The 55,063-nt window shown below is 67.5% G+C and carries 56 protein-coding genes and 4 pseudogenes (1 of these 60 cut by a window edge); 19 read left to right on the top strand and 41 right to left on the bottom strand.

What is annotated here, in order from left to right:
- The 6 genes from embR to QXH22_RS21595 all read right to left on the bottom strand — a co-directional run.
- A protein-coding gene (embR, locus tag QXH22_RS21620) for an ATPase/transcriptional regulator EmbR (protein ID WP_306245307.1) crosses the window boundary here: on the bottom strand, positions 1 to 477 show its 5' end (the start). It extends 684 nt beyond the left edge of the window; 477 of the gene's 1,161 nt are visible here — the first part of the coding sequence; the start codon lies at positions 475 to 477; the stop codon falls past the left edge of the window.
- Positions 478 to 817: 340 nt separating this feature from the next.
- Positions 818 to 1,528 (bottom strand): C39 family peptidase, encoded by a 711-nt coding sequence (locus tag QXH22_RS21615; RefSeq protein ID WP_306245305.1) that lies wholly within the window; start codon positions 1,526 to 1,528, stop codon positions 818 to 820.
- A gap of 117 nt (positions 1,529 to 1,645) precedes the next feature.
- Positions 1,646 to 2,014 carry a DUF4189 domain-containing protein gene (locus tag QXH22_RS21610; protein WP_306276974.1) on the bottom strand — a complete coding sequence of 123 codons (369 nt, stop codon included), beginning with the start codon at positions 2,012 to 2,014 and terminating at the stop codon, positions 1,646 to 1,648.
- A 29-nt stretch (positions 2,015 to 2,043) separates the two neighbouring features.
- Positions 2,044 to 2,790, bottom strand: a complete 747-nt coding sequence (locus tag QXH22_RS21605) for an LppX_LprAFG lipoprotein (protein ID WP_371934289.1) — start codon at positions 2,788 to 2,790, stop codon at positions 2,044 to 2,046.
- A gap of 80 nt (positions 2,791 to 2,870) precedes the next feature.
- The gene (locus QXH22_RS21600) at positions 2,871 to 4,772 is read right to left on the bottom strand and encodes an ABC transporter ATP-binding protein (RefSeq protein ID WP_306276972.1); all 1,902 of its coding nucleotides are present in this window, start codon (positions 4,770 to 4,772) and stop codon (positions 2,871 to 2,873) included.
- A complete protein-coding gene (locus QXH22_RS21595; RefSeq protein WP_306276971.1) occupies positions 4,769 to 6,517 on the bottom strand; it encodes an ABC transporter ATP-binding protein in 1,749 nt (582 codons plus the stop codon). The genes QXH22_RS21600 and QXH22_RS21595 overlap by 4 nt, the downstream gene beginning before the upstream one ends.
- 209 nt (positions 6,518 to 6,726) lie before the next feature.
- Between QXH22_RS21595 and QXH22_RS21590 the strand changes: the two genes are divergently transcribed.
- Positions 6,727 to 7,260 (top strand): DUF3558 domain-containing protein, encoded by a 534-nt coding sequence (locus QXH22_RS21590; protein ID WP_306277351.1) that lies wholly within the window; start codon positions 6,727 to 6,729, stop codon positions 7,258 to 7,260.
- On the top strand, positions 7,257 to 7,799 hold the full coding sequence (locus QXH22_RS21585; RefSeq protein ID WP_306245296.1) for a DUF3558 domain-containing protein: 543 nt from the start codon (positions 7,257 to 7,259) through the stop codon (positions 7,797 to 7,799). Before QXH22_RS21590 ends, QXH22_RS21585 begins: the two co-directional genes overlap by 4 nt.
- A 7-nt stretch (positions 7,800 to 7,806) precedes the next feature.
- Here QXH22_RS21585 and QXH22_RS21580 read toward each other — a convergent pair whose 3' ends face one another.
- On the bottom strand, positions 7,807 to 8,283 hold the full coding sequence (locus tag QXH22_RS21580) for a histidine phosphatase family protein (RefSeq protein WP_306277350.1): 477 nt from the start codon (positions 8,281 to 8,283) through the stop codon (positions 7,807 to 7,809).
- A gap of 277 nt (positions 8,284 to 8,560) precedes the next feature.
- On the opposite strand from QXH22_RS21580, the gene QXH22_RS21575 reads away from it, so the two are divergent.
- The 4 genes from QXH22_RS21575 (at position 8,561) to QXH22_RS21560 (ending at position 15,304) form a co-directional block, all read left to right on the top strand.
- Complete coding sequence (locus QXH22_RS21575) at positions 8,561 to 9,709, top strand: exonuclease SbcCD subunit D (RefSeq protein ID WP_306276970.1); 1,149 nt, start codon at positions 8,561 to 8,563, stop codon at positions 9,707 to 9,709.
- Complete coding sequence (locus tag QXH22_RS21570; protein WP_306276969.1) at positions 9,706 to 12,336, top strand: AAA family ATPase; 2,631 nt, start codon at positions 9,706 to 9,708, stop codon at positions 12,334 to 12,336. The genes QXH22_RS21575 and QXH22_RS21570 overlap by 4 nt, the downstream gene beginning before the upstream one ends.
- 64 nt (positions 12,337 to 12,400) lie before the next feature.
- Positions 12,401 to 13,981: a GMC family oxidoreductase gene (locus QXH22_RS21565; protein ID WP_306276968.1), complete on the top strand. Its 1,581-nt coding sequence runs from the start codon at positions 12,401 to 12,403 to the stop codon at positions 13,979 to 13,981.
- Between the two features lie 81 nt (positions 13,982 to 14,062).
- On the top strand, positions 14,063 to 15,304 hold the full coding sequence (locus QXH22_RS21560; protein ID WP_306276967.1) for an alpha/beta hydrolase: 1,242 nt from the start codon (positions 14,063 to 14,065) through the stop codon (positions 15,302 to 15,304).
- Here QXH22_RS21560 and QXH22_RS21555 read toward each other — a convergent pair.
- From QXH22_RS21555 to QXH22_RS21540, 4 genes are read right to left on the bottom strand one after another with little or no spacing between them, the layout of a single operon-like run.
- The gene (locus QXH22_RS21555; protein ID WP_306277349.1) at positions 15,294 to 16,928 is read right to left on the bottom strand and encodes an ABC transporter family substrate-binding protein; all 1,635 of its coding nucleotides are present in this window, start codon (positions 16,926 to 16,928) and stop codon (positions 15,294 to 15,296) included. The two genes, QXH22_RS21560 and QXH22_RS21555, sit on opposite strands and share 11 nt — an antisense overlap.
- Before the next feature lie 25 nt (positions 16,929 to 16,953).
- Positions 16,954 to 18,789: an ABC transporter ATP-binding protein gene (locus tag QXH22_RS21550; protein WP_306276966.1), complete on the bottom strand. Its 1,836-nt coding sequence runs from the start codon at positions 18,787 to 18,789 to the stop codon at positions 16,954 to 16,956.
- Positions 18,786 to 19,676, bottom strand: a complete 891-nt coding sequence (locus QXH22_RS21545; protein ID WP_306245287.1) for an ABC transporter permease — start codon at positions 19,674 to 19,676, stop codon at positions 18,786 to 18,788. The genes QXH22_RS21550 and QXH22_RS21545 overlap by 4 nt, the downstream gene beginning before the upstream one ends.
- Positions 19,673 to 20,650, bottom strand: a complete 978-nt coding sequence (locus QXH22_RS21540) for an ABC transporter permease (protein ID WP_306245286.1) — start codon at positions 20,648 to 20,650, stop codon at positions 19,673 to 19,675. Before QXH22_RS21540 ends, QXH22_RS21545 begins: the two co-directional genes overlap by 4 nt.
- Positions 20,651 to 20,819: 169 nt before the next feature.
- Between QXH22_RS21540 and QXH22_RS21535 the strand changes: the two genes are divergently transcribed.
- Positions 20,820 to 21,311, top strand: coding sequence for a carbonic anhydrase (locus QXH22_RS21535; protein WP_306245284.1), 492 nt, complete (start codon positions 20,820 to 20,822; stop codon positions 21,309 to 21,311).
- An 88-nt stretch (positions 21,312 to 21,399) separates the two neighbouring features.
- Here QXH22_RS21535 and QXH22_RS21530 read toward each other — a convergent pair whose 3' ends face one another.
- The 4 genes and pseudogenes from QXH22_RS21530 to QXH22_RS21515 all read right to left on the bottom strand — a co-directional run.
- The gene (locus QXH22_RS21530) at positions 21,400 to 22,410 is read right to left on the bottom strand and encodes a succinylglutamate desuccinylase/aspartoacylase family protein (protein ID WP_306276965.1); all 1,011 of its coding nucleotides are present in this window, start codon (positions 22,408 to 22,410) and stop codon (positions 21,400 to 21,402) included.
- Positions 22,407 to 23,312, bottom strand: coding sequence for a 30S ribosomal protein S6--L-glutamate ligase (gene rimK / locus QXH22_RS21525; protein ID WP_306245281.1), 906 nt, complete (start codon positions 23,310 to 23,312; stop codon positions 22,407 to 22,409). Before rimK ends, QXH22_RS21530 begins: the two co-directional genes overlap by 4 nt.
- Positions 23,309 to 23,794 carry a RimK/LysX family protein gene (locus tag QXH22_RS21520; RefSeq protein ID WP_306276964.1) on the bottom strand — a complete coding sequence of 162 codons (486 nt, stop codon included), beginning with the start codon at positions 23,792 to 23,794 and terminating at the stop codon, positions 23,309 to 23,311. The genes rimK and QXH22_RS21520 overlap by 4 nt, the downstream gene beginning before the upstream one ends.
- 158 nt (positions 23,795 to 23,952) lie before the next feature.
- Positions 23,953 to 24,030: pseudogene (locus tag QXH22_RS21515) on the bottom strand (PaaI family thioesterase); the annotation flags it as partial.
- Positions 24,031 to 24,165: 135 nt separating this feature from the next.
- Between QXH22_RS21515 and cysD the strand changes: the two are divergent.
- From cysD to QXH22_RS21500, 3 genes and pseudogenes are all read left to right on the top strand, one after another.
- Positions 24,166 to 25,163 (top strand): annotated as a pseudogene (gene cysD, locus QXH22_RS21510) (sulfate adenylyltransferase subunit CysD).
- Positions 25,163 to 27,007, top strand: coding sequence for an adenylyl-sulfate kinase (gene cysC, locus QXH22_RS21505; protein ID WP_306276963.1), 1,845 nt, complete (start codon positions 25,163 to 25,165; stop codon positions 27,005 to 27,007). The pseudogene cysD and the gene cysC overlap by 1 nt, the downstream one beginning before the upstream one ends.
- Before the next feature lie 35 nt (positions 27,008 to 27,042).
- The gene (locus QXH22_RS21500; RefSeq protein WP_306245272.1) at positions 27,043 to 27,522 is read left to right on the top strand and encodes an RrF2 family transcriptional regulator; all 480 of its coding nucleotides are present in this window, start codon (positions 27,043 to 27,045) and stop codon (positions 27,520 to 27,522) included.
- Here the strand turns inward: QXH22_RS21500 and QXH22_RS21495 are convergent.
- Together QXH22_RS21495 and QXH22_RS21490 are read right to left on the bottom strand one after the other, a co-directional pair.
- A complete protein-coding gene (locus QXH22_RS21495; protein ID WP_306245270.1) occupies positions 27,519 to 27,905 on the bottom strand; it encodes a VOC family protein in 387 nt (128 codons plus the stop codon). The two genes, QXH22_RS21500 and QXH22_RS21495, sit on opposite strands and share 4 nt — an antisense overlap.
- 110 nt (positions 27,906 to 28,015) lie before the next feature.
- A complete protein-coding gene (locus QXH22_RS21490) occupies positions 28,016 to 28,429 on the bottom strand; it encodes a VOC family protein (protein WP_306245268.1) in 414 nt (137 codons plus the stop codon).
- Positions 28,430 to 28,468: 39 nt separating this feature from the next.
- On the opposite strand from QXH22_RS21490, the gene QXH22_RS21485 reads away from it, so the two are divergent.
- Positions 28,469 to 29,347, top strand: coding sequence for an LLM class flavin-dependent oxidoreductase (locus QXH22_RS21485; protein ID WP_306245266.1), 879 nt, complete (start codon positions 28,469 to 28,471; stop codon positions 29,345 to 29,347).
- On the opposite strand, the gene QXH22_RS21480 is transcribed toward QXH22_RS21485, so the two are convergent.
- Positions 29,348 to 31,087 carry an NAD-binding protein gene (locus QXH22_RS21480; RefSeq protein ID WP_306276962.1) on the bottom strand — a complete coding sequence of 580 codons (1,740 nt, stop codon included), beginning with the start codon at positions 31,085 to 31,087 and terminating at the stop codon, positions 29,348 to 29,350.
- A 142-nt stretch (positions 31,088 to 31,229) separates the two neighbouring features.
- Positions 31,230 to 31,586 carry a VOC family protein gene (locus QXH22_RS21475; protein ID WP_306276961.1) on the bottom strand — a complete coding sequence of 119 codons (357 nt, stop codon included), beginning with the start codon at positions 31,584 to 31,586 and terminating at the stop codon, positions 31,230 to 31,232.
- A 118-nt stretch (positions 31,587 to 31,704) separates the two neighbouring features.
- Between QXH22_RS21475 and QXH22_RS21470 the strand changes: the two genes are divergently transcribed.
- On the top strand, positions 31,705 to 32,190 hold the full coding sequence (locus tag QXH22_RS21470) for an NUDIX hydrolase (RefSeq protein WP_306277348.1): 486 nt from the start codon (positions 31,705 to 31,707) through the stop codon (positions 32,188 to 32,190).
- 115 nt (positions 32,191 to 32,305) lie between these two features.
- A complete protein-coding gene (locus QXH22_RS21465) occupies positions 32,306 to 32,770 on the top strand; it encodes a hypothetical protein (RefSeq protein WP_306246401.1) in 465 nt (154 codons plus the stop codon).
- Between the two features lie 62 nt (positions 32,771 to 32,832).
- Here the strand turns inward: QXH22_RS21465 and QXH22_RS21460 are convergent, their stop codons facing one another.
- The 5 genes from QXH22_RS21460 to QXH22_RS21440 form a co-directional block, all read right to left on the bottom strand.
- Positions 32,833 to 33,168 (bottom strand): DUF732 domain-containing protein, encoded by a 336-nt coding sequence (locus QXH22_RS21460; protein WP_306245261.1) that lies wholly within the window; start codon positions 33,166 to 33,168, stop codon positions 32,833 to 32,835.
- A gap of 103 nt (positions 33,169 to 33,271) precedes the next feature.
- Complete coding sequence (locus QXH22_RS21455; protein ID WP_306276960.1) at positions 33,272 to 34,054, bottom strand: alpha/beta hydrolase; 783 nt, start codon at positions 34,052 to 34,054, stop codon at positions 33,272 to 33,274.
- A 7-nt stretch (positions 34,055 to 34,061) separates the two neighbouring features.
- Positions 34,062 to 34,589, bottom strand: a complete 528-nt coding sequence (locus tag QXH22_RS21450; RefSeq protein ID WP_306276959.1) for a M15 family metallopeptidase — start codon at positions 34,587 to 34,589, stop codon at positions 34,062 to 34,064.
- A gap of 54 nt (positions 34,590 to 34,643) precedes the next feature.
- Complete coding sequence (locus QXH22_RS21445) at positions 34,644 to 35,360, bottom strand: thioesterase II family protein (protein ID WP_306276958.1); 717 nt, start codon at positions 35,358 to 35,360, stop codon at positions 34,644 to 34,646.
- 192 nt (positions 35,361 to 35,552) lie between these two features.
- Positions 35,553 to 35,906 carry a VOC family protein gene (locus QXH22_RS21440; protein WP_306276957.1) on the bottom strand — a complete coding sequence of 118 codons (354 nt, stop codon included), beginning with the start codon at positions 35,904 to 35,906 and terminating at the stop codon, positions 35,553 to 35,555.
- Between the two features lie 71 nt (positions 35,907 to 35,977).
- Here QXH22_RS21440 and QXH22_RS21435 point away from each other — a divergent pair, with 71 nt between their 5' ends.
- Positions 35,978 to 36,940: a 2-hydroxyacid dehydrogenase gene (locus QXH22_RS21435; protein WP_306276956.1), complete on the top strand. Its 963-nt coding sequence runs from the start codon at positions 35,978 to 35,980 to the stop codon at positions 36,938 to 36,940.
- Here QXH22_RS21435 and QXH22_RS21430 read toward each other — a convergent pair.
- Together QXH22_RS21430 and QXH22_RS21425 are read right to left on the bottom strand one after the other, a co-directional pair.
- The gene (locus QXH22_RS21430; RefSeq protein WP_306245249.1) at positions 36,930 to 37,436 is read right to left on the bottom strand and encodes a hypothetical protein; all 507 of its coding nucleotides are present in this window, start codon (positions 37,434 to 37,436) and stop codon (positions 36,930 to 36,932) included. The genes QXH22_RS21435 and QXH22_RS21430 overlap by 11 nt on opposite strands.
- A 3-nt stretch (positions 37,437 to 37,439) precedes the next feature.
- Positions 37,440 to 38,432: a hypothetical protein gene (locus QXH22_RS21425; protein WP_306276955.1), complete on the bottom strand. Its 993-nt coding sequence runs from the start codon at positions 38,430 to 38,432 to the stop codon at positions 37,440 to 37,442.
- Positions 38,433 to 38,526: 94 nt separating this feature from the next.
- Here QXH22_RS21425 and QXH22_RS21420 point away from each other — a divergent pair, with 94 nt between their 5' ends.
- Positions 38,527 to 38,874, top strand: a complete 348-nt coding sequence (locus QXH22_RS21420) for a hypothetical protein (RefSeq protein ID WP_306276954.1) — start codon at positions 38,527 to 38,529, stop codon at positions 38,872 to 38,874.
- Position 38,875: 1 nt separating this feature from the next.
- Here the strand turns inward: QXH22_RS21420 and QXH22_RS21415 are convergent, their stop codons facing one another.
- From QXH22_RS21415 to QXH22_RS21375, 9 genes and pseudogenes are all read right to left on the bottom strand, one after another.
- Positions 38,876 to 40,045, bottom strand: a complete 1,170-nt coding sequence (locus tag QXH22_RS21415; protein WP_306276953.1) for an SPFH domain-containing protein — start codon at positions 40,043 to 40,045, stop codon at positions 38,876 to 38,878.
- A 154-nt stretch (positions 40,046 to 40,199) separates the two neighbouring features.
- Positions 40,200 to 41,042 (bottom strand): alpha/beta fold hydrolase, encoded by an 843-nt coding sequence (locus QXH22_RS21410; protein WP_306276952.1) that lies wholly within the window; start codon positions 41,040 to 41,042, stop codon positions 40,200 to 40,202.
- Positions 41,039 to 41,770, bottom strand: coding sequence for a DUF998 domain-containing protein (locus QXH22_RS21405; RefSeq protein WP_306276951.1), 732 nt, complete (start codon positions 41,768 to 41,770; stop codon positions 41,039 to 41,041). The genes QXH22_RS21410 and QXH22_RS21405 overlap by 4 nt, the downstream gene beginning before the upstream one ends.
- A 65-nt stretch (positions 41,771 to 41,835) precedes the next feature.
- Complete coding sequence (locus QXH22_RS21400) at positions 41,836 to 42,822, bottom strand: alpha/beta fold hydrolase (protein WP_306245239.1); 987 nt, start codon at positions 42,820 to 42,822, stop codon at positions 41,836 to 41,838.
- 399 nt (positions 42,823 to 43,221) lie between these two features.
- Positions 43,222 to 43,707: a hypothetical protein gene (locus tag QXH22_RS21395; RefSeq protein WP_306276950.1), complete on the bottom strand. Its 486-nt coding sequence runs from the start codon at positions 43,705 to 43,707 to the stop codon at positions 43,222 to 43,224.
- A gap of 166 nt (positions 43,708 to 43,873) precedes the next feature.
- Positions 43,874 to 44,200 (bottom strand): annotated as a pseudogene (locus QXH22_RS21390) (hypothetical protein); the annotation flags it as partial.
- Entirely contained in the window at positions 44,197 to 44,541 is a 345-nt protein-coding gene (locus QXH22_RS21385) for a helix-turn-helix transcriptional regulator (protein WP_306245235.1), read from the bottom strand. The pseudogene QXH22_RS21390 and the gene QXH22_RS21385, both read right to left, overlap by 4 nt.
- 161 nt (positions 44,542 to 44,702) lie before the next feature.
- The gene (locus tag QXH22_RS21380) at positions 44,703 to 44,978 is read right to left on the bottom strand and encodes a DUF732 domain-containing protein (RefSeq protein ID WP_371934307.1); all 276 of its coding nucleotides are present in this window, start codon (positions 44,976 to 44,978) and stop codon (positions 44,703 to 44,705) included.
- Positions 44,979 to 45,210: 232 nt separating this feature from the next.
- Positions 45,211 to 45,735 (bottom strand): hypothetical protein, encoded by a 525-nt coding sequence (locus QXH22_RS21375; protein ID WP_306245231.1) that lies wholly within the window; start codon positions 45,733 to 45,735, stop codon positions 45,211 to 45,213.
- A gap of 96 nt (positions 45,736 to 45,831) precedes the next feature.
- Here QXH22_RS21375 and QXH22_RS21370 point away from each other — a divergent pair, with 96 nt between their 5' ends.
- Positions 45,832 to 46,401 carry a hypothetical protein gene (locus QXH22_RS21370; RefSeq protein ID WP_306276949.1) on the top strand — a complete coding sequence of 190 codons (570 nt, stop codon included), beginning with the start codon at positions 45,832 to 45,834 and terminating at the stop codon, positions 46,399 to 46,401.
- A gap of 138 nt (positions 46,402 to 46,539) precedes the next feature.
- Here the strand turns inward: QXH22_RS21370 and QXH22_RS21365 are convergent, their stop codons facing one another.
- The 4 genes from QXH22_RS21365 to QXH22_RS21350 form a co-directional block, all read right to left on the bottom strand.
- On the bottom strand, positions 46,540 to 46,953 hold the full coding sequence (locus QXH22_RS21365; protein ID WP_016895229.1) for a DUF6262 family protein: 414 nt from the start codon (positions 46,951 to 46,953) through the stop codon (positions 46,540 to 46,542).
- Positions 46,950 to 48,863: a tyrosine-type recombinase/integrase gene (locus tag QXH22_RS21360; RefSeq protein WP_016895228.1), complete on the bottom strand. Its 1,914-nt coding sequence runs from the start codon at positions 48,861 to 48,863 to the stop codon at positions 46,950 to 46,952. The genes QXH22_RS21365 and QXH22_RS21360 overlap by 4 nt, the downstream gene beginning before the upstream one ends.
- Positions 48,864 to 48,945: 82 nt before the next feature.
- Positions 48,946 to 50,043: a tyrosine-type recombinase/integrase gene (locus QXH22_RS21355; protein WP_231752584.1), complete on the bottom strand. Its 1,098-nt coding sequence runs from the start codon at positions 50,041 to 50,043 to the stop codon at positions 48,946 to 48,948.
- An 11-nt stretch (positions 50,044 to 50,054) separates the two neighbouring features.
- The gene (locus QXH22_RS21350) at positions 50,055 to 50,756 is read right to left on the bottom strand and encodes a hypothetical protein (protein ID WP_231752585.1); all 702 of its coding nucleotides are present in this window, start codon (positions 50,754 to 50,756) and stop codon (positions 50,055 to 50,057) included.
- Between the two features lie 270 nt (positions 50,757 to 51,026).
- Here QXH22_RS21350 and QXH22_RS21345 point away from each other — a divergent pair, with 270 nt between their 5' ends.
- Together QXH22_RS21345 and QXH22_RS21340 are read left to right on the top strand one after the other, a co-directional pair.
- On the top strand, positions 51,027 to 52,124 hold the full coding sequence (locus QXH22_RS21345) for an XRE family transcriptional regulator (protein ID WP_016895225.1): 1,098 nt from the start codon (positions 51,027 to 51,029) through the stop codon (positions 52,122 to 52,124).
- 15 nt (positions 52,125 to 52,139) lie between these two features.
- Positions 52,140 to 52,469: a hypothetical protein gene (locus tag QXH22_RS21340; protein ID WP_016895224.1), complete on the top strand. Its 330-nt coding sequence runs from the start codon at positions 52,140 to 52,142 to the stop codon at positions 52,467 to 52,469.
- A 72-nt stretch (positions 52,470 to 52,541) separates the two neighbouring features.
- On the opposite strand, the gene QXH22_RS21335 is transcribed toward QXH22_RS21340, so the two are convergent.
- Both QXH22_RS21335 and QXH22_RS21330 read right to left on the bottom strand, forming a co-directional pair.
- A complete protein-coding gene (locus QXH22_RS21335) occupies positions 52,542 to 54,500 on the bottom strand; it encodes a cation-translocating P-type ATPase (RefSeq protein WP_016895223.1) in 1,959 nt (652 codons plus the stop codon).
- On the bottom strand, positions 54,497 to 54,877 hold the full coding sequence (locus QXH22_RS21330) for a metalloregulator ArsR/SmtB family transcription factor (protein WP_082658790.1): 381 nt from the start codon (positions 54,875 to 54,877) through the stop codon (positions 54,497 to 54,499). Before QXH22_RS21330 ends, QXH22_RS21335 begins: the two co-directional genes overlap by 4 nt.
- 82 nt (positions 54,878 to 54,959) lie before the next feature.
- On the opposite strand from QXH22_RS21330, the pseudogene QXH22_RS21325 reads away from it, so the two are divergent.
- Positions 54,960 to 55,063 (top strand): annotated as a pseudogene (locus QXH22_RS21325) (methyltransferase type 11); the annotation flags it as partial.

The following is a 55,063-nucleotide window of genomic DNA, read 5'->3' as shown; positions in this document are numbered from 1 at the left end:
CACGAACGGGAAGTCCCGCAAGTCGTCCAGCACCGGTCCGCGCCATTCCTTGAGCGCCGCCGACAGATGCCGGCTGGCCTGTTCGAAGCTGCCCGCGGCGGCGGCATGGACACCCGCGGTCTTCTCGGCGATGAACCGCCCGAGATCGCAGGTGTTTTCGGGGATGGTGAGCCGGTATCCGGGTGGTGCCGCGGCCAGCACCAGCCGGGGATCGACGCCGGCGGCGCCGACCAGCTTGCGCAGGTTCGACACGTAGGAGTGGATGCTGGCCCGCGCACCCGAGGGGGGCCACTCGTCCCACAGGGCGGTGATCAGCGTGTCGACTCCGACGGGCCGGTTCCGGTTGATCACCAGCATGGCCAGCACGGCACGCTGCTTGGGTGTGCCGAGGGAGACCAAGCCCCCGTCGATCTTCATCTCCAGCGGTCCGAGCACACCGAACTCGAGATGTGTGTCCATCATCGCGCTACCAGCCATTCCGGGTCCTCCGCGGTCGCCTGTGCCCTCCGATTAGAAGTGCCGGCACGGGACCTTGTTCCTTCATTATTGTGTCTTCATCGTTGTCGGTCTTGTAAACCCTGGGTGCCGTACAGCTTGTTATTGTGCGTCATGCACGGGTGAAGTTCGCGGATCCGGCCCTCCCGGCTGGTGCACGTCGCTAACCGCCGAGCTCTCGTCGATCGATTGAAAAGCCGTTCGCGCCAATGCGATCTTCCGGAACGCACGGCAATCATGCTGAAGCACAATATGATCGGCGGATCAGCACGCCAAAGCGGGCAGTCAACCGGATTGGTCGGCTGCCCGCGGAGGCATCAGATCACTTGCGCGTCTCCTGGGTGACGCTCATGAAGTTGTGGCTGGTGGCCCATGCCTTGACGAACACGGCCATCGGGATCTGCTCGTCTTTGCCGTTCTTGCTGCCGCTGTCGTTGAGGTGCACGATGCCCTTGCCGGTGTCGACACCGGTCACCACCACGGCGTGGTCGGCGCGCGGCTGCCCGTCCTTACCGGTGTTCTCGATCGGCTGGTTCCAGATCATCTCGGCGTTGAGTCCGACGATGACGGCGTGACCGCTGCCGAGGTACTGCTCGAGGGCTTCCATGCCGGTGGCGACACCGGTCTTGCCGGCCGTGTCCGCGTCGGTGTTGGTCGCGTGGATTCCGTAGTGCGCCAAAAGGGTCGGCAGGTCGTCCGGGTCGGTGCCCATGCCGGAGTTGGGGTCGTTCTTGTCCGCGGGCTTGACGTAGATCGAGCCCGGGTGCGTTGCGCTCGGGGTGGACTGGGCGACCTTGATGATGGACCGCTCCGAGGGCAGCTTGCCGGTGATCTGGCCGACCACATCGGCGCTGGACATGATGGCGCAGTCGTCGTAGTTCTGGTGAACCCAGTACTTGGCGACGGCGGTCGGGTCGCCGTACATGGTGCCCGTGCCAGCCTCGGCCGGGCCGGCCAACCCCAGCGCCATGACGCCGGCGGCGGCGGCCAGCAGGGCGGTCTTCGCGATCGAGGAGACCTTGAGGCTCTTCATGCTCGTGTCCTTTGCTCTCGTGCTCCGCCTTCTGCGGAAGCCGTGCTGAACAAAGAATCGAATGGTGGCCTTTTTGTTATCTCCACGGATTCTTGGAGTGACCAACGGCCAGAGGCTTCAGTTGCAGGCCCAGGTGTCGATGTAACCGCCCGGCAGCTTGCTCAAGGCGTCTTTCATCGCAGCGCTCAGGTCCGCCCCGGTGCCGCCCTTGTATTCGTGGTCCTTGGCCGCCACGGCCCCGCACGCGGTGAAGGTGGTCAGGACCTTGCAGTCGGGGTAGGCGCAGGACTTCACTGCCGTCGCTTCGGCGGCGGCTTTGGTGGGGTAGGCGTGCGATCGTCCCCAGGAACCGTTGGCGGAGTAGGCGATCGCACCGTAAGAGTCGGCCGCCGCGGCGGTGGGCGCCAGCGTGATGGCAAGGGCGGCGGCGGCAGCCATGTGGGCGGCGGCGACCGCCAATCGCCGTCGACGGGTGGTCGTCGTCATGGGAAGTCCTACCTTTCCGAGAGCCTGGGCTAGACGGGTTTGGTCGCGGTGACCTGTTTGCCCCAGTCGGACATGGTCAGCGTCACCGAAGTGTTTGCGGTCGGGGAGATTTGGATCTGCACCAGGTGAGAGGAACCGTCCGACGCGGTCCACACGGTGGTCGGCACCGTCGAGACGGTCTCGTCGGTCACCCGGGTGCCGGCCAGTGTGGCGATGTCGGCCGCTGACGAGTTGCCGGTGATCTTGGTGGTTGCGACGCCGTTCACCTGCTGGCTGCCGGCCACGGCACCGTTCTTGAGGTTGGCCAGCAGGTTGGCCAGGCCTTTGTCGGGATCCAGCAGCACCGAGACGTTGTAGATCGAGGCGCCGTTGCCGAAGTCGGTGTACGTCCCCGGCTGTCCGAGGTCGGAGTAGAGGTGCCCGTCGACGAAGACGAATTGGGCTTCTTCGGCGTTGCTGCCCACCAGTACCGTGGCCACGCCCCTGGCGACCGTCTGTGGCGTATTGGAGACGTCGCCGTCGAGCTTGGTCACTCGCATGTTGGGCACATCACCGTCGACTGCGACGGCGACGTGCATGCCGGTGGTCTTGCGCATCACCTCGGCGGCCTGCTTGAGCAGGGTCGCCGCCTCTCCACTGGTGGCGTTGGCCGTGCTGCCGGGACTCTTGGCGCCGTTCGACGGTTTGCTTCCGCATCCACCGACGGTGATAACGACGGCGAACGCGACAGCGACTGCGGCGATCAGTTGCCGGTAGAGACGAGGCTTCATCGACATCTCCTATTGTCTGGCCCGACGGCCGACCACCGAGCTTAGTGAGGCGGGGTCGATGTGGAGAGCCGTCTGAGCAGTCTGGCTCAGGCCCGGGTCATTTCGTAGTAGGCGCCGCGGCGTGCCAGTAGTTCGGTGTGACTGCCTTGTTCGGCGATCCTGCCGCCCTGCACGACGACGATGCGATCGGCGTCGCGAATAGTCGAAAGGCGATGGGCGATAATGAAACTGGTGCGATCGCGACGAAGTTCGCGGGTGGCCCGGGCGATCAGCAGTTCGGTGCGGGTGTCGACGGAGCTGGTGGCTTCGTCCAGGATCAGCAGCTGCGGGCGGGCCAGGAAGGCCCGGGCGATGGTGATCAGTTGTTTCTCGCCGACGCTGATGTTGCCGCCGCCCCCGCTGATCGGAGTCTGGTAGCCGGCCGGCAGCGTGTGCACGAACCGGTCGACATACGCCGCCTGTGCCGCCGCCACGATCTCGGCCGGGCTGGCGTCGGGGCGACCGTAGGCGATGTTCTCCTCGATCGTCCCGTCGAACAGCCAGGTGTCCTGCAGCACCATGCCGATGCGGGAACGCAGCGCCTGGCGGTTCAGGGTCGCGATGTCGACGTCGTCGATCAGTATCCGGCCAGAATCGACGTCGTAGAACCGCATCAGCAGATTCACCAACGTCGTCTTGCCGGCGCCGGTCGGACCCACGATGGCGACCGTGCTGCCCGGCTCGGCCACCAGCGACAGGTCGTGGATCACCGGATGGTCAGGCCGGTAAGCGAAACTCACGTGCTCGAACTCGACCCGTCCAGGTCCCGGCGAAACCGGCGTGGGTTGCCGGTCGGCCGGCTCCTCCGGCTCGTCGAGCAACTCGAACACCCGCTCCGCGCTGGCCACCCCGGACTGCAGGGTGTTGTACATCCCGGCGACCTGGCCCACCGGGGTGTTGAACTGCCGCACGTACTGGATGAACGCCTGAATGCTGCCCAGCGTGATCTGCCCCGCGGCGATCTGCAGGCCACCGACGACGGCGACCGCGACGTAACCGAGGTTGCCGATGAAACCCGTTGCCGGCGCCACCAATCCGGAGAAGAACTGGGCGCCGAAGCTGGCCCGGTAGACATCGTCGTTGAGCTGGTGGAACTGTGCACGCGCGGCGGCCTGGTGGCCGAACGTCTTGACCACCGTGAAGCCGCTGTAGGTCTCTTCGATGTGGGCGTTGAGACGTCCGGTGCTGGTCCAGTGCGCCATGAACAGCTGCTTGGAACGGCGGGTGATCGCGCGGGTTGCCAACAGGGAGAGCGGAACCGTGAACACGGTGATCAGTGCCAGCAGCGGCGAAATCCACACCATCATGACGAGCACGCCGAGCACGGTGAGAATCGACGTCACCAGCTGGCTGATGGTCATCGACAGCGAGGTCTGCATGTTGTCGATGTCGTTGGTGACCCGGCTGAGCAGCTCGCCGCGCTGTTGCCGGTCGAAGTAGGACAGCGGCAGGCGGTGCAATTTGTCCTCCACGTCGGCACGCAACCTGGTGACGGTCCGCTGCACGGTGATGTTCAGCAGCCGCGCCTGGCCCCAAAGCATCGCGGCGACAATCAGATACAGCACCAGTGCCAGCAGCAAGGTGCGTCCCACCGCGCCGAAGTCCACTCCATGGCCGGGCACCACGTTCATCCCGGACAACAGGTCCGCGAAGGCGTTGTCACCGCGTGCCCGGGCCGCCGCCACCGCCTGGGCCTTGCTGATGCCCGGCGGCAGCCGGCGGCCGATCACGCCGTTGAACAGCAGATCGGTTGCGTGTCCGAGGATTCGGGGCACGACCACGCCGATAGCGGTTCCGACGATCCCGAGCGAGATGACGGCGACGCTCAACCCGCGATGCGGAGTCAGTCGTCCCAGCAGCCGGCGCGCCGATCCCCAGAAGTCCCGCGAGCGCATGTTGGGCGGCGCCGGGGCCGCGCCGCGGGGGCGTGCGCTCATCGGGGCGCTCACTGCACGCCTCCCACTGCGGCGCTCACCGATTGGGAGGCGGCGAACTCGGCGTAGGTGGCGCACCCGGTCAGCAACGCTTCGTGGCTGCCTGCGCCGACGATGCCGCCCTTGTCGACCACGATCACCTCGTCAGCCTGGGCGGCAGTCGAAATCCTTTGTGTGACAATGATGATGGTCGCCTCGCCGGCCTCCTCGCGCAGACTCTTGCGCACCTGGGCGTCAGTGTGCACATCGAGCGCCGAGAACGCGTCGTCGAACAGGTAGACCGCGGGGCGGCGAATCACGGCCCGCGCGATCGCCAACCGCTGACGCTGGCCGCCGGAGAAGTTGATCCCGCCCTGGGCGACGCGCATCTGCAGCCCGTGCGGACGCACGAATTCCGCTGCGGCAGCGATGCGCAACGCCTCCCACATCTGCTCGTCGGTGACGGGTTGTCCGGGCACCGCCCCATAGCGCAGGTTGTCGGCGACGGTGCCGGTGAACAGGTACCCGCGCTGGGGTACCAGACCGATCGCTGCCCACAGCCGCTCGGTGTCATAGTCGCGCACGTCGATGCCGTCGATCGTGACGGTGCCGGCGGTGGCGTCGTAGAGGCGGCAGATCAGCGACACCAGCGTCGATTTGCCCGAACCGGTGCTGCCGACGATCGCGGTCGTGGTACCGGGCCGGGCGGTCAATGAGATGTTTTGCAGCACTGGATAATCAGCGCCCGGATAGGTGAAGGTCAGGCCGTCCAGACGAACCAGGCCACGGATCGGATGCGCCGGGAACCGGGGCTGCGGCGGGCTGGTGATCGCGGGTTCGGTGTCCAGCACTTCGGTGATGCGTTCGGCGCACACCGACGCCCGCGGCAGGACCACCAGCGTCATCGTCGCCATCAGGACCGCCATCAGAATCTGGGCGAAATACGCCAGGAACGCAATCAGCGATCCGACCTGCATCTGGCCCGCGTCGATGCGCAGACCGCCGAACCAGATCAGCGCGACGCTGGACAGGTTGATGGTCAGGGTGGTCACCGGCAGCATCAGTGCCTGCCAGTTGCCGGCGCCCAGTGCGGCATTCGACAGCGCCATGTTGGCCCGGGCGAACCGGTCGCGCTCGAAACCTTCGCGAGTGAACGCCCGGACCACCCGCACACCGGAGAGTTGATCGCGCATAACCCGGTTGATCCCGTCGATCAGGCGTTGCATGCTGCGGAACATCGGCAGCATGTGCGAAATGATCCAGTAGTTGGCGGATGCCATGACGGGAACGCTGACCAGCAGCAGCCAGGTCAACGCCGCCTCCTGGTGGATGGCCATGATGACGCCGCCGACGCACATGATCGGCGCGGTCACCAGCACGGTGGCGCTCGTCTGCACCAGGAACACGATCTGCCGGACGTCGTTGGTGCTGCGGGTCAACAGTGACGGCGCCCCGAAGCGGGCCGTCTCATGCTCGGAGAAACGCAGCACCTGGTCGAACATCGCCGCGCGCAGGTCCCGGCCGAACCCGGTTCCGGTGCGCGAGCCGAAGTAGGTGGCACCGACCGCACACGCCGCCTGCAGGCCGGTGACCACCAGCATCACCACCCCCAACCGCATGATGGTGGTCGTGTCGCCCTTGGAGACGCCGTCGTCGATGATCGCGGCGTTGACGGTGGGAAGGTACAGCGAAGCCAGGGTGCTGATCGACTGCAGCACCATCAACACCGCCACGAATGCGCGATACGGCAGGATGTACTGGCGCAGCAGTGCCAGGAGCATGGGGTAACTGTGTCACACCCGGTGGAGGTAATGCTGCGCACCAACAGACCCGGCCGGACCTGCGCGTTGTGCCGAAATGCCTGATCAGGTGGCGTGTCGGTGGTTGACCAGCAGGGCTGCGGCTACAGTGCATCGTGTGGAGCGGCAGCGGCCCAAGAGATGGGTGGGTAATGGGGTGGGTCCCAGTGCGGCGTAAGTGGGCGGCGCGAATCGTGGCCGTTGGCGCCTCGGTGACTCTGCTGGGTGGAGTCACGGGTTGCTCCAATTCCGGCGACAACAAGCCCGGCGGGCCAGTTCCGTCGTCGTCGAACGGCGCCGAGGGCAAGCACGGCCCCTTCTTCCCGCAGTGCGGCGGCGTCACCGACGAGACGGTGACGCAGCTGACCAAGATCGCGGGGCTGGTCAACACCGCCAAGAACTCCGTGGGCTGCCAGTGGCTGGCTGGCGGCGGAATCTCGGGACCGCACTTCTCCTTCTCCTGGTACCGCGGCAGCCCGATCGGTCGGGAACGCAAAACCGAGGAACTCTCGCGCGCCAGCGTCGAGGACATCAACATCAACGGTCACGGCGGGTTCATCGCCGTCGGCAACGAACCGAGTCTGGGCGACTCATTGTGTGAGGTCGGAATCCAGTTCTCCGACGACTTCATCGAGTGGTCGGTCAGCTTCAGCCAGAAGCCCTTTCCGCCGGCCTGCGATATCGCCAAAGAGCTGGCCCGCCAATCGATAGCGAATTCGAAATGAGCCGGCCGATGCGTGCCGTGACGGTGCTGATCGCGGTACTGATGGTCCTGACCGGATGTTCCAAATCGGTCGACGGCAAGGCCATGAAGGCCGGCGGCGCGGGTGTGCCGCGCAACGACAATTCCGAGCGGCAGTATCCGAACCTGCTCAAGGAATGTGAGGTCCTGACCACCGACATCCTGGCCAAGACCGTGGGCGCCGATCCGCTCGATATTCAGAGCACGTTCGTCGGAGCCATCTGCCGCTGGCAGGCGGCCAACCCGGCCGGGCTGATCGACATCACCCGGTTCTGGTTCGAACAGGGCAGTTTGAGCAACGAGCGCAAGGTCGCCGAGGGGTTGAAGTATCAGATCGAGACCCGCTCGATCCAGGGAATCGACTCGATTGTGATGCGGCCCAACGATCCCAACGGCGCGTGTGGCGTGGCCAGCGACGCCGCGGGGGTGGTCGGCTGGTGGATCAATCCGCAGGCGCCCGGTATCGACGCGTGTGGGCAGGCCCTCAAGTTGATGGAGCTGACGCTGGCGACCAACGCCTAGCACCGCCCTATCGCGGCACGTGGAAGTCGATCAGAGCGGCGCTGCCGGGTTCCACTGACGACCAGCTTCCCGACACCTGCAGCACCGCGAGTGCCGACGTCGGGTATTTCTCCGAGATGTTTTCCGCCGCAGCGATGTTGCTGGTCTGGGTGTCGGCGAGAATGAGCGCCACCGACGATGTCGTCGGTTCGTGCCCGACGATCAGCAGGGCGGTGACGTCGTCATCGACCCGGTTGATCTCGTCGATCACCGTGCCGGGCGCTGCGCCGTACAGTCGCCCGACGAACCGGACGGGGGCGTCGATGCCGGTGCAGGCCAGGGTTTCTCGGGTGCGGGTGGCCGTCGAGCACAGCACGGCGTCGATGGCCGGCGCCTGGGCGCGCAGCCAGTCGCCGGCCAGTCCGGCCTCACGCTCACCTCGCGGCGCCAACGGTCGCTCGTGGTCGGGGACCCCGTCGGGGTAGGCCGACTTCCCGTGTCGCATCAGGATCAAGGTGCGCCGTTCGTCCACCGGCCCACGGTATCTAGTCACGAGGCGCTGCGGTGGCGAAGGTCCACAAAATGCCAACCTCGGCGGCGTGTCTGCGTACATTTGCGCACGGTCGTGCGGGCCTGCGGTTGCAGCTGGGATAAGAGTGACGCAAGAGGTTGCGTCCGCTCACTAGGCCCAGACCCTCCGCGCGAGTTCCCAGGGCTTGTCGGCACCCAGCCATACACTCCCGGTGCAACGCCAACCACGCACTGAGAAGGGGGGTCACGGCATGCGGTTCCTACACACCGCCGACTGGCAACTGGGCATGACCCGCCACTTCCTTGCCGGTGACGCCCAGCCCCGCTATTCGGCAGCCCGCCGCGACGCGGTGGCGGCCCTCGGCGCGCTGGCCACGGAGGTGGGCGCGGAATTCGTCGTCGTGTCCGGCGATGTGTTCGAGCACAACCAGCTCGCGCCGCAGGTGATCGGGCAGTCCCTGGAAGCCATGCGCGCCATCAGTATTCCCGTCTACCTGCTGCCGGGCAATCACGACCCGCTCGACGCGTCGTCGGTCTACACCGGCGCGCTGTTCACCTCGGAATGCCCGGACAACGTGGTTGTGCTGGACCGGGCCGGCGTCCACGACATCCGGCCCGGTGTGCAGATCGTCGCGGCGCCGTGGCGGTCCAAGGCGCCCACCACCGATCTGGTCGCCGAAGTCCTCGACGGCCTTGCAGCCGACGGCACCACCCGGGTCCTGGTCGCCCACGGCGGCGTGGACATGCTCGACCCCGACCGTGACAAGCCGTCGCTGATCCGGCTCGCTAACGTCGAGAAAGCGTTGTCGGACAACGTCATCCACTACGTCGCGCTGGGCGATAAGCATTCGCTCACTCAGGTTGGCGGCAGTGGCCGGGTCTGGTATTCCGGGTCACCGGAGGTGACCAACTACGACGACGTGGAGGCCAACCCCGGCCACGTGCTGATCGTCGACATCGACGAGGCCGATCCGCGGCGCCCGGTCAGCGTCCAGGCCCGGCACATCGGCCGGTGGCGTTTCCTGACGTTGCGCAACCAGGTCGACACCAGCCGGTGCATCGCCGATCTGGACGTGAATCTGGACCTGATGCCCGACAAGGACCGCACCGTGGTGCGCCTGGCATTGACCGGGTCGCTGACAGTCACCGACCGCGCGGCGCTCGATGCCTGCCTGGACAGGTACTCCCGGTTGTTCGCCTGGCTGGGGCTGTGGGAGCGGCACACCGATCTGGCCGTCATCCCCGCCGACGGCGAGTTCGACGACCTCGGCATCGGCGGATTCGCGGCCTCGGCGGTCGAGGAGTTGGTGGCAACGGCGCGTGCGGGAACCGACGATGCCGCCGACGCCCAAGCGGCGCTGGCCTTGCTGCTGCGTCTGGCTGACCGGGGTGCGGCATGAAGTTGCACCGGCTGGTCCTGGCGAACTACCGCGGTATCGCCCACCGCGAGATCGAATTTCCCGATCACGGCGTCGTGGTGGTCTACGGCGCCAACGAGATCGGCAAATCCTCGATGATCGAGGCGCTGGATCTGCTGCTGGAATCCAAGGACCGCTCGACGAAGAAAGATGTCAAGCAGGTCAAGCCGGCAAATGCCGACGTCGGCTCGGAGATCACAGCCGAAATCAGCAGTGGTCGTTACCGTTTCGTCTATCGCAAGCGGTTCCACAAGAAGTGCGAGACCGAATTGACGGTGCTGGCGCCGCGCCGCGAACAACTCACCGGCGACGAAGCGCACGAGCGGGTCCGCGCCATATTGGCCGAGACGGTCGACACCGGGCTGTGGCGCGCGCAGCGGGTGCTGCAATCGTCGTCGACTGCCGCGGTGGACTTGTCGGGTTGCGACGCGTTGTCGCGTGCTCTCGACGTCGCCGCCTCGCAATCGGTTGGCGACGCCGCGCTGTCGGGCACCGAGCCGCTGCTGATCGAGCGGATCGACGCCGAATATGCGCGCTATTTCACCGCTACCGGCCGCCCGACCGGGGAGTGGGCTGCCGCGCGGACTCGGCTGGCAGACGCCCAAGCCGCGGCGGCGGAGTGTGCGAAGGCAATGGCCGAGGTCGACGATCGGGTGCATCGCCACGCCGAGTTGACGCGGCAATCGGCCGAGCTGGCCCGCCAGTGTGCGGACACCGGGCCGCGGCTCACCGCGGCGCTGGCCGCCGCCGATCGCGTCAAGGCGCTCACCGACGAGGTGCGCGAGGCCACGCTGATCGCTGCCGCTGCCGCCGCAAACAGCACCGCCTCAGCCGCCGCGCATGCCGGCCGTGTCGCGCTGATCACCGAAATCGACTCCCGTGCGGCAACAATCGCCGCGCTGGTCGCCGAAGCCGAAGAGGCCGTCAGTCAACAGGCGGCGGCGGCCCGTGAAGCCGCGGGTTGCGACGCCGCGGCGCACGAGGCTGTCGCGATTCTGGCCGCGGCGCAGGAGCGCACCGAAGCTGCGCGCCGGGCCCTCGACAGAATCGCCGAGCGCGAGGAAGCCGACCGGGTGAGCGCCCGCCTGGCAAAGATCGACGGACTCGAACGTGACCTCGATCCGATCCGCCAGGAGCTCTCCGGAATCGTGCTGACCGACGAGATGCTGCACCGCATCGAACAGGCTGCCGCGTCCGTCGACCGGGCCGGCGATCAGCTCGAGATGGTCTCCGCGGTGGTGGAATTCACCGCTACCGCCGATATCGAACTTGCTGTCGGTGATCAGCGAGTCCCGCTGCCGGCCGGTCACAGCTGGTCGGTCACCGCCACCGGTCCCACCGACGTGGAGGTCGCCGGTGTGCTGACCGCCCGGGTCACCCCGGGCACGAGCGCCCTCGACGTCCGAGCCAGATATGTTGCCGCGCAACAGGAACTCGCCGCAGCCCTGGAAGCGGGCGGGGCGGCGGACGTTGCGGCGGCACGGTTGGTTCATCAGCGGCGACGCGAGCTGTGCAGTACCCGCGACCGCCTCACCGCGACGCTGGCCGGGCTGTGCGGCGATGAGAACGCCGCCGAACTGCGCGTCAGGCTGGCGCAGTTGCAGGCCGGGCAACCGGCCGAGCCCGACCTGTTCGCCACCGACACCGGTAGCGCCCGGGCCGAACGCGAGGCCGCTGAGGCGGCTCGCTCGATAGCCCAGAAAGAGTGCGAACACCGGCGCGAGATCGCGACAGCCGCCACGCGCCGTCTCGCCGAAATCAGCACGCGGGCTGCGATATTGGGTAACGACGCCGCTACTCAACGCGCCGAACTCGATGCCGCTGTGACCAGACTGGCCGGTGAGCGGGCGACGTTGAGTGACGATGCGCTGGCGGCCAAGGCCGAGGCCGAGCGTCATGTGGCTCATACCGCCGAGCTGCGTCTGGCCGAGCTGAACCAGGTCCTGGCCGCCGCGAATCCGGACCGGATCGCCGCCGAACTCGCCGAGGCGCAGCAGCAGGCCGAGGCGCTGCGCGAGCGCCGCGATGCCGTGCAGGCCGCGTTGCAGGAGATCACCATCGAGCTCGCGGTATTGCGCAGCGAGGGGAGAAAGGGAAGGCTCGACGCCGCCGAGACGGAGCTCGAACAGGCCACCAGCCAGCACGTCCGGGTGGGGGACCGGGCCAGGGCCGCACAGCTGCTGCGGTCGGTGATGTGCCGTCATCGCGACAACACCCGCAAGCGGTATGTCGAGCCCTATCGCGCCGAACTGCAGCGGCTCGGGCGCCCGGTGTTCGGTCCGACGTTCGAGATCGACGTCGACAGTGACCTGCGAATCCTCAACCGAACCTTGGGCGGCGTCACCGTGCCGTATGAGTCATTGTCGGGTGGCGCCAAAGAGCAACTCGGCATTCTGGCGCGATTGGCGGGCGCGGCACTGGTCGCCAAGGAGGACACCGTCCCCGTCATCGTCGACGACGCCCTGGGATTCGCCGACCCCGATCGGTTGGCCAAGATGGGCGAGGTGTTCGACAGCGTGGGTGCGCACGGACAGGTGATCGTGTTGACGTGCAGCCCCACCAGATACGACGGTGTCACGGGTGCGCATCGCATCGATCTGAACGCATAGTGATCGCGGTCACGCGGGAATACACTCGGGCCCATGGTGAGGATCTGCGGCACACGGATGGGCGATGGACATTCAGCCTGACTACGTAGTGATCGGAACCGGCTCGGCCGGCGCCGTGGTGATCAATCGGCTCACCGCTCATGCGGGCACCGAGGTGGTGGCGTTGGAAGCCGGGCCGGGCGACACCAACAGATTCATCGGAATCCCCGCCGCCTTCTCCAAGCTGTTCCGCACCGAGGTCGACTGGGATTACCTCACCGAACCCCAACCCGAGCTCGACGGACGCCAAATCTATTGGCCCCGTGGGAAAGTCCTCGGTGGCTGCTCGTCGATGAACGCAATGATGTGGGTGCGCGGTTTCGGCGCGGACTACGACGAATGGGCCCGGCGCGCCGACGAGCAGTGGTCGGGCTCCGCCGCGCTGGAATACTTCCGCCGCATCGAGGACGTCACCGCGGCCTGGCACTTCGTCAGCGGTGACGACAGCGGGGTGACCGGTCCGCTGCACATCTCCCGCCAGCGCAGTCCCCGCCCTCTGACCGCGGCCTGGCTGGCCGCCACACGCGAGTGCGGCTACCCCGCCGCGCGCCCGAATTCGTCATCACCCGAAGGGTTTTGCGAAACCGTAGTCACGCAGCGCCGCGGCGCCCGATTCAGCACGTCCGACGCCTACCTCAAGCCGGCGATGAGCCGCAAGAACCTCACCCTGCTCACCGACGCCACCGCCACCCGCATCATCTTCGAGGGCACCCGCGCAGTCGGCGTGGAATACCAGCGCGCCGGCCACAGTCACGTGGTGCACGCCCGTCGCGAAGTGGTGCTCTGCGGCGGAGCCGTCAACAGCCCGCAGTTGCTCATGCTCTCCGGCATCGGCGACCGTGACCAACTGGCCGAGCACGGCATCGAGGTCGTGCACCACGCACCCGAGGTGGGTCAGAACCTGATCGACCACCTGGTGACGCCCGTCGGTTTCGACGTCGACGACGGCAGCCTGTTCGCCGCCGAGAAGCCGAAACAGTTGATCAACTACCTGCTGCGGCGGCGCGGCATGCTCACGTCCAATGTGGGCGAGGCGTACGGATTCGTCCGCAGCCGGCCCGATCTCGAGTTGCCCGACCTGGAACTGATCTTCGCCCCGGCGCCCTTTTACGACGAGGCGCTGCAGCCCGCGGCCGGGCACGGCGTCGTCTTCGGGCCCATCCTGGTGGCCCCCGAAAGCCGCGGCCAGATCACGCTGCGCTCCGGCGATCCCTACGACAAGCCGCTCATCGATCCGCGTTATCTCTCCGACCCCCGGGATCGCGAGGCCATGATGGTGGGTTTGCGCATCTGCGCGGAACTGGCCCAGGCCCCCTCGCTGCGCGACGTGCTCGGCCCGGTGGTGCGGCCACGCAACTGTGCTCAACTCGACGACGCGACCCTCGAACAGGCCCTGAATCTCTGCTCGCACACCCTCTACCACCCGATGGGCACCTGCCGGATGGGCAGCGACGACGCCAGCGTGGTGGACCCGCAGCTCAAGGTGCGGGGAGTCGACCACCTCCGGGTCGCCGACGCCTCAGTGATGCCCAGCACCATTCGCGGGCACACCCATGCTCCCTCGGTGCTGATCGGGGAGAAGGCCGCCGATCTGATCCGCAGCTAACGCACAGCCAACCGACGTGCCGGGCACTGCTGATCTGTGCACAATGGCACGCATGATGGCACGCATGACGGGCTGCCTCCGATGACCATGAACGCCAAACGGCGCCGGGTGCACGACAAACTGGCCAAGTGGCCGGGGGTGCGGCCGGTACGCCGTCCGGTAACCCCCGGCAGCGACGAGGAATTCGACCTGTTCTACGTCCGCACCGGCCACAAGTCGGCGCACCCGCTAGTGGTCATCCCAGGCGGTCCCGGGGTGGCATCTCTGCGGCTCTACCAGGGATTTCGCCGCCGCGCCGCCGCCGCCGGTCTCGACATCATCATGATCGAGCACCGCGGGTTGGGCATGTCGCGCCACGATGACGCGGGCGCCGACCTGCCGCCGGAGGCAATGACCATCGAGCAGGTGGTCGACGACGTCGCTGCCGTGCTGGACGACGCGCACGTCGACTCGGCGGTCATCTACGGCTCCTCGTACGGCAGCTACATCGCCGCGGGTGTCGGTGTCCGTCATCCCGCGCGGGTGCACGCGATGGTCCTGGACTCACCCGTGCTGTCCGCGCGCGACATCGTCGCGGTGCGCGACGCGATCCGGGGTGTGTTGCTGACCGGCGACAGCCCCGACACCGCGGAGCTGGCGCCCAAGATCCGGCGTCTGGTCGATGCCGGGGTGATGACCCCGTCCGCGGGGCAGGTCGCCGCGACGGTGTACGGCTATGGCGGGGCGCCGATGCTCAATCATCAGCTCGACCTGCTGCTCACCGGGCGCAGGATGTTGTGGCGGGCGCTGGTTCGCTTCACCACCATGAGCGTGAACCAGAAGGTGCCCTACCGGTACGAATCCGACCTGGTGAGCCGCATCGCCTTCCGCGAGCTCGACTACGCCGCCGAACCCGACGGACTGCCCCTCGACCCGGCCGCGGCGGTGCGCGAAACACTGGTCAAGACAGCCGAATTCGAAGCCGAGCCGTACGATCTGATAGCCGAACTGCCGAGATTCGACTGGCCCACCGTGGTGATCGCCGGCGGGCGTGACCTGATCACGCCGCTGACGGTGGCCGAACGGGCGATGTCGCTGCTGCCCAACGCGCAGCTGCTGCAATTGCCCACGATGGCGCACAGTGCGCTGGACTTCCGGGAGCCGGCCGCGCTGGCGATCGCCGGGGCGGTGTGCCGCGGCGAGGTCGACGGGCTGGCCGGACGCGCCGAGGAGCTGGACACGCTGCCGCCCCGGCTGCCGATGCGCGTGCTGTGGAAGGCAATTGACGTCGCGGCCACCGTGGAGGCGGCGGTGCCGCCGCTGCTGCACCGCGTCAGCGCATGAACCCGATCGCGGTGTAGTCCAGGTCCGCCAACCCGCGGGCGCCGAAGTTCGCCAGCTTGCTGCGCACCGCCACCGGGCCGGGGGACTGGATTAGCGGCAGGCTGAATCCTTCGGCCCAGATGAGCCGGTCGACGTCGTTGGCCAGCGCCCGGGCCTTCCCGGGGTCGAGCTCACTCAACGTCCGCTCGATCGCGTCGTCGATCTCCGGGCTGCCGATCTTGCCGAAGTTGCTGTCTCCGTTGGACGCGTAGATCTGGGTGAGCCCGGACAACGGGAACGCGTCGCCCACCCAGCCGAACAACGCGATGTCGAACGCGCCGACGTTGACGTAGTCGCGGAAAAAGCCGCTGCCGGAACGTGATTGCAGATCCAGCTTGACGCCGATCTCGGCGAGGCTGTGCTGGGCGATCTGGGTGACCGCTTTGGTGCTCTGGGCGTCGTAGAACAGCATCCGCACCACGAGTTGCCGGCCGTCCTTCTCGCGGAACCCGGCCTCAGGATTGAGTTTCCAGCCCAGGGCATCGAGTTCGCGTGCGGCCCGCTGCGGGTCGTACGGGATGCTGTTGTCCTGATAGCCCTCCTGCCCGGCCACGAAGATGTGGTTGTTCAGCGGCACCGGGTCGCGGGTGAGTCCGTGCAGGGCAACGTTGGCGATGGTGCGCCGGTCGATCCCTTCGCTGACCGCCAGGCGCAGCGACTGGTCGGACAGGATCGACCCCTTGGCGCCGTTTATGGTGAAGTGCGTCCACACCGGTGCCGGTGCCTGCCTGATCGAGATGCCCTTCGTGCGTTCGGCGATGATGAGCTGGTCGAGCGAGGCGACCCCGGTCGCGTCGATCGTGTTGTTCTGCAGCGCCGGCAGCCGGGCCGGGTCATCGAGCACCAGATAGGTGATGGAGTCCAGCCGCGGCTGGGTGCCCCACCATCTGGGGTTGCGGGTCAACACGATTCGCTGCTTGGCGCGATCCAGCGTGCTCATGATGAACGGTCCGGCGGTCACCCCCGGCGCATCGAGCCAGCCTTTGTTGAACGCCTCGGGTGTGGCGGTCACACTTTCGGGCAGCAGCATGCCGTTGCCGGCGAACATGCCACGCCACTCGGCGTAAGGCTTGGCGAAAGTCATGATCGCCTGGCGGTCGTCGACGCCGCGGGTCACCGAGGCGACGCGGTCGGCGCCATTGGTGGTGGCGATCTCGAAGGCGCTGTCGGTGCCGCTGGTGGCGTGGATCTGACTGGCGATGTCGCGCCAGGTGATGGGGCTGCCGTCGGACCAGACCGCTTTGGGATTGATGGTGTAGGTGATGACCTGCGGGTTGGTGCCGGTGAGCTCGACGCTGGTGAAGTAGTTGGTGTTGACGGTCGCCGAGCCGTCGGCCCCGATGGTGAAGGCGCTGGGCAGCGTGGCCTTCATCATCCCGGCGGTCTCCGAGGAGTTTCCGTCGATGTGCAGGATATTGAAGTTGGGTGGAAAGTCGATCAGGGCCAGCCGCAGGTTGCCGCCCTCTTGCAGGGTCTGCGGGTTCTGCGGGTTGAGGTCACTCGCGGTGCCGACGGCGCCGCGGCCGGCGGGTGTCAGTTGGCCGCCGGTCGAGCACCCGGACAACACCAACACCGCCGCCAGCATCGCCACCGCGACCCGGCCCGCCCGGCTACGCACGGCCCGGCTCGGGTTGCGGCACCGCGCCCAGTAGCCGGCGCGTGTACTCGTGTTGCGGATTGCCGAACACCTCCCGGCTTTCGCCCTGCTCCACCACCGCGCCGCGGAACATCACCACCACCTGATGCGCCAGATGTTTCACCACCGAAAGATCGTGGGAGACGAAGAGATAGGACAGACCGAACTGATCCTGCAGGTCGAGCAGCAGGTTGATGATCCCGGCCTGAATGGAAACGTCGAGGGCCGACACGGGTTCGTCGAGCGCCAGGATCTTGGGCTGCAGCGCCAGGGCGCGTGCGATCCCGATGCGCTGTTTCTGTCCGCCGGAGAATTCGGCGGGATAACGGTTGGCGTCGGCGCGGCGCAGGCCCACGATGTCGAGCAGCTCGGCTACCCGGGCGTTGCTGTCGCCTTTGCTGAATCCGTTGGCGCGCAACGGTTCGGCCAGTAGCTCGGAGACGGGCAGTCGAGGGTCCAACGATGCCACCGGGTCCTGGAACACCGCCTGGATATCGCGGCGCAACGACCGGCGGCTGGCCGGGCGCAGCGTGCTGACATCGGTGCCCAGCACCTCGATCGAACCCGACTGCGGCGCAGTGAGTTCCAGGATCTGGTTCAGCGTGGTCGACTTGCCCGAACCGGACTCGCCGACGATGCCCACCGTGCGGCCCTGGTGCAGTTCGAAGCTGACGCCGTCGACCGCCCGGACTTCGCCGACGGTGCGGCGCAGCACCACGCCCTTGGTCAGGGGATAGGTCTTGACCAGATCCCGCACCCGCACGACGACGGTCGAGTGGTCGGGTGCGGCGACCGCTTGTTCGGTGGCGACATCGTAGATCTCGGCCGCGCTGCGCCCGGCGGCCTTGTCGGTGCGGATGCAGGCCGCCCGATGCTCCGGCCCCACCTCGGTCAATTCTGGCTCGCCCGAACGGCATTCGTCGATGGCCAGCGGACAGCGCGGCGCGAACGGGCACCCCGGCTCCAGCCCCGCCAACGACGGCGGCGCGCCGGGGATGGGCACCAGCCGGGTGCCCTGCGGGGCGTCCAATCGCGGCACCGAGCCCAATAATCCGATGGTGTAGGGCATTTGACGGTCACGGTAGAGGTCGCCGACCCCGGCCGACTCGACCACCCGCCCGGCGTACATCACCAGAGCCCGGTCGGCGAACTCGGCGACCACACCGAGGTCGTGGGTGATGATGAGGACACCTGCGCCGGTCACGTCGCGCGCCTTCTTGAGTACCTCGAGGATCTGCGCCTGCACGGTCACGTCCAGCGCGGTGGTGGGTTCGTCGCAGATCAGCAGGTCCGGGTCATTGGCGATCGCCATCGCGATCACCACCCGTTGCCGTTCCCCGCCGGACAGCTCGTGCGGAAAGGCGCGCGCCCGCTGCGCAGGCTGGGAGATACCGACCAGTTCGAGAAGTTCCACCGCGCGCTCGCGGGCGGCCTTCTTGCCGACGTCATGCTGGTGCACCCGGATCGCCTCGGCGATCTGATCGCCGACGGTATACACCGGGGTCAGCGCCGACATGGGGTCCTGGAACACCATTCCGATCGACTTGCCGCGAAACCGCGACATCCCGTCGTCGCCCAGCCCCAGCAGTTCGGTGCCCTGCAGCCGCACCGAGCCGCTCGCTGTCGCGTACTCCGGCAGCAGGCCCATCACCGCCATCGCCGCGGCGGACTTGCCCGATCCCGATTCGCCGACCATCGCCACCACTTCACCTGGGTTGACGTGGTAGCTGATGCCGCGGACCGCGGTCACCGGGACGCCGTCGGTGGGGAAGGTGACGGCCAGGTCGGCCACTTCCAGCAGCGAACTCATTCGGCACCCCGTCGCAGGGTCCGGGCGCCGGGATCCAGCGCGTCCCGCAGCCCGTCACCGGTCAGGTTGGCGCACAACACGATCAGCACCAACACCCCGGCCGGAACCAGGAAGACCCACGGGAAGGTGGTGGCGGCCTGGGTGCCGTCGGCGATCAGGGTGCCCAGCGAGACGTCGGGGGGCTGGACGCCGAAACCCAGGAAGCTCAAGCCGGTTTCGGCCAGAATGGCGAACCCGACGTTGAGGGTGGCGTCGATGATCAGGATGGACGCCACATTGGGCAGCACGTGGCCGACGATGATCTTGCGACTGGACACGCCCATATACCGTGCGGCGCGGATGAAGTCGTGCTCGCGCAGGCTCATGGTCAGGCCGCGCACCATGCGGGAACTGACCATCCAGCTGAAGGCGGCCAGCAGCAACACCAGCGACATGATGTTGGCCGAGTTCCTGGTTCGCGGTGAGACGATGGCAATTAGGATGAAACTGGGCACCACCAGCATCAGGTCGACCACGAACATCAGCAGCCCGTCGCGCCAGTCCTTGAAGTAGCCGGCGATCGATCCCACCGTGGCGGCGATACCGGTCGAGATCACCGCCACGCAGAGGCCGATCAACATCGACTTCTGCATTCCGCGCAGCGTCTGCGCCAGCATGTCCTGGCCGATTGCGTTGGTGCCCAACCAATGCCGGGCGTTGGGCGGTTGCAGCAGCGCGTTGAAATCGAGGTCGCGGTAGGAGTAGGGCAGCAGCGGTGGCAGCGCGTAGCAGCCGATGAACAGCAGCACCAGCAACGCCAGCGCCACCACTGCCGACCGGTTGCGCAGGAACCGGCGCAGCACCAGCGTGCGGCGCGAGGTGAATTCGGTGGTCTCGACCGCGGTCATGACACCCGCACCCGTGGGTCCAGCGCGGCGTACAGGATGTCGGACAACAGCCCCGCCAACAACGTGACGGCGGCGGAGAACAGCGTGATCGCCGCGATGATGTTGGTGTCCTGGGTGGCGATGCCGCGGATGGTCCATTCACCCATGCCGTGCCAGCCGAAGATCTTCTCGACGAACACCGCGCCGCCGACCAGACCGGCGACACTGTAGGCGAACAGCGTCGCCATCGGGATCAGCGCGGTGCGCAGCCCGTGTTTGACCAGTGCGCGGCGACGCGTCAGGCCTTTGGCGCGGGCGGTGCGGATGAAATCCTGACCGAGGACATCCAGCATCGCATTGCGCTGGTAGCGGCTGTAGCCGGCCGCGGCGCTCAGCGTCAGGGTCAGCGTGGGCAGGATCAAGTGTTTCAACCGGTCAGCGACCGCGGCCCAGCTGCCCTCGATCACACCCGGTGACGTCTCGCCGGTGTAGTCGAAGAGCTGAACGCCCAAAGCCCAGTTGGTTCGCAGCGCCCCCATGATCAGCAGGTTGGCGATGACGAAGGTCGGCGTGCTCAGGATGAGCAGCGCGGTGACGGTGACGACACGGTCGCTGAGCCGGTACTGGCGTATCGCGCCCCATGCTCCGAGCGTCACTCCGAGCAGCGTGCCCAGAACCGAGCCGACGAGCAGCAATCGCAGGGTCACTCCGATGCGGCGTCCCAGCTCGACGCCGACGGGCTGGCCGGTGATCGTCTTGCCGAAATCACCGTGCGCGGCGTGGGATACCCAGTTCACGTAGCGGATCGGGATGGGCCGATCGAGGCCGAGGTCGTGAGCCTTGGCGTCGATCACCGCTTTCGGGGGCCGCGGACTGCGCTGCATCAGGCTTTCCAGCGGCGAGAACGCCACCGAGGTGAGGCAGAAGGTCAGAAACGACGCCAGCGCCAGCAGCACGACGTACTTCGCCAGCCGGCGCAGCAGAAAACGCGTCACGCCCTACCACCCTGCCGCATTGGGACAGGGTAACGATCCCTGCGGTGACAATGCGGTTCGGACATTCCGATCCCGCTGATCCGCACCGGTGAAATCCGGCGAGTCGGTTGTTAAGATCCGCGGCGACCCGCTGGCAAATACTATTCCGCGATACCCGAGGGAGACTTGCGTGACCGTAACCGACGACTACCTGGCCAACAACGCCAACTACGCGAGCAGCTTCCAGGGCCCGTTGCCGCTGCCGCCGAGCAAACACGTCGCGGTGCTGGCGTGCATGGATGCCCGCCTCGACGTGTACCGGGCGCTCGGGATCAACGAGGGGGAGTCGCACGTCATCCGCAACGCCGGCGGGGTGGCCACCGACGACGCCATCCGGTCGCTGGCGATATCCCAGCGGCTGCTGGGGACCAAAGAGATCATCCTGATCCACCACACCGACTGCGGCATGCTCACCTTCACCGATGACGAGTTCAAGCGCGGCATCCAGGAGGAGACCGGCGTGAAGCCGCCGTGGGCGGCCGAGGCCTTCCCGGACATCGCCGAGGACGTCCGCCAGTCGCTGCGCCGGATCGAGAACAGTCCCTTCGTCACCAAGCACGAGTCGTTGCGCGGGTTCATCTTCGACGTCGCGACCGGCAAGCTCGAAGAGGTCACCCTATAGGGCGAGCAGCCGCAAACGCCCCCATTTCGTGCCGAAATGAGGGGCGTTTGCGTCTGCTCGCGAGGGTCCTGTGCGTAGGCGGCGTCGATCAGCCGTCGTCGTGCGCGGCCTGGAAGTCCTCCACATGCTGCGCCACCTCGACGACGTGCTCGAAACGCGCGACGTGGAACAGCGCATCACCCTGGTGGACGATGGGCAGCTGGCTCCGCCCGATTACCAGCCCGGAATGGTCCGCGCTCACCGCGATCTCGGCGTCGCCGTAGGGATCGCTGATCGTGCCGATCTGCTCGCCGCGCGCGACCCGGGCACCGAGCGGCTTCGCGGCGCGGAACATGCCGCTCTCCGGCGCGCGCACCCAGGCGCTCGAGCGCGCCACGAACGGCTCGGCGCCGACGCGGTGCCGGCGTGACGACGGGAGCATGCCGAGCGCACGCATCACGTTGACGATGCCCTGTACCCCAGGGCGGATGGCCAGCTCGGCGAAGCGCAGCGCCTCGCCTGCCTCGTAGAGCAGCGTCGGGATCCCTAACGCTGCGGCCGCCTCGCGCAGCGAGCCGTCGCGGACCGCGGCGTTGATCAGTACCGGCACCCCGAAGCTGCGTGCCAGCGCGAGGGTCTCGGGGTCGTCGAGGTTGCCGCGTATCTGCGGAAGGTTGTCGCGATGGATGGCCGCGGTGTGCAGGTCGATCCCGTGGGTGCAATTGGCGACGATGTCGGTCATGAACCGGTCGGCGAGCTTGGCGGTCAGCGACCCCCGCCCCGAGCCGGGGAACGAGCGGTTTAGGTCGCGCCGGTCGGGAAGATACCGCGAGTGGTGAAGCACCCCATACACATTCACGATCGGGATGGCGATCAGCGTTCCGCGCAACTTCGCCAGCGCTGGCCGGCGCAGCAGGCGGCGGATGATCTCGACTCCATTCAGCTCGTCGCCGTGTACCGCGGCGCACACGAACAGCCGCGGGCCGTCCCGCTGGCCCCGCACCACCTGCACCCGCATGGTCAGTGGCGTGTGGGTGTAAAGCTGCGGGATCGGCAGCTCGATGGTGGCGCGCGTGCCCGGGGCGATTGACTCGCCGCCGATCACCACGTCGGTGCTCAACCTTTACCCCGGGTGTTGGTCTTGCCGTGCCGGGCGTGCTTCTCGATGAATTCGATGATGAGCTTGGCGACGTCGCGCTTGGTCGCCTCTTCGATGCCTTCGAGGCCGGGCGACGAATTGACCTCGAGAACCACCGGACCGTGGTTGGAGCGCAGGATGTCGACGCCGGAGACGTTCAGGCCCAGGCGCTGCGCGGCGCGCACCGCGGTCGAGCGCTCCTCCGGGGTGAGCCGGATCAGCGAGGCAGCGCCGCCGCGGTGCAGGTTGGAGCGGAACTCGCCGGGCTTCGCCTGGCGCTTCATCGCCGCGACCACCTTGTTGCCGATCACGAAGCAGCGGAGGTCCGCGCCGTGCGCCTCCTTGATGTACTCCTGAACCAGGAAGTTCGCCTGCAGCCCCCGGAAGGCCTCGATGATCGCCTCGGCCGCAGAGCGGGTCTCACACAGCACGGTGCCCTTGCCCTGGGTGCCCTCCAGCAGCTTGACCACCAGCGGCGCGCCACCGACGATTTCGATCAGCTCGGACGTGGCGTCGGTGGAGTGCGCGAAGGCGGTGACCGGCAGCCCGATTCCGGCGCGCGCCAGGATCTGCAGCGAGCGCAGCTTGTCGCGTGACCGGGTGATCGCGACCGACTCGTTGAGGCAGTACGTGCCCATCATCTCGAACTGACGCACCACCGCCGAACCGTAGAACGTCACCGACGCGCCGATCCGGGGAATCACCGCGTCGAAGGTCTCGAGCTCCTCGCCGCGGTAGTGGACGGCCGGATCGTGCGAGGCGATGTCCATGTAGCACTTGAGGTGATCGAGTACCACGACGTCGTGGCCGCGCTGCTCTGCGGCCTCGACCAGCCGCCGGGTGGAGTACAGCTTCGGATTGCGGGACAGGATCGCGATTCTCATGATTGTTCTTTCGGCAGCCGGTCGGCGCCCAGGCGCGGTCGTCCTGACAGATAGGAGCGGGCCGGGTCGACGTGGAAGCGTCCGCGCAGCGCGGTTCGCCCGAGCAGCATCCGGAAACGCATGGTCTCTCGGTCGGTGAGGGTGATCTCGGCGAGGAAGCGCTCGCCGAACACCTCGACCGTGGTTTCGATGACGAAGCGCCGCTCCCGGTGCCCGCCCGAATCCGCGACCATGCGCTCGTCCAAAACGTCGGCGAGGCAGATGCGTTCGACGCTCGCGTCATGCTGCAGCGGTCGCATCCCGAATCGCACCCGTCGCCGCCCGTTCTCGACCAGCGGCTCCACAAAGAACGCGTGCAGCGCGGAGGTCCGCGCACCGGTATCCACCTTGCATTTGATGTGTTCAATCCCCAGGTCGGGAAGCGACACCCACTCGCGCCATCCGAGCAGCGCGCATTCCCCGTGATCGATATTGCCCGCCATGGACCTGTGAGACTCCGACCGGAAACGTGTTGGACAGGAGCGCCGAGGGTCGCGCGATCGGCGTCGGCGTAGAAGCCGGAATCTATCACCCGTACGGACGCGAAGCGGGGCGCCCCGGTCGCTTTCCTGCGGCGCGTCCTCGCCCCACCGGGCCGGCGTCAGCCCACCTTGTAGACCGCCAGCGCCTTCGCGAGCAGCGCGCCCTGGGGGTCCACGATCTCGGCCTCGCAGTTGCCCATGGTCGCGCACCGGGCGCGAGCAGACGGGAACTCGCACGATCTGTCGCCAACCTGTGCGAGTTCGCGTCTGCTCGCCACGGGGAGGTGCCCCAGCTCGCCCGGGGCACTAACCGTTGACACCGGCAATCCGGGCTGGTTCTATATCTTCTAATAACAGTAAATCTGGTCAATCCAACCAACTTAACCGGGAAACGATGCTGATGACCACTGACGTCAAAGCCGCCCCCGCCGCCGGTCAGTACGAGTTGAGCCACCTGCGCTCGCTCGAGGCCGAGGCGATTCACATCATCCGAGAAGTGGCCGCCGAGTTCGAGCGGCCCGTGCTGCTGTTCTCCGGCGGCAAGGACTCCATCGTGATGCTGCACTTGGCGCTCAAGGCTTTTCGGCCAGGCCGCCTCCCATTCCCGGTCATGCACGTGGACACCGGACACAACTTCGACGAGGTCCTGCAGACCCGCGACGAGCTGGTCGCCGAAGCCGGGGTGCGCCTGGTGGTGGCGTCGGTGCAGGACGACATCGATGCCGGCCGGGTGGTGGAGACCATCCCGTCGCGCAATCCGCTGCAGACCGTCACGCTGCTGCGCGCGATCGCGGAGAACAAGTTCGACGCGGCGTTCGGCGGCGCTCGCCGCGACGAGGAGAAGGCGCGGGCCAAGGAGCGGGTGTTCAGCTTCCGGGACGAGTTCGGCCAGTGGGACCCCAAGGCGCAACGGCCCGAACTGTGGAACCTCTACAACGGGCGCCACCACAAGGGTGAGCACATCCGGGTCTTCCCGCTGTCCAACTGGACCGAGTTCGACATCTGGTCCTACATCGGCGCGGAGAAGGTCAAATTGCCGTCGATCTATTTCGCGCACCGCCGCAAGGTTTTTCAGCGCGACGGGATGCTGCTGGCGGTGCACCGGCACCTGCAGCCGCGCGCCGATGAAAAGGTGTTCGAGACCTCGGTGCGGTTCCGCACCGTCGGCGACGTCACGTGCACGGGATGCGTGGAATCCGAAGCCGCCACCGTGTCGGAGGTCATTGCCGAGACCGCGGTGTCACGATTGACAGAACGCGGAGCCACCAGGGCGGACGACCGGATATCGGAGGCCGGCATGGAAGACCGGAAGCGGCAGGGGTACTTCTGATGACGACATTGTTGCGCCTTGCGACCGCAGGTTCGGTCGACGACGGCAAATCCACTCTGATCGGGCGGCTGCTCTACGACTCCAAGGCGGTGATGGAGGACCAATGGGCGGCCGTCGAGAAGACGTCGAAGGACCGCGGTCACGAGTACACCGACCTCGCACTGGTCACCGACGGCCTGCGCGCCGAGCGCGAGCAGGGCATCACCATCGACGTCGCCTACCGCTATTTCGCCACTCCCAAGCGGAAATTCATCATCGCGGACACCCCCGGCCACATCCAGTACACCCGCAACATGGTGACCGGCGCCTCCACCGCTCAGTTGGTGATCGTGCTCGTCGACGCGCGGCACGGCCTGCTGGAGCAGTCGCGGCGGCACGCGTTCCTGGCGTCGCTGTTGGGCATCCAGCACATCGTGCTGGCCGTCAACAAGATGGACCTGATCGGTTGGGACAAAGAACAATTCGAGGCGATCCGGGACGACTTCCACGCCTTCGCCGCGCGGCTGGACGTGCAGGATGTCGCCACCATCCCGATCTCCGCACTGCACGGCGACAACGTGGTGACCAAGTCCGACAAGGCGCCCTGGTACGAGGGGCCGGCGTTGCTGTCTCACCTGGAAGAGGTGTTCATCGCCGGTGACCGCAACCTGGTGGACGTGCGGTTCCCCGTTCAATACGTGATCCGCCCGCACACCCTCGAGCACCAGGACCACCGCAGCTACGCCGGCACCGTGGCCAGCGGCGTGATGCGCCCCGGTGACGAGGTGGTGGTGCTTCCCGTCGGCAAGACCACCCGGATCGCCGCCATCGAAGGACCGAATGGTCCTGTCGCAGAAGCATTTCCGCCGATGGCCGTCTCGATCAGCCTGGCTGACGACATCGACATCTCGCGCGGGGACATGATCGCCCGCACCAACAACCAGCCCAGGGTCACCCAGCAGTTCGACGCGACCGTGTGCTGGATGGCCGACGGGTCGGCGCTGGAACCCGGCCGCGATTACGTCATCAAGCACACCACCCGGACGACCCGTGCGCGGATCACCGGACTGGACTACCGGCTCGACGTCAACACCCTGCACCGTGACAAGACGGCGACGGCGCTCAAACTCAACGAACTCGGTCGCATTTCGCTGCGTACCCAGGTGCCCCTGCTGCTCGACGAGTACTCGCGCAACGCCAGCACGGGGTCCTTCATCCTCATCGATCCCGACACCAACGGCACGGTCGCCGCGGGCATGGTGCTGCGCGATGTCGCGGCCCAGAAGGCGAGCCCGAACACGGTGCGGCACAAGTCGCTGGTCACCGCCGGCGATCGGGCGATACAGGGCAGGACGGTCTGGCTCACCGGTTTGTCCGGTGCGGGCAAGTCGTCGGTGGCCATGCTGGTCGAACAGAAGCTGCTCGAAAAGGGTATTCCCGCTTACGTTCTCGACGGTGACAACCTGCGGCACGGCCTGAACGCCGATCTGGGCTTCAGCATGGCCGACCGGGCTGAGAACCTGCGCCGGCTGGCGCATGTCGCCACCTTGCTGGCGGATTCCGGTCAGATCGTCCTGGTGCCGGCGATCAGCCCGCTGGCAGAACACCGGGAGATGGCCCGGAAGGTTCACGCCGACGCCGGTTTCGAGTTCTTCGAGGTGTTCTGCGACACCCCGCTCAAAGAGTGTGAACGGCGCGACCCCAAGGGGCTGTACGCCAAAGCGCGCGCGGGGGAGATCACGCACTTCACCGGGATCGACAGCCCGTACCAGCGGCCCAAGAACCCCGATTTGCGGCTCACCGCCGACCGCAGCGTCGAAGAGCAGGCGCAGAGCGTGATCGACATGCTGGAAGTGCGCGCCTAAGGAGCCCGGCAGCCGAGGCTGGCACAATCCAGGGCATGCGGATGTCGGCCAAGGCGGAATACGCCGTGCGGGCGATGGTCCAGCTCGCAACGGTTCCCAGCGGCACCTTGGTCAAGACCGACGAGCTGGCCCAGGCTCAGGGCATCCCGCCGCAGTTTCTCGTGGACATCCTGACCAACCTGCGCACCGACCGCCTGGTGCGCAGCCACCGCGGACGCGAGGGCGGCTACGAGCTCGCGCGCCCCGGAACCGAGATCAGCATCGCCGACGTCCTGCGGTGCATCGACGGGCCGCTGGCCAGCGTCCGCGACATCGGACTGGGCGACCTGCCCTATTCGGGGCCGACCGTCGCGCTCACCGACGTGTGGCGGGCGCTGCGCGCCAGTATGCGGTCGGTGCTGGAAGAGACGACCGTGGCCGACGTCGCCAACGGCGCCCTGCCCGAGCATGTCGCGCGAATGGCCGATGACTACCGCGATCAGGAGAGCCAGCGGCACGGAGCCGCGCGCGGTTAGCCCGAGCCGTAGGGCCGGGTCAGGATCTCCATGGCGTGCCCCGACGGATCCCGGAAGTACACGCCGCGCCCGCCGTCACGGGTGTTGATCTCGCCGGGTCGTTGGGCGCGTGGGTCCGCCCAGTGGGCCAGGCCGCGGTCTTTGATCTTGCCGTAGATCGCGTCGAAGTCCTCCTCGGAAACCAGGAACGCGTAGTGCTGCGGCCGGATCTCCTCGCCGTCGGCGACGTCGGCGTAGTCCAGGCTGGCGCCGTGATCCAGGGCGACGACCAGGAACGGGCCGAACGACGTCGGACTGGGCAGGCCGAACAATTCGGCCAGGAACCCGGCGGATTCTCGCTTGTCGCGCGACGCGACGATGGTGTGATTGAAACTGATACTCATGGTTCTCGCCAGTGTCCCCGCTGCGCCGCGAGCGTGCACAGATGCACAGCGACACGCCGCTGGCTCTGGCATTTTGCGCACGCTCGCGCCCCGAGGGATCGACCCGTGACCTACTTCGGCGCCGTCAGCTCCAAAGCGATGTTGTCCGGGTCGCGGAACTCCAGGATGTACGACGGCCCGATGTCCTTGATGGGCTCGTGGGCAATGCCGAGCTCATCGAGATGTTCTGCGGCAGAGTCTAATTCGGCCTTACTGCCGACGCGGAACGCGATATGGTCCAAACCGCACCGGTTCTCGTCGAAGCGGTCATCGGCTACCGGCCGCAGACCCAGCAGGCCGCCTCCCATGTCGTAGATGACGCCGCCGAACAGAAAGCCCAACCGGCGCCGGGTCGCTTCGTCGGCATTGTCGGGAGCCTCGATGAGCACCGGCCAGTCGAACACACTCTCGTAGAACTGCCGCGACCGCTCGATGTCGGTGACGGTGAGCCGGACGTGGGCAATTGACGTGCTCGTTAAGGCCATCCATCCCATGCTGCCAGAATCACTTACGTGCAGATAGGTATGACGATGCCAGTGATGGAGCCGGACCTGGACGCGGCGCTGCTGCGCCAGTGGGCGCAGACGATCGACGAGGGCCCGTTCTCGTCGCTGTGCTGGGGCGAGCGCATCGCCTTCGACAATCCGGACAGCCTGACGCTGCTGGGCGCCATCTCGGCATGGACGCAAAGGGTGCGGCTGGTCACGACGGTGATCGTGCCCCAGTTGCACGACCCGGTGATGCTGGCCAAGGGCCTGGCCACCGGCGACATGCTCAGTGGTGGTCGGCTGACGGTGGGAATCGGCGTGGGCGGCCGGCACGAGGACTACAACGCCGTCGGCGCCGATCCCAAGACGCAGACGATCCGCGGCATGGCCGAACGGGTCGCCGTCATGAAGCGGGTGTGGGCCGGGGAGAAGACCACCGACTCGGTGCGGCCGGTCGGACCCTCGCCGGTGCAGCAAGGTGGGCCGCCGCTGCACGTCGGCACCATCGGACCCAAGACCGTGCGCAGTGCCGCCGCCTGGGCCGAGGGAATGGCCGGCACCACGTTGGACCTCGACGTGGCCAAGCAGAACGAGCTGTTCGACGTGGCCCGTGCGGCCTGGTCCGAGGCCGGCAAACCGGAACCCCACCTGGCGACGTCGTTCTGGTTCGCGTTCGGCCCGGCGGACGAGGCCCGCGGCCAGGTGCATCGGCACCTGCGGCGCTACATGAACTGGATCCCGGCCGAGTACGTCGACGCCATGGCGCCGATGACCGGCTGGGCGGGCAGCGAGGACGAACTGGTCGCGGTGCTCAAGAGGTTTGCCGACATCGGCACGCACGAAGTGCAGCTCATTCCCACCAGCTCGGACATCGAGCAGGTGCGCCGCGCGGCCGACGTGATCGCCGCGTTGTAGTCAGCCCGCGGCCGCTTCGCTAACGGCGGACTGACCTGTCGGCAGTCCCTTGCGCAGGGTGGCCAGCAGTTCGCGGTACGGGCCGACCAGGTAGACCGTGTCGCCGCCTTCCAGGCGCGCGTCGCGGCGCGGATGCAGCTTGACCTGCCCGTCGGGCCCGGTGATCGCGATGACGCGGGTTTGCGTGGAGAGCTCGTGCATGGGTTTGCCGTCGAGTTCGCTGCCGGAGGCGACGCACATCCCGCCCACCATGAACGAGCGTTGCCCGACGGAGAACGTCCCCAGTACCTGCAGCCCCATCGCGGCGCCGATGAACCAGGGCGCCGCCAGATCGACCGTCGAGCGGACGTGGTTGAACCCGAACCGCTGGGCCACCGCGGATCCCAGCGAGCGGTCGTACACCCGCAGCACCAGCGGGACGTGCTTGCGGTGCAGCTTGCGATGCGGACGGGCGTTCAGCATCTCCCGCAGGACGATGCCCACTTCGATGTTGACCATGTCGTCCTGGGTCAGCACGGCGACCGCGCGGGCCTTCTCGATCCCGGCGTATTCGAGTGTCTGGCGCAGCGTCGCATCGCCGAAGATCACCGGGACATCGAGCTCGGCCGCCGAGGCCAGGTACCGGTTGTTCTCGTCGAGTTCGATCACGGCGACGTCGCATCCGGCGGTGACCAGGTCGCTGACCACGCGGCTGCCGAAAGAACCCAGCCCGACGACGATGATGTGGTTGCGCATGTGGCGCACCCGGGAGCGCCCGGCCGAGCGGACGAAACGGCGCGACAACAACAGGTCGGCGACGAAGGCCACCAGCAACGCGGTGGTGGTGACGCCGGCGAACATCAACATGATGCTGAACAGCCGCAACCAGATCGGCTGGTTCGCGAAGCTGAAGTCGCCGTAACCCACCGTCGCGATGGTCTCGGTGGTGAAATACAGGGCGTCGATCCAGTTCATGCCCGGCATCCGGTAGCAGAAGCGCAGCACCACCGTCGACACCACCAGCAGGCCCAGCGCCGCCCCCAGCGCCCGGTAGAACATCGGGTTCACTTCGTCACGCACCGTGCGGACGGCGTCCATGCCCCGGTGCATCCGGGGCCGGCCGGAGCGGGTGGGCACCGGGCGGGGAACCTGAAGGCCGCGGGCCGTGACCTCCTCGGCGGTGCCGATCATCACCGTCCAGTCCTCGGCGTGCACCTGCAGGTCGCGGCCGGGGCACGCCACCACTTCACCGGGTGCGGGGGAGTCCTTGCCGCCGATCACCGCTACCGGCGCCAGGTCGCCGTAGATTTCGCGCAAGGTGGCGTCGCGCGGCGCTTCGGAACCCGAGACGACGAAGTGGATGCCGGCCGCCTCGAACGGGTGCGCGGTATAGGCCAGCACCGATTCGACCACCGAGGGCGCGGCGAGGTCGGCGACGTCCAGGATTGCGCCCGGGCCGTTGTCCGCGGCCATCGCCTCGCGCAAAACATCGTTGGCCAGCCGGGCAACCACCCGCACATGAGGGTTGGCTTTCCTTGCTAGCAAAGCGATTTCGAGGTTCTTGGCGTCGTCGTCACCGACGCACACCACGGCGTCGGCAGTGCTGAGGTCCACGCCGGCCAAGTTTTCGCCGGTCAGCATGGCGACGTTGGCGCCGACCTTGTTGAGTTCCTCGATGATCGTCGCAGCCAACGCGTCGTCACCGCTGACGATGATGTGGCGCACCATGTCCCGCCCGCTCCGCCATGAGTTGTCCCGCATTAACACCCACTCCCGGTGAAATGGGCGTCGGCCGGCTTGAACTGACTATCGATCACCGCGCCGGTTAACGCCAGCACGACGCGCCTGTGCATCGATCGGAACTCATCTTGGACCCGAGCGCCGCCGGCTGCAATCGCAGCCTCTAATCGTAGTCCCGGCCGGCCGCCAGCACGCAGAACTCGTTACCTTCCGGATCGGCGAGCACCATCCAGCTCTGGCTGCCCTGACTGATGTCGACATGGCGTGCACCCAACTCGAGCAGCCGGCTGATTTCCGCGTCCTGGTTGTCGGGACGGAAGTCGAAGTGAATGCGGTTCTTGACGACTCGCTCGTCGGTGACGCGCAGGAACATCCAGCTAGGGCCCTGCCCGTGCGGCGGCGTCAGCCGCACGTCACCCTCCTCGTCGATCTCGTGTGGCCACCCCAGCGCCTGCGCCCACCACTGTCCGAGGGTGGTGGGATCCGCCGCGTCGATACAGATCTCGTCGAAGGTCAACATCGTCAGCTCCTTTCCCTCAGGCGTTACCCGCGGCACGACGAATCGATGCCGCGCCAATACTGTCAAGGTGCCTTTCATCGAAACCGTCGCCTCGCGCGAGGCCTACCGCAACCCGTGGATGGTGCTCCGCGAAGACGACATCCGCCGGCCCGACGGCAGCCCGGGAATCTATGCCGTTGTGGACAAGCCGACCTATGCGCTCGTCATGCCCTACGACGGAACGCGGTTCCGCTTGGTCGAGCAGTTCCGGTATCCCGTCGGCGCGCGCCGCTGGGAGTTTCCGCAGGGCACCGCCCCCGATCTGGCGGACCTGCAACCCGCCGCGCTTGCCGAGCGGGAGTTGCGGGAGGAGACGGGGCTGCGGGCAACGTCGTTCGAGGCACTCGGGCAGCTCGACGTCGCACCTGGAATGAGCAGTCAGCGCGGCTGGGTGTTCCTGGCGACCGGCATCACCGAGGGGCGCGCTGACCGCGAGCACGAGGAACAGGACATGCGCAGCGCCTGGTTCCCGCGCGGAGAGGTCGAGCAGATGATGCGCGACGGTGTCATCGCCGACGCGCAGTCGATCGCCGCCTATGGCCTGTTTCTGTTGCGGGGGCGATGAATGCACGGCGCGACCGGGCTCCAATTGGACCGAGCGGGATCGTATCCGCGCCGATATCGGGTCGCGTCATCGAACCGGCAGCATGGACGCGGTGCGTCTGGGATGGCTGTTCGCAATGCTCGTCGGGTGCGCCGCGGTGGTCGCTGTGCCGGCGGCACACGCGGCGACACCGTCGTGGAACGGCAAATACTCGCTGGTGCGGTACGCGGCTAGCAAGACCGGCACCAGCGTGGCCGCAACCCAGGCCGAAGCCAGCTTCAGCGCAGACTATGTCTTCTCGACGGCGTGTTCGGCCGCCACGTGTGTCGCCACCGCCAACAACGGGCCCAAGCCCAACAACCCGACGATCTCGGTGCCGTCGCACTACACCTGGGACGGCTCCCGGTGGGTCGAGCGCTTCGACTTTCAATGGGATTGCTACATGGGCGAAGGTGTTCCGAAAGTCTGGGCTCCGGCCACATCGTGGGCGTTCTACACCCCGCAGTCCGACGGGTCGCTGCGCGGCACCTGGCACACCGACATCGCCGGCGGTCCGTGCCAGGGCAGCGTCGAGATGCCGGTGGCGGCGTTTCGCGCCTGACCCACGCCGCACAGCGAATCGCCGCCCCACAGGATCTGTGAGGCGGCGATTCGGGTGAGGGGTCAGGTGGTGGTGACGTACTGCGGGCAGTAGGCGCTGGCGGCGTCGACGGCGAAGGTGTGGGCGCCGCTGCTGCTCAGGCCGGTCCGCTGGGCCACTCCGCTGATGACCTGCTTGCTGGACTGCCCGGCGTCGAGGGCGCTGCAGACGGCGTGCGCCTCACTGATCGCTCGCGAGCTGCTGGGCGGGGTGATCCCGTCAGCCTTGATCTGCGCGATGAAGGCGTCGTCGACCGTGCTTGCGCCAGCGGTGCCGGCCAGGCCGAGGGCGGCCAGTCCGAGCGTGGCGGCGGTCAGAGCGGTGCCGGCCAGGGAAGCGGTGAAACGACGAGTGAACATTGCTATCTCCGTGCTACTGAGGGTGGTGGTGGACGCTGGTTTGCGTTGAACCAAGCTTCTTGCGCACGGCTTGTGAAGTTCTCAATAGATTCTTGATGCTGACCTAGAGGGCGTGCGCCGTGAGCCAGCGCCGCATTCTCTCGGCCACCCCCCGCCACCCGGGCTCCAGCATCACGTCATGGGCCAGGTCCGGAAATATTTCCGCCTCGGTTCCGTACGTTGTTGCAATAGAACGGGTTTCGCGTGTTGTGACAATGGCGTCATGCTCGGCGCCGAGCACCAGCAACGGCACCCGCTTCACCCGTTCGGTGTCGACCAGGTCGAGGGCGAGCATGTCGAGGAAAGCCCGGTAGGACTCGTCCTGGAGTCGCCGCTGATAGGCGACGACGTCCGCCTCGGGCATCCCGGGGGAAAAGAACAGCTCTCTGGCCAGGTCGGGTGTGCTCACCAATGGTCCCAGCCGCCTCTGGGCGTTGACCTTGGCGAACGTGACGGGGTGGCGGCGGGCGATGTGCCCGGTCACCCGCAGCACGCCTGTGGGCCGGATCGAGGCCAGCAGGATGGCCCCGGCGGCGGCGTGCCGGGTCAGGTAGTGCTGCACCACGAAGCCGCCCATCGAATGCCCGATCAGCACCGGGGCCCTCGGCAGAGACTCCGCTGCCGAGGCGACGTCTGTGACGTAGTCCCGGATCCGGGCCCCCCGCAGGGGGCCGGAACTTCCGCCATGGCCGCGCAGATTCGGGGCCACCACGCGGTATCCCTGGCCGGCGAAGTAGTCGAGGAAGTGTTCGTCCCAACACCACGCCGCATGCCAGGCGCCGTGAACGAACAGCAGCGGCACGGGATGCTCGTCGGTGGGATCACCCTTGTCGATGACGTCGAGCATGCGGTTGTCAGCCCGCTGCGTTGGGCCGCAATGGCGGGCAGGTACCGCCGTAGTCGGAGGCCAACTCGAAATGCCAGATCTCGTTGGCGTAGATCTGGCACAGCCCGTATTCCGAGCCGTTGCGGATGAGCCAGGTGTCGGCGACGGTGGGCCCGACGTCCACGGCGTGGCCGATGACGTGTTTGGAGGTCTCGGGGGAGGCGACGTATTCGCTGGCGATGGCCGCGCTGCCGTAGCGGGCGACGGCGTCATTGAACAACTGCTGCTGGAACTCCGGCGAGCGCCAACCCGACGTGAGGCCCAGCGTGATGCCGTCGGCCTTGGCGCCGCGCGCGGCCTGCTGGATCGCTTGCAACAGCGCCGGGGTGAGCCGGTTGACCGCCGGGTCGGCCATGTCGAAGGTGCTGAGTTCCTGACCGTCGGGCACCCATCCGCCAGCGGTGTCGTCGCCGCCGGGCGCGGCCGTGGCCGGCGCCGACGGGGCGACGGCGGCGAGCATCACACCCGCAGCCGCCGACAGAAGCCATTTCCGCATCATCGCCTTGTACCTTGGCGATTCCCGCTACACGCGTCAAGCTGGGCCGCTCTCTCACGCGGCCAGCACCGTCGAGACCAGCGGCTTCAGCGTCTCGAACAACGGCTGGCGGTCGCGCAGGTAGAAGTGGCCGCCACGCAGGATCTGCACCGAGAAGTCCGCGGTGGTGCGCGAGCGCCACTCGCGCAGGTCCGATTCGCTGACCAGTGGGTCTTCGCTGCCGCCGAACACGTGAATCGGGCAGGGCAGCCCGGCGGTGTCCTCCTCCCGGTCGGTCGCGCACAGCTTCAGGTCGTGGCGGGTGGTGCTGACGGCCCGCTCGTGCAGCGTGGGCCAGCGGGTCAACCCGGTGGGCCAGCCGCCCAGGTCGGAGAACAACGTCACCAGTTGCTCGTCGTCGAGTCCGTCCACCAGATGCAGCGGCGGCGGGAGGTGGGGAGGGGCGTAGGCGGACAGAAACACGGCGCGGGGCAGCGTGAGGCCCGCCGCCGCCCGCACCGACGCCAGCCGGTAGGCGAGCAGCGCGCCGAAGCTGTGGCCGAAGAACATGTGCGGCTCGTCGAGGTAGGGGCGCAGCTGCTCGTTGACCTCGTCGACCAGATCGCGCATCGTGGCGAACCGCTCGCGATTGGCGATCTCGACGGGAATCACCTCGACGGCCGGCGCGAGGGCCTTCTGCCAGGCTTTGAATGTCAGGCTGCCGCCGCCGGCGTGGTGGAAACAGAACATCCTCATGGTCGTCGCCTTCTTCTCGTGGCTGGTGAAGCTCACGATCGGGGACGGACCTCAACGGATCCTTGGCGGATTCTTGCGGGAATCTTGCGCGTTACCGGATGACTCGATAGCGGAGCCGGGCGACGCTGGTGGCCTCGAGCACGCGCACGAGTTCGAGGCTGGGGACGCCCGCCGGCAGGCCGCTTTCGATCGGCTTACCCCCAAGCAGACCCGCTCCGCGGGTGAAACTTACCGGGACAGTGGGCTGTAGAAGACCAGACCGTTGCCCTTGTTGTCGTACACCACCGCGCGGCGCTCGTGCGCGTCGTCATAGGGCGCCCGCAAGATTCCGCCGCCGCTGGCCTCGATGGCCCTGGCCGCCGCGTCAACGTCCGAGGTCTTGATGCCGACGACGACCTGCCCGGGGATGGGGTGGTCCACCGCCGTGGCGAGTGCCAGCGTGATCGATCCGCCGTCGAGGGCCGCGAAATGGTCTCCGTCGCGGAACTTGACCGCCATTCCCAGGTTTTCGGAGTAGAAGCGGATCGATTCGTCCAGATCGTCCGTCGACAACACGATCATCCGTACTTCCTGTGTGCTCATCGCCACCTCCGGGAATCGTCGTGCCGCTAACGGTAAACCGCACCGCCGGGGGCGTGGGACAAGATGGCAGGGTGCAGAAATCGCGTGAGGTACTCGGGATCGGCCCGTTCGAGCCGACATTCAGCAGCGAACTGTCCAAACGCTACGAATTCGCCACGCTCCCAGCCGGTCCGGAGAGGGCCGCGTTCCTCGCCGAGCACGCCGCCGAGATCCGGGTGCTGGTGACCTCGGGTGGCCCCGGCGCGGACGCCGAGACCATCGCGGCCCTGCCCAATCTGGAAGCGATCGTCAACAACGGGGCCGGGGTGGACGCGATCGACCTGCAGGCGGCCGAGCGTCGCGGCATCGGCGTCAGCAACACCCCCGACGTGCTCTCCGACACCGTCGCCGACACCGCGCTGGGGCTGGTCCTCATGACGCTGCGCCGTTTCGGCGCCGCGGACCGCTATGTGCGGGCGGGGCGGTGGGCGAGCGACGGGCCGTTCGGCTACGCGCGCGACGTGAGCGGCCTTCAGGTCGGGATCCTGGGCCTGGGGCGCATCGGGTCGGCGATCGCGACCCGGTTGCGCGGATTCGACTGTGCCATCGCCTATCACAACCGCCACCGCATCGACGGCTCGTCATACCGGTATGCGGAATCGGCTGTGGAGTTGGCCGAGTCGGTCGACGTGTTGGTCGTCGCCACCACCGGTGGCGGTGGGAATTTTCACCTGGTTGACCGGGCCGTCCTACAGGCGTTGGGTCCGGACGGCTATCTGATCAACATCGCCCGGGGCAGCGTCGTGGACCAGGACGTGCTGGTGGAGTTGCTGCGCAGCGGCGGTCTCGCCGGGGCAGGCCTGGACGTCTTCGCCGACGAGCCGCACGTGCCCGCCGCATTGCGCAGCCTGGACAACGTGGTGCTGTTTCCGCACATCGGCAGTGCGACGGCCCGCACCCGCCGGGCGATGGCGCTGCTGGCGATCCGCAACCTGGACAGCTACCTGAGCACCGGTGAGCTGGTGACACCCGTGCTGCGCCCGGTCAGGCGGTGAGCCTGCGCTGCACCTCTCGGGTGACGTCGAGATGCTGCTGGACGGTGGCGAGGTCGGCTTCCAGGGTGCCGGCGTCGGGCATGGTTGCGGCGGTGGCGTAGCGCGCCACCGCGGCCTCGATCGACTCCACCGTCGCGGTGATGGTCGCGAGTAATTCGTCGCGGTGGCTGGGTGCGAGCTGGGCGACGGCGACCAGGTGGTCGTCGAGGTCCAGTGCGGTCTGTTCCAGGTCGGCGCGCAACACGATCGTCGTCCCGGTGTCGATGGCGTTGACGGCGTACAGGGCGGTCATGGCGTCGCGCAGTCTGCGGTGCAGCCGCGCTTCGGGGTCGTGCGAGACCGCCCACGATCGGGGAGCGCGGGTGGGCCGGCCCGGGATCAGCTGGTTGGCGTCGGTGATCGCCCGCTGCTGGCGGTGATGGACCACCGCGACAGCCGCCGCCGCAACCCCTGCGAGGAGGAACAGGATCAGGATCACCGCTACGACGATTTCCATCGATTACCTCCGGTGGACGCGGCTGGGCGTTCGGCTCGAATGATGGCCGTGCGAATGGAAGTACGCCCAGATCGCGATCACCAGGATCACGACCAGGACCGCACAGGTGATGGCAATCGCCAGCTTGACCTTGCTCCACGGCCGATCGCCTGCCACCTCCCCGGTCAGGCCGTTGATGGCGACCTGGAACGGGCGGTTGCTGTACATGACCGTCAGCAGCCAGATGGGCAGCAGAATGTGCTTGAAGCCCAGGTAGTTCCAGTTGGTGCGGAGCTGGTGGATCCGCTGATGGTCACCCCCGATGTCGGATCGCACCGTCCGCTCGACGGCCTGCTCCATCTCCTGTTGCGCCTCGGGCAGCGCCTGTTCGGCATCCTTGTCGTAGGTGCGGCACAGGTGGCCGGCGACGAACTCGGGGGAGTAGGACCGTGCCTGCTCCACCGGCCACGGTTCGAGCTGCTTGATTCGTTTGCGGTTGAGGTTCTCGCTGTCGTTGGCCAGCACCGGCAGGTCGGCGAACACGTTATTCACTTGTCCGGCAACGCGATACCACGACGTGCGGGTCTCGTAGATCGGGTCGCCGTCGCTGTCGGTGCCCACCCGCACCTGATAGTCCTCGCCGCGCTCTCCCTCGTACCAGGTGTCGGTGTTGGCGTCATAAGTGAAGTAGGCGGTGTACAAGCTGGAGAAGGTGCCGATCTCGCGGTATTTCTTGAAGTCGGTGGGCGCGAACCAGCGCTTGGTAACCCACTTTTCGATGAGCTGGCGGGCCTGTTTCTCGTCGATGCGGAACGGCACCACCCCGTCCACCGGCAACCGCGCCGGAGCGTTGTGCACATCGTCGCGCTGGATCGGTGTCGCGCAGTAGGGACATTTGGTAGAGGTCAGGCTCCCGGCGAATTCTGTTGTGCCACCGCAGTTCTGGCACTTGACTTCGCGCATGCCGGAGACGCTCGGGCCCTCCTGGCCGCGCTGCGACTCGCGCAGCTGGTGCATCGCGCCACGCAATTCCCGCGATCTGACCGGGGTATTCGGCGCGGTGATGTCGGAGTAGTTCCCGCAGCTGGGGCAGCGCATCTTCTGGCTGGCGATGTCGAAATTGAGCTGGCCGCCGCAGGACGCGCACGGGTACGTGAGGGTGCGTTCGGTCTGGTGGAAAATCGCCGGGCCGGCCGGGGGACCGGCGAAGGGGCGCACGGGCGGCGGGGCCGGGGCGGGCGCCGGAGCCTGGCGTGGCGGCAGTGGCGGCGGACTGGCCTGCGGCCGCGGCAACGGCGGGGGACCGGCCGGACGTGGCGGCAACGGCGGCGGAGCTGCGGGCCGTGGCGGCAGCGGCGGTGGTCCCGCGTTCCGGGGCGGCAGCGGGGGCGGACCGCTCGGGGGGCGAGGCAACGGTGGCGGCTGCGGATGGGGAGGGCGCGGGTCGCCCGGGTCGTAACTCATTGCTGCGGAAGCGGAGGCGGCGTGCCGGGCAGCGGGGGCGGGGTGCTGAACAACGACTGCAGGGCCGGCACGCTGGACGCCGGCGCCCAGTTCGCCATGCCCTCGGTCCACACCACGGTGTCGCGGGTCAGCTGACCGCTGGCGACGAACGGCCGCAGCGCGCTGACGGGGTAGGGGCCAGCGGGTTGACCACCCTGATCGAAGTGGAAGAGCTGCTGGGTGGGCAGCGGCGGGGGTGCCCCTTGCATCGGCTGCTGGGTGGCCGCGAATTGCTGTGGTTGGGCCTGCGGCTGAGCGGCATTGGCCATCTGCGCGCCCAGCGCGACACCGAGCCCGGCCTGGATGGCCGAGCCGGCTGCGCCGCCACCTTCGTTCTGGGCCGCGGCCAGCATCGCGTCCGCCCGGCGGGCCTGCTCGTAACGGTTGAGGTCGCCGACGTTGTTCAGGAAGCTGCTCTCTTCCAGGCCGCGTGCGACGCCGCGGGTCATCGCCTGCTGGATCTCTTCCGGCAGCGAGATCGTCATGGTGACGGCGTCGATCCCGAGTCCGAAGGCCTGCACCCGCTGCGCCACGAACTCGCGCAGCTTGTCCGACAACTCCACCTGGCGGCCCTGCAGGTCGATCGCGCCCAGGCCGCTGCCCATGACCATGTCGTTGAACGCCAGGGCGATGTTGCGGCGGATCAGCTCGGTGATCTGATCCATGTCCACCACGCTCTGGGTGCCCAGCACCTGGCGCAGGAAGACGGTGGGGTCGGTCACCCGCACCACCGTGGTGCCGTTGGCCCGCACCTGCACCATCTTGAAGTCCGGGTCCCGCACGGTCACGGGTTGCGGTGTGCCCCAACGCAAGTCGGGATACGGGCGGGTGTTGACGTAATAGACCTCGGAGCGGAACGGGCTGTTGAACCCGTACTTCCATCCCTGCAGCGTGCCCAGAATCGGCATGTTCTCACTGGTGAGGGTGTAGTGGCCGGGTGTGAACTGGTCGGCCAGCTGCCCGCGGTAGACGAACATCGCCCGCTGGCCTTCCCGGACGATCAGCTGGGCACCGTTCTTGATCTCGTTCTCATACCGTGGAAACCGCCATGCCAGGGTGGTGTTCGTGTCGTCGAGCCATTCGATGATGTCGACGAACTCGCCCCGGATCATGTCGCGCATGCCCATGGTGTCGGTCCCCTCCTCGGCCTTCGATATTTCGGCGAATCTTACGCGGCGACGCGGTTGTTCAGCTGGCGGTTACGGCAAAGCCCTGCTCCGCCGCAGCGGGTGGCCGACGACAACATTCCAGGAGAGTTCTTGGAAAATTCTTGGAGCCCGGCTAGGTGCCGCGCGCGAGGGTCCGGATGAGGCCGGCGACGCGATGCGGCCGTTCGATCATCACCAGGTGCCCGGCCGGGGCGACGGTGACGTGGTCTGCTCCGAGATCTGCGGCCAGCTCGAGCTGCTGGGCGCGCCAGCGCCGGGTGCGCCAACCGGTGTGCGCGGTCGCCACCATGCGTGGCACCGGTGGCAGCGGATGACGGATCCGCAGGTGGTACAGCTCGGCCGCAAGCTCGTGGTATCCGACATATTCGGTGAACAGCGCGGGCAGAAATTCGGGATCACTTGCTGCACTGCATATTTGGGCACGCATGGGCGCGTCGAGCCCGCCCGGCCGTCGCCGCTGCGCGAGCGCGAGGCCGACGCCGGCCACCGGTTCGTCGAGGTGCAGCGTGCGCAGGAGCGCCGCACCGGCGTGGGCGGCGGTGAGTTTGGCCGGTAACGGCAGCGCGGGCCGGCGGCGCTCGGTGGCGATGCTGGAATCGAGCAACAGCACGGCGCGGGTGCGGTGCGGGTACAGACGCGCGAATGCTTCGGCGTAGAAGCCGCCGACCGAGTGTCCCGCCACGACGGCGCGTTCGGCGCCCGGTACGGCGTCCAGGACGGCCGCGATCCTGTCCGCCTCAGCCTGCACCGTCGGCCACGGAGGTGGGGTCACCGGTGTGCCGGGCCGGTCGAAGCGCAGCACGGTGTGGTCGCCGGCCAGGTCCGCCGCCGTGTCGCTCCAGTGCAGCGCGCGCCCGCCCAGGCCGCTGCACAACACCACCACCGGACCGCTGTCGCCGTCGACGAGGATGCGTACCCGGTAGCCGCTGACCTCGACATCGGCGCCGTGGCTCACGGGCCGGTTGCGCTGGGTACCCGGGCGGTGCGCAGGGCGGCGTAGATCAGCCAGGAGGCGAACGCCACCAGCTCGGCCCGCTGCGCGACGCCCACCATGCCCACGACGTCCGTGTGGTCGATGAGGATCGCCACGCCGGTCCAGATCGCGGTGCCGACCAACGCCGTCAGGGTGAGCAGTCCGGTGCGGCAGATCGGGGCTGAGGCGCCTTCCCGGTAGTCGGCGATCGCAAATGCCAACAGCGACGCGATCGCGGCGGCCAGCGCCATCCCGCTGCTAAGCCAGTGCAGCTGGTGGCTCAGCGGCACGGTCCCCGCGGCCTCGCGGGCCGCGCACGCGGCATCCGAACTCGGCGCGCACACCAGCGTCCACACCGTGCTGTCCAGGCCCGTCGCCACAGCGAAGACCCCGAGTGCGCCCCAGCCTGCCTTGCTCCACCGGCTGCCCCGGACGCCGATCAGCGCAGCGACGGTCGCCACGACCAGGACGACGGCACAGGCCCGGTCGCAGACGCGAAACCACTCGCCATACGGTTGGTCGGCCGCGGAGAGTTCGCTGATGTACATGTCCGGATCCGGCAGCAGACTCCGGGTGAGGTAGTTCTCGAGGATCCAGTTCGAATACAGCACGGCGCCGGCCACCGAACCGGCTGAGGCGATCCATCGCAGCGCGGACAACGACTCGTGACTGATCTCCGCCACGAGGGCGGAGCGTGGCCGCACTGCCATACCGCCATCATGCCGTGGTCGGCACGTTGCGGCGGGTCTTCGGGAACCTGGCGCGCCGTGTTTCGCTATGCCAGGTCGGATTCCGCGTCGACGTCGGCGTACTGACGGACACCGGTCTGCAGTGCCTTGCGCATCAGCTCCGGCTGGTGCTCGTAGGGAGCGGTCGAGTCGATGAAGCGCTGGACGACCTCCACGAAACGGTCCGGGTGGTCACCGTGCGGCATGTGGCCGGACTCCTCGAAGATTTCCAGGCGCGAGCCGGGGATCTGTTCGTGGGCCACCCGGGCGTGGTGGGCCGGGATGATCAGGTCGTCCTCGCCCCAGATGATCTGGACGGGAAGGTCGTGCATCAGGTAGGTGCGGTCGAGCATGGTGACGTACTGGCCGCGGGTGTCGACGACTGCGCGCAGGGTGCGGGCGAACGCTTCGACGGCGCCGGGTTTGCGCAACCCGCCCACCAGTCGCGGCAGGCTGGCGACGTCACGGGTCAGCCGGGTGGAGCCGGCGACGTGACCGACCGCGCGGCTGACCAGGCCCAGAGCGGGGACCGCGCCGGGCAGTCGCAGCGCCGAGAGCATCTCAGCGCCCATGGGCATCGCCGCGAAGCGCAGGGCCGCGCTCACCTCCGTGGTGACGCCGCCGGCGCTCACCAACACCACCCGCTCGACGAATTGCGGGTACTGGTAAGCGAACTGGGCCGCGAGGCCGCCGCCGAGAGAGTGCCCGACGAGGGTGACCCGGTCGATTTCGAGGGCCGTCAGCAGGTCGCGTAGGCCGTTGGCGAACGCGGCCAGCGAGTAGTCGGCGCGCGGCTTGTCCGATTCGCCGTGGCCCAACATGTCGGGCGCGATGACGGTGAATCGCTGGGCAAGCTTGGCGTGCACCGGTTCCCACGTCGTCGAGCTGTCGCCGACGCCGTGCAGCAGCACGACGACCGGGCCGGACCCGGCGATACGGAAGGCGCGCCGGTGGCCGTGGATGGTGCGGAACTGCAGTGCCGGCGCGGTGACATCCCGTACGGGCCGTAGGTGGCGGCGTGAACGGTTGGTCATTGTCTCGTCCCCTTTGCGTCGTCTCCACCGCCGAGGCGGGGTATTGCGGAGAAGCTTGCCGGGTAGCTCTTGGAAAATTCTTGAAGCTTTCGGGGCGAGGGGCCGCCTGGCTTTGTCGAGCCTGCAGATTTGCAGAGCTCTACTCGCACTTTCGCTGCAGGTTTACAGGCTCGACGGCATGCGGCCGCCGACGCCGGCCGGCGGTGGCTTGGCTTTGTCGAGCCTGCAGATTTGCAGAGCTCTACTCGCACTTTCGCTGCAGGTTTACAGGCTCGACGGCATGCGGCGGCTTATAGGGGCCTACGCGTATAAGAACCCAGTCGCGCTGTGCTGAGCGCCTTGCGGCCCAGCCTGACCCGTGCGAAGTGACGATGCGGCTGGGCCAGCCTGCGAGGGACGCTATCCAACCCTGACCAGGGTGAAGGAGTTGCGCGGGTTGGGGATGCCGCAGGGTGCGGGGCTGCTCAGGAAGTCCACGCCACCCTCGAGCGTGGCCGGGTCCCACCACTGGCGGACGGTTACGGGATGCGCGCCGCCTCCCCATGAGGACCCGTTGTCGCCGAGGAAGTACGACGGACATGTCACGCCGTCAGGGACCGTCCGCGTCACCAGGTGCCGGCCGTCGACCAAGGGGGCAGAGAAACCATGACCGGGGGACGTCGTCACGTGGGCTACGCACTGCGGCGTGCACGTCGTCCTGATGGTCCAGGTGCCCGCTGGGACGGGCCCCTCCATGTAGGCGTAGACGCCTTCGGTGGCGGGGACTTCGGCCCCGGCTGCCGGAGATATGGCGATCAGGGTGCCTGATGATAATGCAATTGCTGCTAGCGGCAAGTTGACGCGCACCGTTTCCCCTCCCGCCACGGCTTCCTTGCCGTTGGACACTATGGCTGAAGGGTATCGGTGAAAGACCAGGTCAGAATATTTTTACAATAGGCTCATAGAAAATTAATATCTGCCGGCGAGCGCGCAGCGGCTCGGCGGTTTCCGATTCAGATCACTATGCGTGAAACTCAGTCGTCGCAGCAGTCGTGTGCCTGCGCACCGGGCGGGACGGCCGTGCTTCGCCTTCGCCCAGCAGGGAACGGATCGATTCGGCTGTCACGTAGGCGGCCAACCCGAAGAAGGAGAACGCGATGATGCGCAAAGCGATTCGTTCGCGCGCTTCGTGGTGGCGGCCGGCGAACTGCCAGGCCACCGCCGCAGCGGAGGACACCTCGATCACCGAGTCGAGCCCGAATCCGATCAGAGCCGTCGAGTCGGCGACTGTGCCGGCCGCGATGGCGACGATCGCCTCAACGACGTTGTAGCTGATCGTCGTGGCTACGAACCACCGGATGCGGCGCGAAAGCACTTGTCGGCGCTCGGCTGTCGTCATTCGCACCCGCAATTGCAGCCGCTGCCGTTGGTGCCTGGGCAGACACAGTCAGGATCGACTGCGAGCACCAGCCCCATCAAGTCGTCGAGCGCCCGGCCGATGCGCTGATCGGCCAGCTCATATCGCATGCGACGGCCTTCAGGGACCGCGACAACGAGACCACATCCCCGTAGGCACGCCAAGTGGTTCGACAGGATCTGGCGGGACACGCCGAGGGCATCGGCCAGCTCGGCCGGATAGCCCGCCTCGCGACTGAGCCGTAGCAGGATCCGCGTTCGAGTGTTGTCAGAGAGCGCGTGACCGAGACGGGCCAAGGCGTCGACGTGGGTTAGCGTCGCCATGCCCGAGATAGTACAGCAAAATCTGTATCAATGGATTCTGTGTCTCCGCGCGGGCTGACTACCACCTGCCAACCACAGCAACCGCACAATGAACCGTTGAACGTTTGCCGCCTTCAGTCGACATGCGAACCTTCGGCCGGCTCTCGCCGGCCGTTACCCACTCAGGGGCAATAAGCCGATTCCGCCGCGCTTACGGCCGCGGTGGCGTCCTGGTAGGTAGCGTTGCTGAATTTCGTCTGGACGACCTGGGCCAGTTGGTCGGGGGTGTAACCCTGGCTGCGGTCAGCGCAAATAGCGTGTCCGAGCGCGATCATCGTGTCTTTGTCACCGGAGAATCCCAGCTTGCCCATCTGGGCCAGATAGGCGTCATCGTCCGCGAGGGCGATGCCGCTACTGAGGGAAAAAGCCGTGGCGACAACGGCAGGGATACACAGCAGGCGTAGTCCGCGAAGCGAAATCACGCTCGCCCTCCTTCTGTCGGGGTGTTTGCTACCAGCAAAGTATGGGCCTCTCGGGGCCGGATCGCGAGGGGAAGAAAAAAGTGCTCAGCCGGCGCATCATCGAGTCGTCTGGGGACTACGCCCCGCGCTGCCAACCCGCATCGATCCGACTGCGGCCTGAGTGGTGGCCGTTCGGATGATGGCTGCGAATCCTGTTGTGCGGCAGAGCTTATGCGGAGTTCGGGTCGGCGACCTGGACATCCGGCGAAATGTCGCCCACGCGCGTCGCGACGAACGGGATGATTATCGGGGCGCACGGCGCCTCCGACTGCGTACTTACTCCCACGAAGGTTCCGTCCGGTTTCACCTGGAATGAGAGTGTCTCGGTGCCCTGCTTCATGGAGTTGTTGCAGGTGAACATCTTCCATCTGGTCGCTAGCCATTGGCCTCGGTTCTCGCGGAACACCAGCGCACCCTCCTCGGGCGGCTGCGGCCACGTCGGGCCGATCGAGGTGTCCCATGCCGTCGCGACGCACCCGGCGGGTGGGCACGCGGAGCGCATCGCGATCACGGTGGAATACGCGCCGGTCGGCTTCGGTACGCCGTCGATCGTCTGCTTACTCCCGTCGAAATCGAACCGGTACATGCCGTCAGCCAAGGCCGAAGCCGAGGCAACGAGAGGGGTGGCCAGGGCGGCCGCCGGTCCCAGAATGGTCGCGGAAATAGCCGCTAGAAGAATGCGACAGATACTCATGGTGGCTGCCTTCGTTCAATTGCGCCCCCACCTGATCGTGTGCTCTGAGGCAAACCAATGCAAGAGGTGCGACCTTCCTTCTCGTATCGTCGGTAGGTGCTGATCGGACTGTTGTTCGCCCTGGCCTGCTCGGTCTGTTACGGAACCGCGTCGGTGTTGCAGGCCGCGGCAGCGCGGTCGGTGGAAGCCGGCAGCGGGTCCGGCGTCGACGCAGTCCTGCTGATGCGTGCCCTGCGGCAGTGGCGCTACCTGGTAGGTGTGGGTCTCGATGGACTCGGTTTCGCGTTCCAGGTGGTGGCGCTGCGCTTGGTGCCGATCTACGTTGTCGCTGCGGCGCTGGCCGCCTCGATCGCGATCACGGCCATCGTGGCCGCGTGGATGCTGTCGGTGCGGCTGTCACGAGCCGAATGGACGGCTGTCGGGGTGGTATGTGCCGGCCTGGCGATGCTCGGCATCGCGGCCGGGCCGGAGGGCGAAGGGCACGGCCCCGAGGGACTGGCGTGGGCGCTGTTGGCCGTCGCCGCACTGGTCTTCATCGCCGGGGCCGCCGCGGGTCGGTTGCCCGACCGTCCGCGCGCACTCGCCCTCGGGCTCAGCGCCGGCACCGGCTTCGGCCTTGTCGAGGTCGGCGTGAACCTGATCGACTCGATCGATATCTCTAGGTGAGCGGCGTGTGGAGTCGACGTCTACGACGGGGCCGCGGCTTGGCGTAGGTCCGTCGTCGTGGCCGGGTTATCTGTAGGAAGTCGTCGACGGTGGTGGGCTGCGCTGTGGCCCCGTTGGTTCTGGTTGGGTCCGGTCCGGCTATGACGGATGCGGTGTCGCCGCAGGGATGCGGGATTCGAGGAGTCGGCTGCGAAGTGCTTCGTTCTCGGTGCGAAGCTGCGCGAGTTGTTCGGTGAGTTCACGGTTGCGGGCGATCGCGGTGGCGAGTTTGGTGCGTAGCGATTCCAGGCTTGCCGCGCGCCCTGTTGCGGCCGTCGCCGTGGTGGTCGTGGTGGTGCGGAGGTTGGTGATGTCGTCGCGTAGTTGGCTGTGCTGGTAGAGGAAGCTGGTCGATACACCGGCGTCGCGGGCGACGTCGACGAAGGTGACGGGCTGACCGGTGTTTCGCAGTCGGGTGATCGCGCGGCGGGCGCGGGCGGTGGCGTCGGTGGTGCGGGCGGCGGCTGCTGCGGTCAGGCGTGCGGTGCGGCGTTCGCGGTCGTCGGCGCTCACTGAGGTTCCTGCGTGGTGTTCGGGTCGATTTCGCTGATCAGTTTGGAGACCTTGTCGAGCATCGCCGTGTTCAATTCGACGGCGGCTGCGTCGCCGCGCTCGTGAGCGTCGGCGGTGAGGCGTTGCAGTTGGTCGCGGTGCGCGATATGGGCGCCGAGGAAGACCCGGCCGCCGGGGTCGTGGAAGGAGCAGTCGAGGCAGGGGTTGGGCCGGAATTCGCAGCGTTGCGCCGTTGGGAGAGTGCAGAATCCGTTGGGCAGCGCGGTGGTGAACCGGGCCCGGAGCCGCTCCACGTCGGCGTCGGTGTTGGTCGTGTCTGTTGCGGCGCTGTTCCAGAATTCACGTGCTTTGCGGGCCAGGGTGTCGTCGGTGATGCGGGCGTATGCCGAGGTCATGGTGTCGCTGTGGTGGCCGAGGAAGTCGCGCACTTCTTGTTGGGTCCAGCCGTTGTTGAGCAGTGTGGTTCCGATGGTGTGCCGGAAGCGGTGCACATCGCCGCCGGAGATCGGCTCGCCGGTGATGGTCGAGGTGGTGATGCCGTGTTCGGTGAACAGTGCGGCGAGGCGGTGCCGCAGGCCGCTGGTCGACCAGGGTTGGGTGCGGCCGGCGGCGGCGTTGGACCGGGCGCCGGGGAATAGGTGCTCGGCGTCGGGGCCGTAGGTGTCGCGCACGCGGGTCTGCTGGTCGAGGACGATGGTTGCGAGGCTGTCCGGGATGGGGAATCGGCGCCAGGCCCGGGTTTTGGGCATCCAATATTCGATCCAGTAGCCCGCGTCGGAGCGGTGCAGGCAGTCGATGGGCAGGGCGACCAGTTCGGAGATGCGGCAGCCTGCCCACCGGGTGGTGGCGATCATCGACCGCAGGGTGGGGTCGGTTGCGGGGTTGTCGACGATCAGCGTGTCGACGCGTTCGATTACGTCCGGCGGGAACGGGCGGGGGCTGCGGGTCTTGCGGTGCACGTTCTCGCCTCGTCGGAGGAACACCGCCGACCCGAGAGCGGGCACGATCTGGGTGTCGTGCAGCGACTCCAGCAGGTAGGCGGCGGTATTGGCCAACCGCGCGTCCGCTTGGGTGTCCGGTCGCCGGGTCCACGCCAGGTAGTCAAGGAAGACCGGCCTGGTCACCGCGGACGGTTCCGGTGATTCGTCGTCGCGGGTGAGGAACCGGGCGAGCTGGCGGGTGGCGCGCACCCACTGGGTCAGCGTGCCCCAGGCCAGGGTGGCGGTGGTGAGCTGCCGGCGTGCGAGTTCTTTGACCGCGTCACGCAGCCACGGCACGGTCACCGTCGACCAGTCCACGGCGGTGTGTGTCGATCCGGATTGGGTGGCGTCGAGAACGAATTCGAATCCGTCTCGCCAGTGCCAGTGGTCGTCGGCCCACGGGTCCGGGTTGGTGGCGCCGTCGAGGAGTCGGAAGAAGCGCCGAATGTAGGGTGCGCACAGGGAGTCGAACGAGCTCGCGTGCGGCCAATGCTGCCGGCACAGCAGAAGCCACTCGCCGGCGGGTCGCTCGGTGAGGGAGTCGGTGATCCGGCCGTCGGCGGTGTCGATGAGCACCATCAAGAAGCGGCGGAGGCTGGTGTTGGGGGTCCAGTCGCCGCGGCGCACCTTGGTGGCGACGACGAACCGGATCTCATCGGCCGCGATCTGCGGTAGCCGCCGGAAGTCGACGATCTGGGCCGAGAGGTGGCCGCGCGGGGCGCCGACGGGTTGGGCTTCGAAGGTTGCCCATGCGGTGAAGTCGGCGGGCTGGCCGGCGCGGAACCATTGGAAGTAGTGCGCGTAGCACAATCCGCGCCGCTCGGCGCCTGCGGAGTGGGGGCCGCCCAGCCAGTACCGCTCGCTGTTGCATGCGTCGACGGCGCAGGGGTCCGCCGCCTGGCGGCGGCGGTCTCCGGCCGGTTCGACCACCTGCCACGTCGGCTGACACCACGGCCCGTCGGGTACCCGTAGCGGCGAACGGCGGCCTCTGCGCGTGGAGTCAGGGTGGGAATCAATGTTTCTCATGGCCTGCCTCGCGCTGCGGTGGCGCCCACACCAGCTGCTCGGTGCGGCGCAATCGGTCTGCCAGATCGTCGCTGGCGAGGTGGATGTAGACGTCGGCGCTGGCGGCGTGCGACTGGCCAAGCCGGGCAGCGATCTCAGCCGACGTCCATCCGGCCTTGGCCAGCGCAGTTGCGTGGGTATGGCGCAGCATGTGTGGGTGCAGCCCGTCAAGGCCCGCTACGGAGCCGATGTGCTCGATGATCTGGTAGGCGTTCGAGTACGACAGCGGCCCGCCGACCGGGGGCCGGGACAGGTTGACGAACACGTAATCGCTGTCCAGGTCGGAGATCTCACTGAGGAGGTAAGCGGCGTACAGGTCGAAGAACCGGCGGGGCGCGGCCACCGCGAATTGCGCTCGCTGCTTTGACAGCGCCCCGTTGGCGTTGTCCTCCCGGCGGCACACCTGCACTCGCTTGCGCATCGGGTCCAGGTCGGCGTGCCGTAGGCCTAACGCCTGCCCGACCCGCAGGCCCAGGTCATAGAGCGCGGAGAGCAGCAGCCGGTCGCGGTGGGTCGACGCCGCCGCCAGCAACGTCGCGAAGTCGGCCTCGAAGTCGATCAGCTGCACGGTCTCTGCCGGCTGCTTGCCCGGCCGGGTCAACCGGGAGACCGCGCTGGGGTGGCGTTGCTCGATGTGGGCCAGGAAGCTGTGTGCCCGGCGCGGGAGCCGCGACGGGTTGCGGGTCAACACCAGATCCTGCGGTCCGCGGCCTTCGACGCGGTGGAACTCGTAGAACTCGCGCACGGCCGCGCTCACCGCTTTGACCGTTCCCGGCGCCCGGCTACCGGACCGGGTCGGCAGCGGGGGCAAACCGGCCGACAGCGCCCCCACGAAATCACACAGTGCGTCGAATACTACGGCGTCCCAGTCGATTCCGCGTGCGCCCAGCCACCGGTAGAACAAGCTCAGGTGGCGCGCATACGAGCGGACGGTGTTCTGCGACCGGCCGATCGCACGCAGCCAGTGCAGGAACTGCTCGACCTCCCCGACCGGTAGGCCTGAAGCGTCTACGACCGTCCACGACGCCCGTCCGTGGATGGTCACCGGTGCCGCCTTCACTCGGCATCCCGGGTTTCCTCGGGGCGCCGGGGCCGCACCTGGATGTCGGGCCGCAGGTCTTCCTGCGGTTGGCGGGCCGGCATCGGCGCGGCTGCGGCGGTGTCGGCAGGAAGTGCCCCGGGCAGCCACTTCATGTCGCGCTTGCGCCACGTCGCGTATTGGGCCTGCACCTTGGCCATCGGAACCTCGAAGCGGTCCCAGTCGACGCCCGGCGCGCTGACCCAGATCCGGCGGATATGGGTGTCGGTGACGATGTCGTAGTCCCAGGTCAGCTCGCAATGGGTGGGATCGCCGATCAGGCCCAGGGTCGCCGAATCCTGGGTGAAGAACGCGGTCCGCCGCGGGGTGGTCGGTTCCATCTCGTTGTGGTGGATCATCATGTGCGTCTTGCCGCGGCTGTTGATCTCGGGCCAGCGGTAGGGCTTGACGACCGTGTGTCCGGGTGGATGCATGCCGCGGGTGCTCAGCCACACATCGGTGCCCGCCGCGACGGCGGCCGCAACATATGTGCCGCGCCCGAGCCCTTGCATCACGGTTCGCAGATGTGCGGAGTGCCGGGCCGACAAGGCGTTCCAGTCATCGACGGCGGCCAGCAGCATCGCCCCCACCCCGACCGCCACCTGGTTGAGCAGCCGTCGGGCCTCCTTGCGGGAGACCGGACGGTCGGGTGTGTTGGGTTGATCCATCGGAGCTGTCACGACCCCGCCTTTCAGCCGAAAACCTTGCATAGAATCGTGCGGACCGGGGTAAAGTTTGAGGCCGGAAGACACGCCGATCGCATACGGAGCAGCCGGTCTGCAGGCGTCACGGGCTGGAGTTGCGCTATCGTCACACCAGCCACACACGCCCCACGTCCGTTAGTGGGCGTGAACTGGGAAAACGCAGATCAAACGGTGTTTCTGCGCGAATTCGCGGCGGCGGCGGGCTAGTGTCGAAAGACAGCACCGAGACGGTTGGGGAGGCGATCTGTGACGGCACCGGACCCGTACGACGACGCGGCGAACAGCGTGATGGTGCAGTTGACCCGGTTGTCGCGTGGGTGGTCGAAAAAGCGCCTGGCCGACGAGGCCGGGGTGTCGGCCTCGCACGTCAGCAGGGTCGAGGCGGGGCTGCTGCCCCTGGCAGGGAAGGCCTTGCTCGACTACGCGCAGGCCATGGAATGCCGCCCGGAAGCGCTGTGCGTGCCCTTCACCCGGTCCCCGGCCCAGGGCAGCCACTTCCGGGCCAACCTGAGTGCGGCCGAGTGGAAGCGTGACCGCGTGTGGGCGCGCGCGAATCTTGTCGCGATGCGGATCGGCCGCCTGGTGTCCCGCGCCGACATCAACCCCAAGCTTGCGCTTCCCGATCTCGACCCGGCCGACTACGCCTCCGAGCTCGGAGAGATCACCGTCGCCCAGGTTCTGCGCCGCCTGTGGCGCGTCGCCGGCCCGATCCGCTCGATGACCGAATTGCTCGAAGCCGCAGGGGTGTTCGTTGTGGTCGATGGTTTCCTCGACGACGAGATCGACGCGGTGACCCTGCGAGCAAGCGAGTATCACCCGCACCTGGTGTACGTCAACGCGGCCCGGCCGCCCGACCGCATGCGGATGACGCTGGCCCACGAACTCGGCCACCTGGTCATGGATGCGATGACGCTGGTCAGCCCCGCCGAGGCCGAGCGGCGGGCCAACAGTTTCGCCGCCGAGTTCCTCGCCCCCATCGCCGACATCGGCTTTGACTTGGACCGCGTGTCAGTGCGGGCCGTGCATGAACTCGATGAGCTGCGCCTCACCTGGGGTGTGAGCGCGTCGTCGCTGGTCGTGCGGGCCCGCGAGCGAGGTGTGCTCTCCGACTACCAGTACCGCTCGATGTTCCGGCTGCTCAACGAGACCGGCCGCATGTATGGCCCCCGCCCCGGCGTGGCCGAGGAGATGCCCCGTCTCGTCGGCGACGTACTCGGCCAACTCGCGGCCGGCGGCTACACCGCCAGTGAACTCGACGACATTACGCTGCTCACCGGCGCGCAACGCGGCGCGCTCTTCGGCGTAAGCGACAGGCCCGGCGCCCGGCACCTCACGATGGTCTAAACACCGGGCGCGATCGTGGGCTGGAATCGCACCCCGGTCCGCGACGAGCAGTGGAAAGCGCCGGTCCACTGGACCAAGCAGGGGCAAGCCCTTGAGCAGGACCACGCCGCAGGCGGCCGCCGATGCCGTGTGGTGAACGACAGTGGTGGTGCGCTCGGACGGGTCGTCCTGCGGCGCAGATACCTGCGTATCTACGCCGAACTGCGGTGGCAGACCAACAACAAAGAATGCAGCACGTACCTCTGCCAGGTATCAGGCAAGAGCCGAAGCGCAAACCTGGCGGCCGCCTGGCGGCGAGCGCACAGTCTCGGCCTGACCGCTGCCGGCCGTGACGCAAAGGCGTGATAAGTCATCGGCAAACACCACACCTTGCTGACCTCCTCGCCTGGCTGGTTACGCGATGGATGATGCCGGTGGTCAACGCGATATCGCGGAGGCGGCTACTTCGGCCACCGGATCATGGTCCCGGCCTGGCTGTGCCAGTGGTTTGGTGCGCCCGGCCCGGACACCGTTGGCGATGACGACGATTTCGGCGAGTTCGTGCACCGCGACGACCGCGGCCAGGCCGAGCACACCGGTGAGGGCGAGCGGGATGAGCACTGCGATCAATCCCAGTGAGAGGCCGACGTTTTGGAGCATGATGCGCCGGGCTCGCCGCGCGTGGGCCAGGGCCTGGGTGAGGTGGCGCAGGTCTTCACCCATGAGGGCGACGTCGGCGGTTTCGATGGCCACGTCGGTGCCCATCGCACCCATCGCGATCCCCAAATCGGCGGTGGCCAGAGCGGGGGCGTCATTGACGCCATCACCGACCATGGCCGTCGAGGAGCGTTGGCGCAGTTGACCGATCAGCGCCGCCTTGTCTTCGGGCCGCAGATCGGCATGCACCGTATCGATCCCCACCTGGCGGGCCAGGGCTTGGGCGGTCGCTTGGTTGTCGCCGGTGAGCATGGCGACCTGATAGCCGCCGCGGCGCAGGTGTTCGACGACCTGGGCGGCTTCGGGCCGCAGTTCGTCGCGCACCGCGACCGCCCCAATGACCTGACCGTTGTCTTCGACCAGCACGGCGGTGGCGCCGGCGGCCTGCATGGCCGCGACGTGTTCGGACAAGGGTCCGGGGTCGAGCCAGCCGGGGCGCCCGAGCCGTAGCCGGTGGCCGTCACGGTGGCCGAGCAGTCCGGCCCCGGTCACCGCCTCCACATCCTCAGCTGGTTGGACCGGCCCCTCGGTGGCGGCGAGAATCGCTGCAGCCAGCGGGTGTTCGCTGCGGGCCTCCAACGCCGCCGCCACATCTAACACGTGGTCGCGGCTGTTGCCGTTGGTGGTGGCGACGTCGATGACGGTGGGCTGGTTGGCGGTCAGGGTGCCGGTCTTGTCTAGCGCGACGGTGCGCACCGCGCCGAGGGCTTCCAGCGCGGCGCCGCCTTTGACGAGGACGCCGAGCTTGGAGGCGGCGCCGATCGCGGCGACGACGGTGACCGGCACCGAGATGGCCAGCGCGCACGGGGAGGCGGCCACCAGCACGACCAGGGCACGTTCAATCCACACCAGCGGATCACCCAACACGGAACCGATGGCGGCGATCAGCGCGGCCGCGACCATGATCGCCGGAACAAGCGGTTTGGCGATGCGGTCGGCCAGGCGCTGGCTGGCGCCCTTGCGGGACTGCTCAGCCTCCACGATCGCCACGATGCGGGCCAACGAGTTATCAGCAGCGCTGGAGGTGACCTCGACTTCGAGCACCCCGGTGCCGTTGATCGATCCGGCGAACACATCACTGCCGGGTCCGGCCTCCACCGGAACGGATTCGCCGGTGATGGCCGAGACATCCAGTGCGGTGCGCCCCGAGGTGATGGTGCCGTCGGTCGCGACCCGTTCGCCGGGCTTGACCAGCATCCGGTCACCGACCCGCAACTCCGCTGGCGGGATGGTGATTTCGGCGCCGTCGCGCAGGACGGTGGCCTCGTCGGGCACCAGCGCCAACAACGCGCGCAGTCCCCGGCGGGTCCGGGCCAGTGAGTATTCTTCGAGGCCCTCGCTGATGGAGAACAGGAACGCCAGCATGGCGGCTTCGCCGACCTCGCCGAGGATCACCGCGCCGATGGCAGCGATCGTCATCAGCGTGCCGACCCCGATCTTGCCTTGCGCTAACCGGCGCAGCGTCGAGGGTACGAACGTGTAGGCCCCGATCGCCAACGCCAGCGCATACAGGCCGATTTCGACCACATGGGGGCCGCCGGACCAGCCGACCGCATAGCCGGCCAGCAGCACCACCCCCGCGGCTGCGGCCGCGCGTAGTTCGGTGATCTCCCAGAGCCGTTCGGGTTCCTGCTCGCCTTCGTTGCGGTCGTCGCTGCCGCAGCCGCACGCCTCGCTCATCGCGCTACCTTCCGTTCAGTCGGGTGGCCGTAGTTGGGGCACAAGGCGACGGCGTTGCCGGTCGCCTCCAACACCGCCTCGGCCTCGCGAAACATGTCCAGCAGTTCCGGCCGGGCCAGCCGATACACCGAGGCGCGGCCCTGGGGCCGGAAATCCACCAGCCCACAGTCGCGCAGGCACGCCAGATGCGACGACACCGTCGATTGCGCCAATCCCAACTCACCGGTCAGATCCACCACCCGAGCCTCACCACCAGCTAGGCGGCGGGCGATCGCCAACCGGGTGGGATCGGACAGACTGTGAAACAACGCCACCGCCCCCGCCAACTCGTCGCGCGATGCACTCGGCGGCGCAGCACCCATACTTTTCATCGACATATCGCGATGATAGCCTACAACCTAGATTGATCGGAATTAGTCGATGACAGCGCTTGCGATTGATGAAGGCTGAGGTGGCGCGGTGAAGCTCAACACCATCGAACGGGCAGCGATGAACAACCCGATTCGGGCTGCCCATCAACACCATCGGGAAGCCGCATGGTTTCGCCGCCTCGCCGGTGGCGA

It is taken from the genome of Mycobacterium sp. TY814 (genome assembly GCF_030755175.1).
In the GTDB taxonomy this organism is placed as follows: Bacteria; Actinomycetota; Actinomycetes; order Mycobacteriales; family Mycobacteriaceae; genus Mycobacterium.
This window is presented reverse-complemented; position numbering and strand designations above follow the sequence as displayed.

What these genes read in the sequence shown, in the direction of transcription:
- QXH22_RS21615 (WP_306245305.1), bottom strand. Translation starts at nt 1,528, where the DNA reads ATGAAGAGCCTCAAGGTCTCCTCGATCGCGAAGACCGCCCTGCTGGCC.
- QXH22_RS21610 (WP_306276974.1), bottom strand. Translation starts at nt 2,014, where the DNA reads ATGACGACGACCACCCGTCGACGGCGATTGGCGGTCGCCGCCGCCCAC.
- QXH22_RS21605 (WP_371934289.1), bottom strand. Translation starts at nt 2,790, where the DNA reads ATGTCGATGAAGCCTCGTCTCTACCGGCAACTGATCGCCGCAGTCGCT.
- QXH22_RS21595 (WP_306276971.1), bottom strand. Translation starts at nt 6,517, where the DNA reads ATGCTCCTGGCACTGCTGCGCCAGTACATCCTGCCGTATCGCGCATTC.
- QXH22_RS21585 (WP_306245296.1), top strand. Translation starts at nt 7,257, where the DNA reads ATGAGCCGGCCGATGCGTGCCGTGACGGTGCTGATCGCGGTACTGATG.
- QXH22_RS21580 (WP_306277350.1), bottom strand. Translation starts at nt 8,283, where the DNA reads ATGCGACACGGGAAGTCGGCCTACCCCGACGGGGTCCCCGACCACGAG.
- QXH22_RS21575 (WP_306276970.1), top strand. Translation starts at nt 8,561, where the DNA reads ATGCGGTTCCTACACACCGCCGACTGGCAACTGGGCATGACCCGCCAC.
- QXH22_RS21570 (WP_306276969.1), top strand. Translation starts at nt 9,706, where the DNA reads ATGAAGTTGCACCGGCTGGTCCTGGCGAACTACCGCGGTATCGCCCAC.
- QXH22_RS21565 (WP_306276968.1), top strand. Translation starts at nt 12,401, where the DNA reads ATGGACATTCAGCCTGACTACGTAGTGATCGGAACCGGCTCGGCCGGC.
- QXH22_RS21560 (WP_306276967.1), top strand. Translation starts at nt 14,063, where the DNA reads ATGACCATGAACGCCAAACGGCGCCGGGTGCACGACAAACTGGCCAAG.
- QXH22_RS21555 (WP_306277349.1), bottom strand. Translation starts at nt 16,928, where the DNA reads ATGCTGGCGGCGGTGTTGGTGTTGTCCGGGTGCTCGACCGGCGGCCAA.
- QXH22_RS21550 (WP_306276966.1), bottom strand. Translation starts at nt 18,789, where the DNA reads ATGAGTTCGCTGCTGGAAGTGGCCGACCTGGCCGTCACCTTCCCCACC.
- QXH22_RS21545 (WP_306245287.1), bottom strand. Translation starts at nt 19,676, where the DNA reads ATGACCGCGGTCGAGACCACCGAATTCACCTCGCGCCGCACGCTGGTG.
- rimK (WP_306245281.1), bottom strand. Translation starts at nt 23,312, where the DNA reads ATGAGAATCGCGATCCTGTCCCGCAATCCGAAGCTGTACTCCACCCGG.
- QXH22_RS21520 (WP_306276964.1), bottom strand. Translation starts at nt 23,794, where the DNA reads ATGGCGGGCAATATCGATCACGGGGAATGCGCGCTGCTCGGATGGCGC.
- cysC (WP_306276963.1), top strand. Translation starts at nt 25,163, where the DNA reads ATGACGACATTGTTGCGCCTTGCGACCGCAGGTTCGGTCGACGACGGC.
- QXH22_RS21500 (WP_306245272.1), top strand. Translation starts at nt 27,043, where the DNA reads ATGCGGATGTCGGCCAAGGCGGAATACGCCGTGCGGGCGATGGTCCAG.
- QXH22_RS21495 (WP_306245270.1), bottom strand. Translation starts at nt 27,905, where the DNA reads ATGAGTATCAGTTTCAATCACACCATCGTCGCGTCGCGCGACAAGCGA.
- QXH22_RS21490 (WP_306245268.1), bottom strand. Translation starts at nt 28,429, where the DNA reads ATGGCCTTAACGAGCACGTCAATTGCCCACGTCCGGCTCACCGTCACC.
- QXH22_RS21485 (WP_306245266.1), top strand. Translation starts at nt 28,469, where the DNA reads ATGACGATGCCAGTGATGGAGCCGGACCTGGACGCGGCGCTGCTGCGC.
- QXH22_RS21480 (WP_306276962.1), bottom strand. Translation starts at nt 31,087, where the DNA reads ATGCGGGACAACTCATGGCGGAGCGGGCGGGACATGGTGCGCCACATC.
- QXH22_RS21475 (WP_306276961.1), bottom strand. Translation starts at nt 31,586, where the DNA reads ATGTTGACCTTCGACGAGATCTGTATCGACGCGGCGGATCCCACCACC.
- QXH22_RS21470 (WP_306277348.1), top strand. Translation starts at nt 31,705, where the DNA reads ATGGTGCTCCGCGAAGACGACATCCGCCGGCCCGACGGCAGCCCGGGA.
- QXH22_RS21465 (WP_306246401.1), top strand. Translation starts at nt 32,306, where the DNA reads ATGCTCGTCGGGTGCGCCGCGGTGGTCGCTGTGCCGGCGGCACACGCG.
- QXH22_RS21460 (WP_306245261.1), bottom strand. Translation starts at nt 33,168, where the DNA reads ATGTTCACTCGTCGTTTCACCGCTTCCCTGGCCGGCACCGCTCTGACC.
- QXH22_RS21455 (WP_306276960.1), bottom strand. Translation starts at nt 34,054, where the DNA reads ATGCTCGACGTCATCGACAAGGGTGATCCCACCGACGAGCATCCCGTG.
- QXH22_RS21450 (WP_306276959.1), bottom strand. Translation starts at nt 34,589, where the DNA reads ATGCGGAAATGGCTTCTGTCGGCGGCTGCGGGTGTGATGCTCGCCGCC.
- QXH22_RS21440 (WP_306276957.1), bottom strand. Translation starts at nt 35,906, where the DNA reads ATGAGCACACAGGAAGTACGGATGATCGTGTTGTCGACGGACGATCTG.
- QXH22_RS21430 (WP_306245249.1), bottom strand. Translation starts at nt 37,436, where the DNA reads ATGGAAATCGTCGTAGCGGTGATCCTGATCCTGTTCCTCCTCGCAGGG.
- QXH22_RS21425 (WP_306276955.1), bottom strand. Translation starts at nt 38,432, where the DNA reads ATGCACCAGCTGCGCGAGTCGCAGCGCGGCCAGGAGGGCCCGAGCGTC.
- QXH22_RS21420 (WP_306276954.1), top strand. Translation starts at nt 38,527, where the DNA reads ATGTCGAAATTGAGCTGGCCGCCGCAGGACGCGCACGGGTACGTGAGG.
- QXH22_RS21415 (WP_306276953.1), bottom strand. Translation starts at nt 40,045, where the DNA reads ATGGGCATGCGCGACATGATCCGGGGCGAGTTCGTCGACATCATCGAA.
- QXH22_RS21405 (WP_306276951.1), bottom strand. Translation starts at nt 41,770, where the DNA reads ATGGCAGTGCGGCCACGCTCCGCCCTCGTGGCGGAGATCAGTCACGAG.
- QXH22_RS21400 (WP_306245239.1), bottom strand. Translation starts at nt 42,822, where the DNA reads ATGACCAACCGTTCACGCCGCCACCTACGGCCCGTACGGGATGTCACC.
- QXH22_RS21385 (WP_306245235.1), bottom strand. Translation starts at nt 44,541, where the DNA reads ATGGCGACGCTAACCCACGTCGACGCCTTGGCCCGTCTCGGTCACGCG.
- QXH22_RS21375 (WP_306245231.1), bottom strand. Translation starts at nt 45,735, where the DNA reads ATGAGTATCTGTCGCATTCTTCTAGCGGCTATTTCCGCGACCATTCTG.
- QXH22_RS21335 (WP_016895223.1), bottom strand. Translation starts at nt 54,500, where the DNA reads ATGAGCGAGGCGTGCGGCTGCGGCAGCGACGACCGCAACGAAGGCGAG.
- QXH22_RS21330 (WP_082658790.1), bottom strand. Translation starts at nt 54,877, where the DNA reads ATGTCGATGAAAAGTATGGGTGCTGCGCCGCCGAGTGCATCGCGCGAC.